At 60.1% G+C, this 55,170-nt stretch carries 60 protein-coding genes and 1 pseudogene (1 of these 61 only partly in view); 30 read left to right on the top strand and 31 right to left on the bottom strand.

The features are described 5' to 3' along the window. The 9 genes from AC1DPR_RS21105 to ureG form a co-directional block, all read left to right on the top strand. Positions 1-73, top strand: partial view of a lysozyme inhibitor LprI family protein gene (locus tag AC1DPR_RS21105; protein ID WP_477817082.1) — the 3' end only. Its footprint begins 338 nt before the window's first position; only the last 73 of its 411 coding nucleotides appear in the window; the start codon falls outside the window, past its left edge; the stop codon is at positions 71-73. Between the two features lie 16 nt (positions 74-89). After that, the gene (locus AC1DPR_RS21100; protein ID WP_026371926.1) at positions 90-713 is read left to right on the top strand and encodes a hypothetical protein; all 624 of its coding nucleotides are present in this window, start codon (positions 90-92) and stop codon (positions 711-713) included. A gap of 3 nt (positions 714-716) precedes the next feature. Then, the gene (ureC, locus tag AC1DPR_RS21095) at positions 717-2,426 is read left to right on the top strand and encodes an urease subunit alpha (RefSeq protein ID WP_018858236.1); all 1,710 of its coding nucleotides are present in this window, start codon (positions 717-719) and stop codon (positions 2,424-2,426) included. Positions 2,427-2,766: 340 nt separating this feature from the next. Beyond that, on the top strand, positions 2,767-3,618 hold the full coding sequence (locus AC1DPR_RS21090; RefSeq protein WP_037216195.1) for a GGDEF domain-containing protein: 852 nt from the start codon (positions 2,767-2,769) through the stop codon (positions 3,616-3,618). 171 nt (positions 3,619-3,789) lie between these two features. Next, positions 3,790-4,701, top strand: a complete 912-nt coding sequence (locus tag AC1DPR_RS21085; RefSeq protein ID WP_246734666.1) for an adenylate/guanylate cyclase domain-containing protein — start codon at positions 3,790-3,792, stop codon at positions 4,699-4,701. A 9-nt stretch (positions 4,702-4,710) separates the two neighbouring features. Beyond that, positions 4,711-5,475, top strand: a complete 765-nt coding sequence (locus AC1DPR_RS21080) for a tetratricopeptide repeat protein (RefSeq protein ID WP_477817081.1) — start codon at positions 4,711-4,713, stop codon at positions 5,473-5,475. Positions 5,476-5,582: 107 nt separating this feature from the next. Beyond that, positions 5,583-6,065 (top strand): urease accessory protein UreE, encoded by a 483-nt coding sequence (ureE, locus tag AC1DPR_RS21075; RefSeq protein ID WP_477817080.1) that lies wholly within the window; start codon positions 5,583-5,585, stop codon positions 6,063-6,065. 6 nt (positions 6,066-6,071) lie between these two features. Continuing rightward, on the top strand, positions 6,072-6,743 hold the full coding sequence (locus tag AC1DPR_RS21070; protein ID WP_018858240.1) for an urease accessory protein UreF: 672 nt from the start codon (positions 6,072-6,074) through the stop codon (positions 6,741-6,743). A gap of 101 nt (positions 6,744-6,844) precedes the next feature. Beyond that, positions 6,845-7,456, top strand: a complete 612-nt coding sequence (gene ureG / locus AC1DPR_RS21065; RefSeq protein ID WP_025660122.1) for an urease accessory protein UreG — start codon at positions 6,845-6,847, stop codon at positions 7,454-7,456. Here ureG and AC1DPR_RS21060 read toward each other — a convergent pair whose 3' ends face one another. The 7 genes from AC1DPR_RS21060 to AC1DPR_RS21030 form a co-directional block, all read right to left on the bottom strand. Continuing rightward, positions 7,457-8,137, bottom strand: a complete 681-nt coding sequence (locus AC1DPR_RS21060; RefSeq protein WP_018858241.1) for a Crp/Fnr family transcriptional regulator — start codon at positions 8,135-8,137, stop codon at positions 7,457-7,459. 144 nt (positions 8,138-8,281) lie between these two features. Next, positions 8,282-11,572 carry an efflux RND transporter permease subunit gene (locus AC1DPR_RS21055; protein ID WP_018116917.1) on the bottom strand — a complete coding sequence of 1,097 codons (3,291 nt, stop codon included), beginning with the start codon at positions 11,570-11,572 and terminating at the stop codon, positions 8,282-8,284. A gap of 10 nt (positions 11,573-11,582) precedes the next feature. Further along, entirely contained in the window at positions 11,583-12,773 is a 1,191-nt protein-coding gene (locus tag AC1DPR_RS21050) for an efflux RND transporter periplasmic adaptor subunit (protein WP_477817079.1), read from the bottom strand. A gap of 402 nt (positions 12,774-13,175) precedes the next feature. After that, on the bottom strand, positions 13,176-14,147 hold the full coding sequence (locus AC1DPR_RS21045; protein ID WP_477817078.1) for an ABC transporter substrate-binding protein: 972 nt from the start codon (positions 14,145-14,147) through the stop codon (positions 13,176-13,178). Between the two features lie 57 nt (positions 14,148-14,204). After that, on the bottom strand, positions 14,205-15,332 hold the full coding sequence (locus AC1DPR_RS21040; protein WP_477817077.1) for an ABC transporter permease: 1,128 nt from the start codon (positions 15,330-15,332) through the stop codon (positions 14,205-14,207). Beyond that, entirely contained in the window at positions 15,329-16,213 is an 885-nt protein-coding gene (locus AC1DPR_RS21035; protein WP_477817076.1) for an ABC transporter permease, read from the bottom strand. Before AC1DPR_RS21035 ends, AC1DPR_RS21040 begins: the two co-directional genes overlap by 4 nt. 36 nt (positions 16,214-16,249) lie before the next feature. Continuing rightward, the gene (locus tag AC1DPR_RS21030) at positions 16,250-17,038 is read right to left on the bottom strand and encodes an ABC transporter ATP-binding protein (RefSeq protein ID WP_018116922.1); all 789 of its coding nucleotides are present in this window, start codon (positions 17,036-17,038) and stop codon (positions 16,250-16,252) included. A 95-nt stretch (positions 17,039-17,133) separates the two neighbouring features. On the opposite strand from AC1DPR_RS21030, the gene AC1DPR_RS21025 reads away from it, so the two are divergent. Then, positions 17,134-17,547, top strand: a complete 414-nt coding sequence (locus AC1DPR_RS21025) for a cupin domain-containing protein (RefSeq protein ID WP_018858244.1) — start codon at positions 17,134-17,136, stop codon at positions 17,545-17,547. Between the two features lie 9 nt (positions 17,548-17,556). Here the strand turns inward: AC1DPR_RS21025 and hydA are convergent, their stop codons facing one another. Then, a complete protein-coding gene (hydA, locus tag AC1DPR_RS21020; protein WP_113470925.1) occupies positions 17,557-19,011 on the bottom strand; it encodes a dihydropyrimidinase in 1,455 nt (484 codons plus the stop codon). Positions 19,012-19,089: 78 nt separating this feature from the next. Then, a complete protein-coding gene (locus tag AC1DPR_RS21015) occupies positions 19,090-20,343 on the bottom strand; it encodes a Zn-dependent hydrolase (RefSeq protein ID WP_018858246.1) in 1,254 nt (417 codons plus the stop codon). 302 nt (positions 20,344-20,645) lie between these two features. Here AC1DPR_RS21015 and AC1DPR_RS21010 point away from each other — a divergent pair, with 302 nt between their 5' ends. Further along, the gene (locus AC1DPR_RS21010) at positions 20,646-21,302 is read left to right on the top strand and encodes a TetR family transcriptional regulator C-terminal domain-containing protein (protein ID WP_018116926.1); all 657 of its coding nucleotides are present in this window, start codon (positions 20,646-20,648) and stop codon (positions 21,300-21,302) included. Between the two features lie 10 nt (positions 21,303-21,312). On the opposite strand, the gene AC1DPR_RS21005 is transcribed toward AC1DPR_RS21010, so the two are convergent. Both AC1DPR_RS21005 and AC1DPR_RS21000 read right to left on the bottom strand, forming a co-directional pair. Further along, positions 21,313-22,380, bottom strand: coding sequence for a glycosyltransferase family 4 protein (locus tag AC1DPR_RS21005; RefSeq protein WP_192306086.1), 1,068 nt, complete (start codon positions 22,378-22,380; stop codon positions 21,313-21,315). Between the two features lie 88 nt (positions 22,381-22,468). Next, a complete protein-coding gene (locus tag AC1DPR_RS21000; protein WP_018858248.1) occupies positions 22,469-22,882 on the bottom strand; it encodes a rhodanese-like domain-containing protein in 414 nt (137 codons plus the stop codon). 68 nt (positions 22,883-22,950) lie between these two features. On the opposite strand from AC1DPR_RS21000, the gene ftrA reads away from it, so the two are divergent. After that, the gene (gene ftrA, locus AC1DPR_RS20995; protein ID WP_112648349.1) at positions 22,951-23,940 is read left to right on the top strand and encodes a transcriptional regulator FtrA; all 990 of its coding nucleotides are present in this window, start codon (positions 22,951-22,953) and stop codon (positions 23,938-23,940) included. An 88-nt stretch (positions 23,941-24,028) separates the two neighbouring features. Here ftrA and AC1DPR_RS20990 read toward each other — a convergent pair. The 5 genes and pseudogenes from AC1DPR_RS20990 to AC1DPR_RS20970 form a co-directional block, all read right to left on the bottom strand. Further along, a pseudogene (locus AC1DPR_RS20990) lies at positions 24,029-24,320 on the bottom strand (GIY-YIG nuclease family protein). 133 nt (positions 24,321-24,453) lie between these two features. After that, a complete protein-coding gene (gene preA / locus AC1DPR_RS20985; protein ID WP_018116930.1) occupies positions 24,454-25,767 on the bottom strand; it encodes an NAD-dependent dihydropyrimidine dehydrogenase subunit PreA in 1,314 nt (437 codons plus the stop codon). Between the two features lie 15 nt (positions 25,768-25,782). Further along, positions 25,783-27,144 carry an NAD(P)-dependent oxidoreductase gene (locus AC1DPR_RS20980; RefSeq protein WP_477817075.1) on the bottom strand — a complete coding sequence of 454 codons (1,362 nt, stop codon included), beginning with the start codon at positions 27,142-27,144 and terminating at the stop codon, positions 25,783-25,785. A 366-nt stretch (positions 27,145-27,510) separates the two neighbouring features. Next, complete coding sequence (locus AC1DPR_RS20975; RefSeq protein ID WP_018858251.1) at positions 27,511-28,527, bottom strand: sensor histidine kinase; 1,017 nt, start codon at positions 28,525-28,527, stop codon at positions 27,511-27,513. 184 nt (positions 28,528-28,711) lie between these two features. Further along, positions 28,712-29,506, bottom strand: a complete 795-nt coding sequence (locus AC1DPR_RS20970) for a response regulator (protein WP_018858252.1) — start codon at positions 29,504-29,506, stop codon at positions 28,712-28,714. Positions 29,507-29,808: 302 nt separating this feature from the next. On the opposite strand from AC1DPR_RS20970, the gene AC1DPR_RS20965 reads away from it, so the two are divergent. Beyond that, on the top strand, positions 29,809-29,970 hold the full coding sequence (locus AC1DPR_RS20965) for a NepR family anti-sigma factor (RefSeq protein WP_245267976.1): 162 nt from the start codon (positions 29,809-29,811) through the stop codon (positions 29,968-29,970). A 9-nt stretch (positions 29,971-29,979) separates the two neighbouring features. Then, positions 29,980-30,534, top strand: a complete 555-nt coding sequence (locus AC1DPR_RS20960; RefSeq protein WP_007533712.1) for an RNA polymerase sigma factor — start codon at positions 29,980-29,982, stop codon at positions 30,532-30,534. A gap of 86 nt (positions 30,535-30,620) precedes the next feature. Here AC1DPR_RS20960 and AC1DPR_RS20955 read toward each other — a convergent pair whose 3' ends face one another. The 7 genes from AC1DPR_RS20955 to hemP form a co-directional block, all read right to left on the bottom strand. Then, a complete protein-coding gene (locus tag AC1DPR_RS20955) occupies positions 30,621-31,022 on the bottom strand; it encodes a hypothetical protein (RefSeq protein ID WP_018116935.1) in 402 nt (133 codons plus the stop codon). Positions 31,023-31,031: 9 nt separating this feature from the next. Further along, positions 31,032-31,391 carry an ElaB/YgaM/YqjD family protein gene (locus AC1DPR_RS20950; RefSeq protein WP_018858253.1) on the bottom strand — a complete coding sequence of 120 codons (360 nt, stop codon included), beginning with the start codon at positions 31,389-31,391 and terminating at the stop codon, positions 31,032-31,034. A gap of 125 nt (positions 31,392-31,516) precedes the next feature. Beyond that, complete coding sequence (locus AC1DPR_RS20945; RefSeq protein WP_018858254.1) at positions 31,517-32,323, bottom strand: heme ABC transporter ATP-binding protein; 807 nt, start codon at positions 32,321-32,323, stop codon at positions 31,517-31,519. Positions 32,324-32,333: 10 nt separating this feature from the next. Further along, positions 32,334-33,446, bottom strand: coding sequence for a FecCD family ABC transporter permease (locus AC1DPR_RS20940; protein WP_018858255.1), 1,113 nt, complete (start codon positions 33,444-33,446; stop codon positions 32,334-32,336). Positions 33,447-33,448: 2 nt separating this feature from the next. Then, on the bottom strand, positions 33,449-34,345 hold the full coding sequence (locus tag AC1DPR_RS20935; RefSeq protein ID WP_477817089.1) for a heme/hemin ABC transporter substrate-binding protein: 897 nt from the start codon (positions 34,343-34,345) through the stop codon (positions 33,449-33,451). An 8-nt stretch (positions 34,346-34,353) separates the two neighbouring features. Further along, positions 34,354-35,406 carry a hemin-degrading factor gene (locus AC1DPR_RS20930; RefSeq protein ID WP_018858257.1) on the bottom strand — a complete coding sequence of 351 codons (1,053 nt, stop codon included), beginning with the start codon at positions 35,404-35,406 and terminating at the stop codon, positions 34,354-34,356. Between the two features lie 9 nt (positions 35,407-35,415). Next, entirely contained in the window at positions 35,416-35,598 is a 183-nt protein-coding gene (gene hemP, locus AC1DPR_RS20925; RefSeq protein WP_018116941.1) for a hemin uptake protein HemP, read from the bottom strand. A 141-nt stretch (positions 35,599-35,739) separates the two neighbouring features. On the opposite strand from hemP, the gene AC1DPR_RS20920 reads away from it, so the two are divergent. The 6 genes from AC1DPR_RS20920 (at position 35,740) to AC1DPR_RS20895 (ending at position 39,012) form a co-directional block, all read left to right on the top strand. Beyond that, complete coding sequence (locus AC1DPR_RS20920) at positions 35,740-36,183, top strand: hypothetical protein (RefSeq protein WP_025660163.1); 444 nt, start codon at positions 35,740-35,742, stop codon at positions 36,181-36,183. A 59-nt stretch (positions 36,184-36,242) separates the two neighbouring features. Beyond that, positions 36,243-37,532, top strand: coding sequence for a cell envelope integrity protein TolA (tolA, locus tag AC1DPR_RS20915; protein WP_018858259.1), 1,290 nt, complete (start codon positions 36,243-36,245; stop codon positions 37,530-37,532). A 112-nt stretch (positions 37,533-37,644) separates the two neighbouring features. Next, positions 37,645-38,052 carry a DUF2325 domain-containing protein gene (locus AC1DPR_RS20910; RefSeq protein WP_018116944.1) on the top strand — a complete coding sequence of 136 codons (408 nt, stop codon included), beginning with the start codon at positions 37,645-37,647 and terminating at the stop codon, positions 38,050-38,052. Continuing rightward, positions 38,049-38,318 (top strand): hypothetical protein, encoded by a 270-nt coding sequence (locus AC1DPR_RS20905; RefSeq protein ID WP_018858260.1) that lies wholly within the window; start codon positions 38,049-38,051, stop codon positions 38,316-38,318. The genes AC1DPR_RS20910 and AC1DPR_RS20905 overlap by 4 nt, the downstream gene beginning before the upstream one ends. Before the next feature lie 9 nt (positions 38,319-38,327). Continuing rightward, complete coding sequence (hmuQ, locus tag AC1DPR_RS20900; protein ID WP_018858261.1) at positions 38,328-38,642, top strand: heme-degrading protein HmuQ; 315 nt, start codon at positions 38,328-38,330, stop codon at positions 38,640-38,642. A 1-nt stretch (position 38,643) separates the two neighbouring features. Then, entirely contained in the window at positions 38,644-39,012 is a 369-nt protein-coding gene (locus AC1DPR_RS20895) for a bleomycin resistance protein (RefSeq protein ID WP_018858262.1), read from the top strand. Positions 39,013-39,016: 4 nt separating this feature from the next. On the opposite strand, the gene AC1DPR_RS20890 is transcribed toward AC1DPR_RS20895, so the two are convergent. Further along, positions 39,017-39,385, bottom strand: coding sequence for a DUF423 domain-containing protein (locus tag AC1DPR_RS20890; RefSeq protein WP_025660167.1), 369 nt, complete (start codon positions 39,383-39,385; stop codon positions 39,017-39,019). 2 nt (positions 39,386-39,387) lie between these two features. Then, on the bottom strand, positions 39,388-39,783 hold the full coding sequence (locus AC1DPR_RS20885; RefSeq protein WP_018858264.1) for a group II truncated hemoglobin: 396 nt from the start codon (positions 39,781-39,783) through the stop codon (positions 39,388-39,390). 148 nt (positions 39,784-39,931) lie between these two features. Between AC1DPR_RS20885 and AC1DPR_RS20880 the strand changes: the two genes are divergently transcribed. From AC1DPR_RS20880 to olsC, 3 genes are all read left to right on the top strand, one after another. Continuing rightward, positions 39,932-40,492, top strand: coding sequence for a TetR/AcrR family transcriptional regulator (locus AC1DPR_RS20880; protein ID WP_026371931.1), 561 nt, complete (start codon positions 39,932-39,934; stop codon positions 40,490-40,492). A 12-nt stretch (positions 40,493-40,504) separates the two neighbouring features. After that, positions 40,505-40,846 carry an SMR family transporter gene (locus AC1DPR_RS20875; RefSeq protein ID WP_018858266.1) on the top strand — a complete coding sequence of 114 codons (342 nt, stop codon included), beginning with the start codon at positions 40,505-40,507 and terminating at the stop codon, positions 40,844-40,846. A 161-nt stretch (positions 40,847-41,007) separates the two neighbouring features. After that, positions 41,008-41,850, top strand: coding sequence for an ornithine lipid ester-linked acyl 2-hydroxylase OlsC (olsC, locus tag AC1DPR_RS20870; protein WP_018858267.1), 843 nt, complete (start codon positions 41,008-41,010; stop codon positions 41,848-41,850). Positions 41,851-41,920: 70 nt separating this feature from the next. Here the strand turns inward: olsC and AC1DPR_RS20865 are convergent, their stop codons facing one another. Continuing rightward, complete coding sequence (locus AC1DPR_RS20865) at positions 41,921-42,145, bottom strand: hypothetical protein (RefSeq protein WP_113470922.1); 225 nt, start codon at positions 42,143-42,145, stop codon at positions 41,921-41,923. A gap of 405 nt (positions 42,146-42,550) precedes the next feature. Between AC1DPR_RS20865 and AC1DPR_RS20860 the strand changes: the two genes are divergently transcribed. The 7 genes from AC1DPR_RS20860 to AC1DPR_RS20830 all read left to right on the top strand — a co-directional run bounded on the left by AC1DPR_RS20860 (position 42,551) and on the right by AC1DPR_RS20830 (position 49,885). Beyond that, positions 42,551-43,018, top strand: a complete 468-nt coding sequence (locus tag AC1DPR_RS20860) for a MarR family winged helix-turn-helix transcriptional regulator (RefSeq protein ID WP_018116954.1) — start codon at positions 42,551-42,553, stop codon at positions 43,016-43,018. After that, the gene (locus AC1DPR_RS20855; RefSeq protein ID WP_477817074.1) at positions 43,008-45,098 is read left to right on the top strand and encodes an FUSC family protein; all 2,091 of its coding nucleotides are present in this window, start codon (positions 43,008-43,010) and stop codon (positions 45,096-45,098) included. Before AC1DPR_RS20860 ends, AC1DPR_RS20855 begins: the two co-directional genes overlap by 11 nt. Then, positions 45,095-45,304: a DUF1656 domain-containing protein gene (locus AC1DPR_RS20850; protein WP_018116956.1), complete on the top strand. Its 210-nt coding sequence runs from the start codon at positions 45,095-45,097 to the stop codon at positions 45,302-45,304. The genes AC1DPR_RS20855 and AC1DPR_RS20850 overlap by 4 nt, the downstream gene beginning before the upstream one ends. Next, complete coding sequence (locus tag AC1DPR_RS20845; RefSeq protein ID WP_018858270.1) at positions 45,301-46,167, top strand: efflux RND transporter periplasmic adaptor subunit; 867 nt, start codon at positions 45,301-45,303, stop codon at positions 46,165-46,167. Before AC1DPR_RS20850 ends, AC1DPR_RS20845 begins: the two co-directional genes overlap by 4 nt. A 128-nt stretch (positions 46,168-46,295) precedes the next feature. Further along, positions 46,296-47,504: an adenylate/guanylate cyclase domain-containing protein gene (locus AC1DPR_RS20840; protein WP_477817073.1), complete on the top strand. Its 1,209-nt coding sequence runs from the start codon at positions 46,296-46,298 to the stop codon at positions 47,502-47,504. Positions 47,505-47,695: 191 nt separating this feature from the next. Next, positions 47,696-48,004 carry a hypothetical protein gene (locus tag AC1DPR_RS20835; RefSeq protein ID WP_018858272.1) on the top strand — a complete coding sequence of 103 codons (309 nt, stop codon included), beginning with the start codon at positions 47,696-47,698 and terminating at the stop codon, positions 48,002-48,004. A 129-nt stretch (positions 48,005-48,133) separates the two neighbouring features. After that, positions 48,134-49,885, top strand: a complete 1,752-nt coding sequence (locus AC1DPR_RS20830) for a tetratricopeptide repeat protein (RefSeq protein WP_018858273.1) — start codon at positions 48,134-48,136, stop codon at positions 49,883-49,885. A gap of 161 nt (positions 49,886-50,046) precedes the next feature. On the opposite strand, the gene AC1DPR_RS20825 is transcribed toward AC1DPR_RS20830, so the two are convergent. The 5 genes from AC1DPR_RS20825 to AC1DPR_RS20805 all read right to left on the bottom strand — a co-directional run. Beyond that, entirely contained in the window at positions 50,047-50,622 is a 576-nt protein-coding gene (locus AC1DPR_RS20825) for a DUF1269 domain-containing protein (protein WP_018116961.1), read from the bottom strand. Positions 50,623-50,691: 69 nt separating this feature from the next. Further along, on the bottom strand, positions 50,692-51,669 hold the full coding sequence (locus tag AC1DPR_RS20820) for an HAD family hydrolase (protein WP_018116962.1): 978 nt from the start codon (positions 51,667-51,669) through the stop codon (positions 50,692-50,694). A gap of 13 nt (positions 51,670-51,682) precedes the next feature. Beyond that, positions 51,683-52,657 carry a formylglycine-generating enzyme family protein gene (locus tag AC1DPR_RS20815; RefSeq protein WP_018858275.1) on the bottom strand — a complete coding sequence of 325 codons (975 nt, stop codon included), beginning with the start codon at positions 52,655-52,657 and terminating at the stop codon, positions 51,683-51,685. 366 nt (positions 52,658-53,023) lie between these two features. After that, the gene (locus AC1DPR_RS20810; protein WP_018858276.1) at positions 53,024-54,634 is read right to left on the bottom strand and encodes an arylsulfatase; all 1,611 of its coding nucleotides are present in this window, start codon (positions 54,632-54,634) and stop codon (positions 53,024-53,026) included. 161 nt (positions 54,635-54,795) lie between these two features. Next, positions 54,796-55,170: alpha/beta hydrolase (locus tag AC1DPR_RS20805; RefSeq protein WP_477817072.1), on the bottom strand; the 375-nt coding region annotated here is incomplete at its 5' end.

The following is a 55,170-nucleotide window of genomic DNA, read 5'->3' as shown; positions in this document are numbered from 1 at the left end:
AGGCTGCATTGCAGAGTTGACGGACGCGCGCACCAAGCAGCTCAAGGAACTCGCAGAGACGATGGGCAACTGACATGGTTGGCAGGATCATGGTCGTCGGCAACGGAGAGATCGGCGCACAGGCGGCGGCCGCAGTGGCGGATGCTGCGTTCGTTATCCGCTTTAACGAATGCCGCTCCTACGAAGCGAGCCCGGGGCGCACCGACGTCGTCGCCGTCTGCAATACCGGGCGGCCGGGCAAGGCAATGCTTGCTTCCGAGGCGTGGCGGGAGCATCCAGCCGTGCGTGAGGCGGCGGCGATCTGGAGCGTGCGCGATCCGCAAAAGTTCGCGGAACTGCGAGCGCCGCTGGCCGTATCGCATCCCGAGCTCGACGATTTCTGCGACGACTACACGAGTCAATTCAATGCGTTCTGTGCTGATGTTGGCAAGATGCATGTGGTCGTTGACAAAGTGATTCATGAAGCGGTGGACGAGGCGCTGGCTGCCTACCACCCGGCGCCCTACGTCGTGCCGAGCAGCGGCATGATCGTGATATCAGAAGTGATGAACAGATTTCCCGAGGCGACCATCGATCTCGCAGGCTTCGGCCACGCGGGATGGGAATGGCATCCTTTTGCTGCCGAGCGGCAGCTTGTCGATAGTTATGTCGCCGCTGGCCGCGTCACGCGGCTGCCGGCAAGCGCATCCCTTTCTTCCTCCCAAGGAGCCTGACATATGCCCTACAAGATTTCCCGCGCCGCCTATGCCGGCATGTTCGGCCCGACCACCGGCGACAAGGTGCGCCTTGCCGATACCGAGCTCTTCATCGAGATCGAGAAGGATTTCACCACATATGGCGAAGAGGTGAAATTTGGCGGCGGCAAGGTCATTCGCGACGGCATGGGCCAGAGCCAGGCGACGCGGGCGCAGGGTGCTGTCGATACCGTCATCACCAATGTCGTCATCATCGACCATACGGGCGTCGTCAAGGCCGATATAGGCCTAAAGAACGGCCGCATCGCGGCGATCGGCAAAGCCGGCAATCCGGACACGCAACCCGGCGTCAACATCATCGTCGGCCCCTCGACCGAGGCGATCGCTGGCGAAGGCAAGATCATCACTGCCGGCGGTATGGATGCGCATATTCACTACATCTGCCCGCAGCAGATCGAGGAAGCGCTGATGTCGGGCGTAACCTGCATGCTGGGCGGCGGCACCGGCCCGGCGCATGGCACGCTCGCCACGACCTGCACCGGTGCCTGGCACATCGAGCGGATGATCGAGAGCTTCGACGGCTTCCCGATGAACCTTGCGCTTGCCGGCAAGGGAAACGCCTCGCTGCCCGCCGCACTCGAAGAGATGGTGCTTGCGGGCGCATCGTCGCTGAAGCTCCACGAGGACTGGGGCACGACGCCGGCTGCGATCGACTGCTGCCTTTCGGTCGCCGACGACTATGACATCCAGGTGATGATCCACACCGACACGCTGAATGAAAGCGGCTTTGTCGAGGATACGATCGGCGCCATTAAGGGCCGCACCATCCACGCCTTCCACACGGAAGGAGCGGGCGGTGGCCACGCTCCTGACATTATCAAGATCTGCGGTCAGTCGAACGTCATCCCGTCGTCGACCAACCCGACGCGGCCCTACACGGTCAATACCGTCGCCGAGCATCTCGACATGCTGATGGTCTGCCACCATCTGTCACCGTCTATCCCCGAGGACATCGCATTTGCCGAAAGCCGCATCCGCAAGGAGACGATCGCGGCGGAAGACATCCTGCATGACATCGGCGCCTTCTCGATCATTTCGTCCGACAGCCAGGCCATGGGTCGTGTCGGGGAGGTAGCAATCCGTACTTGGCAGACTGCCGACAAGATGAAGCGTCAGCGCGGCCGCCTGAAGGAAGAGAAGGGCGAGAACGACAACTTCCGCGTCCGCCGCTATATTGCGAAATACACGATCAACCCGGCGATCGCGCAAGGTCTTTCACACGAAATCGGCTCGATCGAAGTCGGCAAGCGCGCCGATCTGGTTCTGTGGAACCCTGCCTTCTTCGGCGTCAAGCCTGAGATGGTATTGCTCGGCGGTTCGATTGCTGCGGCTCCCATGGGAGATCCGAATGCTTCGATCCCGACGCCGCAGCCGATGCATTACCGGCCGATGTTTGCCGCCCATGGCAAGCTGCGAACCAGTTCGTCTGTCACCTTCGTCTCGCAAGCGTCGCTCGATGCGGGTCTGAAGAGCCGTCTCGGCGTCGCTAAAAATCTTGTCGCTGTGAAGAACACCCGCGGCGGCCTTTCCAAGGCGTCGATGATTCACAACAGCCTGACGCCGCACATCGAGGTCGATCCGGAGACCTATGAGGTGCGGGCTGATGGCGAGTTGCTGACCTGCGAGCCGGCCACCGTCCTGCCGATGGCGCAGCGCTATTTCTTGTTTTGAGTGTTTGGGGCGGCCGCATGCGAGGTGGCGGCTCCTAAAGCCGCGCGTTAAGACTGAATCTCCTGTGGGTTGTTTTTTATTTTTGTATGTTCCACCTTGAGGCGTTCCTTCCGTAATAGGACATTCTCCTTGTTGGTGGTTATAAAACACAAGTAAAAACAAATTGTTACGCTTCAAACCTCGCTGGATGATTGATCGCGGAAAGCGTCACGTTTTTGGGCAGCTTTCAACCGCCGCTCAATTCACCAAACTCGTTCGAACTTTAACAGTTCACTTAAGAACTCAGCAGGAGGTGACCTCTAAGCAATGTGCCTAGCGGCGGGCAAGAAGGTCGATTCGCATGAGAATTTCACTCCAGGCGGAGCTTGGCGATTTTCGTGATCGCCGCGCAATTTATGTGTTTGCTCTCAAGATGAGCTTCCTTGCGGTGACGCTCTCGTCGATCGTCATTGTCCTGCTATTGCCGCCGCTCGACTGGGCGGGACTGATGCCTGTTCCGCTCGCTCATGGTGTTGTCTACGGCGTGTTACTGTCGTGGCTTATTGGCGGGGCGGTCTCAAGCGTGCTGTCGCTGATAGCCGGTCACGCGATGCACCAGCTCAGCGTCTCGCGCGCGGAGTTCGAGCAGTTGAGCCGCACCGATGTGCTTTCAGGTCTTCTCAACCGACGTGCCTTTACAGAGGCATTGGAGCAGGTCGATGGAAATGCCTGTCTCGCGATCTTCGACGTCGACCGGTTCAAGGCCATAAACGATCGCTTCGGCCATGCCTGCGGCGATTCCGTCATCGTGGCGGTCTCCGCCATCCTCGCGGCTGCCTTCGGCGGGCACTCCGTCGCGGCGAGGCTGGGCGGTGAAGAGTTCGGCGCGATCGTTGTCGGTGGCTCACAAGAGCAGCGGATCGAGAGAGTGCAGTCGGTCTGCGCCCGCCTGGCCGGGCATCCGGTCGTTGCCGACGATTGCGTGGTCGCACTGACTGTGTCGGCCGGTATTGCGGAGTTCGAGCCCGCACGGAGCAACGAGGCTGTTTATTCGGCGGCCGACAAGGCGCTCTACCTGGCAAAGGCGCTCGGTCGAAATCGCGTGGTGCATGAGAATGACGGGCTGCATCCTGGTTGGCGCAGACGTTTGCCGGAGGAGGCCGTGGCCGCGCACGCAATGAACATGGATTGCGATGAGGCGCGGCTGGCCTGACGAATTCGCGGAATTACACAGCGAATGCCTGCAACGACAAGTTGTAGCCGGCGGATAAGCGCCACGCGGCCTCGTTGATCCCACGCGACGGCGGAAATCATGCTTCGCCGCGTAGTTCTGTGTTACGCTTGTCATTGTCACTCATGCGATCGCTGGTTACTTGGAGAGCTTATGGCATGGACGCCCCTCAAGCGACGGCTGGCAGCAATCATGGCCACCGACGTAGTCGGCTATTCTCGTCTCATGGAGGCTGACGAGGAGGCGACGCTAGCTTCAGTCAAAGCGATGCAGGAAGAGCTGATAAGGCCGAATGTCGAGCGCGAAGGCGGCAGGGTTTTCAAACTCATGGGCGACGGCACCTTGGCCGTATTTGATTCCGTGAACGGTGCAGTGGAGTGCGCGATTGCAATCCAGGGCGAACTTATGCGCCAGCCGGAAGGGTCGCGCCTAATTCTTCGCATTGGAATCAATCTGGCCGATGTTTTGGTCGATGGTACCGACTTATTCGGCGACGGAGTGAACGTTGCCTCTCGCATTGAAGCAAGCGCATTCCCCGGCGGCATAAGCATCACCGATGGCGTCTATCACCAGATCGCCAAGAGGACTGGGACGGATTTTGTGGATGGCGGCGAAAGGGTTCTAAAGAATATCGATCGACCCGTGCGCGTTTGGCACTGGCAGCCACGTTACAACGGTTTCGTGGAAGAGGAGCGACCGCGCCCTGCTGACGGAGCAATCGCAAAGACCGCAGTTAGAATCACCGCCGCGCCGTCAACGGCCCCGCAGCAGCTGGACTTGGCGGAACTGGTTGTATCCTCCCTTGAAGACCTTCTTACCGAGCAGCGTTGGCTCGATGTCTCGCGTGTTGGATCCGCTTCCGCCGCACTGGATGGAAGTGCTATTCGCCCGTATGACTACACGGTCAAGATTGGTATTCATGGCGCAGGCCCGTTCCGGGTAAACGCCAAATTCCTGCATACGAACGTCACGCCTGTGATGTGGTCGCGAGCTTTCGATCTTCCGGAAAGTTACCATTTCGATGTCGTTGAACTGGTGGCGGCGGAGATAGGCTCGCTGGTTTAGGACAAGGTGTTGCTTGCAGCATCCGAGATGATCGCCAAGAAACCACAGTCGTCCTGGTCGGCCGACGAAAACTTCCTCTATGGCAGGATGCTTGATAGCAAGCATATGCTTCCCGAGGCGGAGGTTTTCTTCTTGAGGGCAACGGAACTGGATCCGGGGATGATTTATGCCCAGGCCAGCTATGCCATTGCCCTGACTTACAGTTTTGCCCAAACAGGCGACTTCGAGCACCTGCGCCGCGCCGACGAGATCGTACGGATCGCCTTGCGTATCGACAACAATGACGCCCTTTCCCACTATGCGGCAGCGCTGGTCCATCTGCTTTCACGCGACTACGACGAGGCCAGATCGCATTATGGCAAGGCGCGCGACCTTGCGCCCAGCGATCTGCAGATTCGCGCCGATCACGCGGAAATGCTCCACTACCTCGGCGACCTGGAACAAGCGGACGCCGAAATCGGTGAATGCTTCAGGTTGGCAAAATATCCCCCGGTGTGGTTCTGGGTGATCAGGGGAATTATCCGACTCCACCAGGGCCGCTTTGGTTCTGCAATTGAGGATTTTGAGAACATTCCATGGAGGTCGTGGCGAACGCTTATCTTGCTTGCTGCGGCCTATGCCCTGCACGGTGACGAAGTTCGACGTGGGCAGTACCAGACTGAGGCCTTGAGCCTTCAGCCCGCACTCGGACCTGAGCTTGTGCGAAACACTTTTCCCTATCGCGACCAGGACGCGCTTTCAAAACTTCTCTGTGCCTTTGTAGGAACTGCATAGGAATTCCGGGCGCAAACATCTGCTGCATATGCCTTTCCGGCAGGTTCCTTCTTGCATCGCATCAGGCTATTTTGCATGGTCGCAGTCTCAAGCGAATTGGACACGTCATGCAACGCGTTACTTCCTACCTGCCTGCGGGCACGCCTTCCTCGAACCCCATCGGAAAAGTGGTTTTGCCGCACGACCTGAGGCATTTGCGGCGAAAGCTGCTTCACCTCGACAACGGCGAGATGGTCATGCTCGACCTCAAGGAGCCGGTGCTTTTTGCCAGTGGTGATATGTTGGTTCTCGAGGATGGCGAGCTCATCGAAATTGTAGCCGCAGACGAGAAGCTCTTCGAGGTGAGGGGCAGGGATCGCGTGCACCTGATCGAGCTCGCGTGGCATCTCGGCAATCGGCATCTCGGCGCCCAGATCGAGGAAGACCGCATCCTTATCCTTCGTGATCATGTGATCCGCTCCATGCTCGAAGGGCTCGGTGCGACGATCCGCGAAGTTGCAGAGCCGTTCCAGCCGGTACGCGGTGCGTATCATTCACATGGCCATGCGCACGGTCATGACCAAGCGCATCATCATCACTCGCACGACTGATCCGATATGACTGATGATGCCGACCTGCAGGCGTTGTTGAGGATGATGACCTGGCTGTCGCCAGCTTTCCCCGTCGGGTCCTTCGCCTATTCAGGCGGTCTGGAGCGCGCCGTTCATGATCGGCTGGTCCCCGATGCTCATTCGCTTACTGCGTGGGCGTCGAACCTGATGGAGCGTGGGCCTGTATGGAACGACGTGGTTCTCCTTGCCGAGAGCCACCGCTGTCACCGACAGTCGGAGCGGCTCGGCGAACTGGCGGAGCTCGCCGAAGCGCTTGCCGGCTCGCGCGAGCGTCATCAGGAGACGATGCTGCTCGGCGATGCGTTCCTGTCCGCCGCCGGTGCGTGGCCAGACGAGGTTTTCGATCGATTGCCGCGACATGTGGCCTACCCGGTGGCGATCGGTGCCGTGGCGGGTGCCCATGGGGTGGCGTTGGAGAAGGCGATTGCGGCATTCCTGCATGCCTATCTCTCGCAGGCAGTTTCCGCAGGTATCCGTCTCGGCGTGGCCGGGCAAAAGGATGGCGTTGCCATTCTGTCGCGGCTTGAAGGCGACATAACCTCGGTTGTGAAACGGGCGGCAGCTTCAACACTCGACGATCTCGGATCGGCGACCATCCAGGCCGACATCATGTCGCTGCGCCATGAAACGCAGTCGACCAGGCTCTTTCGATCGTGACTTGTCCGCAGACGCGCGGCCACCCGTCGCCACCTGCGTCATTTGCCGGTGGTCGCCCTTCAGGCGGCACGCTATCATCGGCCGTTATTGGAGTTCAGAATATGAAATCAGGAAACGGACCCTTGCGCGTGGGCATCGGTGGGCCGGTCGGCTCCGGCAAGACGGCGCTGACGGAGAAGCTCTGCAAGGCCATGCGCGACGACTATTCGGTGGCTGTCGTCACGAACGACATCTACACGACCGAGGATGCCGAGGCGCTCATGCGCATGCAAGCTTTGCCATCGGATCGGATCGTTGGCGTGGAGACCGGCGGTTGCCCGCACACGGCGATCCGTGAGGACGCGACGATCAATCTGCAGGCCATCGCGGGCCTGAATGAGCGGATTCCCGATCTCGATGTAGTTTTCATCGAGTCGGGCGGTGACAATCTGGCCGCCACCTTCTCCCCTGATCTGGCTGATATCACGATCTACGTTATCTCGGTTTGCCAGGGCGAGGAAATCCCGCGCAAGGGTGGCCCAGGCATTACCAAATCGGACCTTCTCGTCATCAACAAGAAGGATCTGGCTCCCTATGTCGGCGCGGACCTCGAGGTCATGGACCGCGACGCGACACGGATGCGCCAGGCACGCCCCTTCGTATTCTCCGACATGAAGCGTGGCGATGGCGTTAGCTCCATCGTCAGCTTCCTGAAGGAACATGGCGGCCTGTAGTCAAACCTGCCTCAGCGCGTTGACATCCTCGATCGCGATGGCGCGGCCGCTGACGCGTACGCCTGATGTGCGCAAGGCGGAGAAGGCACGTGACAGCGCTTCCGGCGCAAGGCCGAGCTTTCGTGCCAGCAGGCGCTTTTGGAACGGCAGGCGCAGGGAAGCCCGCGCACCCTCACTCGTACAATGCGTCAGCAGATAGTGGGCGACGCGCTGCTGGCTGGTCTGCATGCGATCGCGCGCCAGACACTCCATGGTCGACAGCAAATGCCGCGAGAGGCTGCGCGCGATCGCGCTGCCAATCCGCGGGTGTTGAGCGAGCAACGCCTTGACCTCAGCGAGATCAAAGCGGGTGAGGATGACGTGCTCCATCGCCTGTGCGCTATAATTGTATGCGTCGCCGGCAAGCACCAGGCATTCACCGAAGCTGTCGCCCGGCTCGCAGATGCTGACATCCGCTTCGCGTTCCTCAGAGCCGCGATAGAGCCTGACGTAGCCACTTAGCACGCAATAGAAGTAGTGCGCCTTCTCGTGTTCACGGAAGAGAACATCCTGTGGACCGTAGCGCACCGCCACCGCGCAGGACAGCAGAGCGTCTCGCTCGTGTCGGTCAAGGTTGGAGGTGATCAACGCACCGCCAAGCATCGCCTGCTGCGCGCTGCTCAGTTTAAAAGCTCCGGACATCTGTTTCTCCCTGTGGCGCGGCGGGTGCCGTTCCCTACCTGATATTTGGAAGGATAACCGGGAGACGCGGTTCAGAACTTGAGCTTGATCAAATGTCAGCTAATAAAAAAGCCGGGGTGTTGCCCCGGCTCTTGGCTCGAGCGGCTACTCTGCCGCGAACGGCGGCAGGCGTACGACATTGCCAGATTTGCCGCGCTTGCTTTCCGGGGTCTCGATTGCCGTTACCCGGCCCTCGAGCGCACCCAGCGCTTGTGTGAGTTCTTCGCGGGACATGGCCAGATCTTCCTTGTCCTTCTTGCCCACGAGACGACCGAACATCCAGGCAAGCAAGCGGGACAGATCGTCCATGATCAGGAAGAACGAAGGCACGACGACCAGCGAAAGCACGGTCGACACGATAATGCCGCCGATCACCGCAATCGCCATCGGCGCACGGAACGAACCGCCTTCGCCGACGCCGAGCGCTGATGGCAGCATACCTGCTGACATGGCAATAGACGTCATGATGATCGGCCGGGCGCGCTTGCGACCTGCTTCGACCATGGCTTCGACACGCTCCATGCCGCGATGACGCATCTCGATGGCGAAGTCGACGAGCAGGATCGCGTTCTTCGTCACGATGCCCATCAGCATCAGGATGCCGATCATCACGGGCATCGAGAGCGGATTCTGGGTGACCAGCAGCCCGACTGCCACGCCGCCGATCGCAAGCGGCAGCGAGAACAGGATGGTGAAGGGCTGGATCACGTCCTTGAAGAGGAGGATCAGCACCGTCAGCACCAGCATCAGGCCCATCAACATGGCGTTGACGAAGCTCTGCTGCATTTCGGTCTGCACCTTCGTGTCGCCACTTTCGGCAAGCTGTACCGTCGGCGGAATGTTGGCTTCCTTGACGATCTGGCGGAACCGTGCCGAGGCAGTGTCGAGTGCCACGCCCTGCGGCAGGTCCGAGCCGATCGATACGACGCGGTAGCGGTTGTTGCGCTTGATCGAGCTGACGCCTTCCGAATAGTCGATATCGGCGACAGTGGAGAGCGGTACGGTGCTGCCGCTTGCCGTCTGGATCTTCATTGCCCGCAAGGCGGCAAGATCGCGACGCATGTCGAGCGAGGCCTGCACGCGGATCGGGATCTGGCGATCGTCCAGGTTGATCTTGGCGAGCGCCGCATCAATATCGCCGATGGTGGCAACGCGGATGGTTTCGGAGATCTGCTGCGGCGTGATGCCGAGGCGAGCCGCCTGATCCTTGCGCGGACGGATCTGGAGTTCCGGACGGGGCAGGGCGCCTTCGGCGCTGACGTTCGCCAGCAGCGGATCGGCTCGCAGTTTCGCTTCCAGGATACCGACAGCATCGTTCAGATCCTTCTCGTTCTTGGAGAGGAAGTTGAACGACAGGTCACGTTCGCCGCGATCGTTGAGCTTCAGGATGCGAACGTCTGGGATATCATGGAGTTTGGCAAAGACCTCCTTTTCGATATCCCACTGCGGACGAACGCGTCCCTTTGGTTCCACCTTGGGCAGATAGGATCCAATGACCGGGACCTTAACGAGCATGTCGTCCAGCTTCTTTAAAAGCCTCTGGTCAAGCTTGTGGAGCGTGAGCGTTACCGTCGCACGGCGCAGTTCGAGGTCGCCCTTCGGAGACGCGCCACCAAGCACGAAGACGCTTTCGACGCCGTCGATATCCTTCACGTCCTTGTAGATCGCGTTCGTGGTCGCTTCCGTGTCGTCGAGCGTCGCATTCGGCGGTAGCTCGACGGACAGGACGATGCGCGATGCGTCCTCCGGCGGCAGGAAGCTGCCGGGCACCTGCGCAAGCAACATCACGGAGCCGACAAGGAAGGCGATCGCCGCAATCAGTGTCGCATAGCGGGTCCACCACCGGCGGGTCGTAGCGCGCACGAGGCGCGTATATCCGCGGAAAAAGAGGCCGTCGTTGTCGTGATGATCTTCGATGCCGTCTTCCGCGCGCATCAGATATGCGGCCATCATCGGCGTGATGAGGCGCGCCACCATGAGCGAGAAGAAGACCGAGAAGGCAACTGTCAGGCCGAACTGAATGAAGTACTGACCGGGGATGCCAGGCATGAACGACACCGGCACGAACACAGCGATGATCGTGAAGGTCGTCGCGATAACCGCGAGGCCGATTTCGTCTGCCGCCTCGATCGCCGCGCGGTAGGGCGTCTTGCCCATCTTGATATGTCGGGCGATGTTCTCGATCTCGACGATCGCGTCATCGACGAGAATACCGGTCGCGAGCGTCAGGGCGAGGAAGCTGACAAGGTTCAGCGAGAAACCCATCAGGTCCATGATCCAGAAAGTCGGGATCGCCGACAACGGCAGCGCGATGGCCGAGATAAGCGTTGCACGCCAGTTCCGGAGGAAGAGGAAGACAACGATGATCGCAAGCAGCGCGCCCTCGATCAGCGTATCGATGGCCGCTTCATAGTTGCCATAGGTGAAATAAACGGAGTCGCTGATCAGCTCGATGCCGACGTTCGGGTTTTCCGCACGCACCTTGTCGAGGCTCTTTGCCACGGTTTCGGCGACGCTGACCTCACTGGCACCCTTCGAGCGGAAGACGCCGAAGGTCACGACAGGGGTATCATCGAAGCGCGAGAAGGATTTCGGCTCCTGATAGGTGTCCTTGATGACGCCGAGATCGGAAACCTTGACGAAGCGGCCGTTCGGCAATGCGATCGTGGTGTTGGCAAGTTCGGCGACGTTGCGGGCGTCGCCGAGCACACGGATCGCCTGTTCGCTGCCTGCCACCTGGCCACGGCCGGAGCCGAGGTCGACGTTGGTGCCGCGCAGTTGTTGGTTCACGCTTGCCGCGGTAATGCCGTGGGCGTTCAGCTTGTCGGGATTGAGCTCGATACGCACTTCGCGGTCTGCACCGCCGTAACGGTCGACACGGCCGATGCCGGCCTGCCCCTGCAAGGCGCGCTTGACCGTATCATCGACGAACCAGGAGAGCTCTTCGAGCGTCATGTCGGGGGAGGAGACGGCAAAGGTCTGGATCGCCTGACCCTCGACGTCGATCTTCGAGACGATCGGTTCTTCGACGTTGGCAGGCAGGTCGCTGCGGATGCGGTCGATCGCGTCCTTGGTGTCCTGAACGGCCTGCTCGGTCGGCACTTCCATGCGGAACATGACGACCGTCTGCGACTGGCCGTCCGTCACCGTCGATTGGATTTCATCGATGCCGTTGATACTGGCGACGGCATCCTCGATCTCCTTCGTCACCTGCATCTCGAGCTCGGCCGGCGAAGCGCCGCTCTGCGTTACGACAATGGAGACGAGCGGAACGTCAATGTTCGGAAACCGCGTGATCGGCAGCCTATTGAAGGACTGGATGCCGACGAAAAGCAGAAGTGCGAACGCCAGAAGCGAGGCGACGGGATTTCGGATAGACCAGGCTGAAAAGTTCATCGGCCGTCTCTCAGTTGGAAACCGGTGGCTGTTCACGAACCGGCGTGATGCGGTCGCCGTCACGGACATAGGCGCCCGCTTTGGTTACGACCTCATCGCCAGCTTTCAATCCATTGACGATCTCGACATAGGCTCCGTCCTGAATGCCGGTTTCGACCTTGGCAAACTTGACGACGTTATTCTCGACCTTACGGGCCGAGGATCCTTCATTGCCCGACAGCACGGCCGAGACGGGGAGCGCTACGTTTTCCGTTGTGCGCACGACGATGTCGGCGCTGCCGTACATGCCCGAACGCGCCTTGCTGGAATCGTCGATCAAAATGTGGACCAAACCGAGGCGCGTGAGCGGATCGACTGTCGGCGAGACCAGACGCACGGAGCCGCTAATCTTTTCGCGACTACCAGAGAGCAAGATGGTGGCCTTCTGGCCGGGTTGAACCTTCACAATCTCGCTCTCACCCACTTCCGCCACAAGCTCGATCTCGTCATCGCGAATGACCGTGAAAAGCGGATCGCCGGTGGCGAGCGCAATTGCTCCGATCCTGGCGTTCTTGGCTGCGACAGTACCGGCGACCGGCGTCTTGACGTCGGTGCGTGCGAGCTTCAGATCAGCGTCCGCGATCTGGCTCTCCGTGACCTTGATCTCCGCGACGGCTACCTGGATTGCCTGCTTTGCCGAGTCGACACGGGCGTTGGCGGAAGCTGCAGCGGCATCCGCCTGTTCGACCGTTGCTGTCGAGACAGTGCCCTTCTTGCCCATTTCCTGGGCGCGGACCTGCTGCTGTCGTGCCTGCTCCGCATTAGCCTCTGCTTCAATCAGTTGTGCGCGAAGCTGGGCAAGGCTCGCCTCGTTCTTGGCCTTCGTGGCCTGCATCTGGCTCTTCTGCAGGATGATTGCGTCGTCGTTCAGGGTCGCCAGCGTGCTATCGGCCTGGACCCTGTCGCCGATATCCGCGTTGAGCGCACGGATCGACAAGCCTTCGACCTGCGGCTGGATATAGACTTCCTCGACTGGCTTAACCGTACCGGTCGCGACAACACGATCGACGAGCGTGCGGGTGGAGGCTTTCGTCACGACGATGGCCGGCAGGTTTTGTTGCGGCTTTGCGACCGGCTGTTCCTGGGCAAATGTCGTTGAAGCTACAACCGCCGCGATCAGCAGAGTTGAGGCGCGAAGTATCTTAACAGGCGTACGTGCCATGCGTCGTCATCCAGTTTTTGCTCGGCCTAGCTTGCGCGTTGTCATCAGCGCGCCCATGACCGGTTCCCGTATTGGTATTCTCAGAAGTATTTTCGTTCATTTGCCGACTCTTACTTAAGAAGTCCCTCATCCGGCAAACTCGGCTTGTACGTGGTAGCTATTTGCCCATCGCGCAAGTCCGGCAGAAAATAATTCCTCGTTCGAACACAATAATTACCAATGTGATGCAGATCAATCACTGTGCGGTTATGCAAGCATTCCGTTAGTTGATCCTGCGTCGTTGTTATGACGTGCGAGCACCGCTCGATGCGACATCGATCGCGAAATTTCTTCGATAAAAACAGCAAAAAAATGAAAAAACGCGCGGAGGGTCCGCGCGTTTCGTGTCTTGTCGTTACCGAATTACTTGGAAGCAGCGTCCGTTACGTCGTGAGTCCACGCTCCGGTCGGTTCCTTGTTGATGATCTTTTGGTCAAGGAGTGCCTTGGCCGTGCGATCATAGAGGGTCGTGTCGAGCTTGCCGGTGCCATCGCCGATCAACTTGGCAACTTCGCCCATCATACGCTTCTGGTGGTTTTCGTCCTGGCCGCCGGCGTCAACGACGATTCCGGCAGCTTCATCCGGGTTCTCGGTTGCGTACTTCCAGCCCTTCATCGAAGCCTTGACGAACTTGACCATCTTTTCCTTGAAGGCCGGGTCCTTGAGCTTGTCTTCCATGGCATAGAGGCCGTCTTCGAGAAGGTCGTTGCCCATGGCGGTATAGTTGAAGACGATCAGGTCTTCGGGCTTGAAGCCGGCATCGATCGCCTGCCAGTATTCGTTATAGGTCATGACGGAGATGCAGTCGGCCTGCTTCTGCAGCAGCGGCTGCACGTCGAAGCTCTGCTTCAACACGGTCACGCCATCGGCACCGCCTTCGGTCTTCAGGCCAAGCTTGTTCATCCAGGCGAAGAACGGATATTCGTTGCCGAAGAACCAGACGCCGAGCGTATGGCCCTTGAAATCGGCTTCGGTCTTGATCGGGCCGTCCTTGCGGCAGACCATTTCCATGCCTGATTTCTGGTAGGGCTGGGCGATGTTGACGAGCGGAACGCCCTTCTCACGAGCAACAAGCGCGCCGCCCATCCAGTCGACGATGACGTCAGCGCCGCCGCCGGCGATCACCTGTTCCGGCGCAGTGTCAGGGCCGCCCGGCTTGATGGTGACGTCGAGGCCTTCTTCCTCGTAGTAGCCCTTTTCCTTGGCGACGTAATAACCGGCGAACTGCGACTGCGTCACCCACTTGAGCTGCAGCGTCACCTTGTCGGCAGCCATCGCTTGGGTTGCCGCGAGCGACATCGCGCTCGCCATCATCGCAATAATCAGTTTTTTCATTTTCTTTTTTCCCTCTGAAGTTATGCCCTAATCCCATTCGCGGGAATAAAGCGACGCCTAGCCACCACGGATAGACGGATGCCAGAAAGTCACCGCCCTTTCGGCGAGGGCGACGACGCCATAGAAGACCGAGCCTACCAGCGCCGCAATGGCGATTTCGGCCCAGACCATGTCGACATTCATGCGCCCGATCTCGGTGGAGATACGGAAGCCCATGCCGACGATCGGCGTACCAAAGAACTCCGCAACGATGGCACCGATCAGCGCCAGCGTCGAGTTGATCTTCAATGCATTGAAAATGAAGGGCATCGCCGCCGGAAGCCGGAGCTTCAGCAGCGTCTGCCAATAGTTGGAGGCATACGTCTGCATCAGGTCGCGCTCCATCGCGCCGGATGCGGTGAGGCCGGCGACGGTGTTCACCAACATCGGGAAGAACGTCATGATGATGACGACGGCTGCCTTCGACTGCCAGTCGAAGCCGAACCACATCACCATGATCGGCGCGACGCCGATAATCGGGAGCGCCGACACCATATTGCCGATCGGCAGAAGGCCCCGGCGCAGGAAATCGACGCGATCGGCGAGGATCGCGACGGCAAAGCCTGCGCTACAGCCGATGATGTAACCGGCGAATACTGCCTTGAAGATCGTCTGACGTACGTCGTCGGCCAGGATCGGCAGCGAGCCGGCGATCCTGGCTCCAATGGCGCTAGGTGGCGGCAGCAGGACGAAGGGAATGCCGGCGCCGCGCGTCAGCGCCTCCCAGAGTATCAGGATCCAGGCACCGAAGATTGCCGGGATCAGCAGCCGCAGGCACGAGCGGCCCACATTCGAGGCCGGCGTCATGGCCGAAAGCTCGGTGACGCATCGCCAGGCAAGCAGCCAGCAGGCGGCCATCAGTAGGAAGAAGGATTTCGTCGCCAGGCCTTCGTTGCCGGTCACACCAGCGAGCAGGACCCATGCCGCCCAGTGCGCGCCGATCAGCAGAACGGCGGCGACATACAGCTTCGGCAATGGCGAGAAGGAAACGAGGGCGACCGCGACGATCAACGCGATCGTAAGGCCCGCGGTTATCGACGACACCGGGTCCGGTGCGCCCTCGGCCATGATCGGCAAGGTGATCATCGCAATCGCGGTCAGCACCAGGGCAAGAATACCCTGCCAGGAAAAGGCCATCTGCTTCATGCCGACCTCCCGCCCATCGAACGGTCGACGAACTTTGCGACAAGGCCGACGATGGCGACCAAGCTTGCGGCCAACACCGAGCCCGCGACAAGCGCTGCCCAGATGTCGATCGTCTGGCTGTAATAGGAGCCGGCGAGCAGTTTCGAGCCGATGCCGGCGACGGCGCCGGTCGGAAGCTCGCCGACAATGGCGCCGACAAGGCTTGCGGCGATCGCGACCTTCATCGAGGTGAAGAGGAACGGCACGGATGCCGGAACACGCAGCTTCCAGAATGTCTGGGCGGGTGTCGCGTTATAGGTTCGCATCAGGTCGAGGAACATGACCTCGGGCGACCGCAGGCCCTTCACCATGCCAACAGTGACCGGGAAGAAGGAGAGGTAGGTCGAGATCAGCGCCTTCGGGATCAGCCCGGTGATGTTGATGGCGCCGAGGACGACGATCACCATCGGTGCGATTGCCAGGATCGGTACGGTCTGCGAAGCAATGACCCACGGCATGAGGCTGCGGTCGAGCGCCTTGATATGAACGATCCCGACAGCGATCAGGATCCCGAGCAGCGTGCCGAAGCCGAAGCCAAGCAGCGTCGAGGAAAGCGTGACCCAGCTGTGGTAGACGAGGCTGCGGTTGCTCGAGAGCTTCCGCAGAAACGTGTTTTCGAAGACGTTTTGCACTACCTGATGGGGCGCGGGCAGCAACGGCTTCGGTTGCGAGAGCGTTTTCTCGATGAATTCGATGGTGTCAGGCGTCTGGTTGGCGCGCTGATCCATGTCCCGCTGGAAGGAGGCGTTCATCAGGACCGCCGCAACGTACCAGATCGCGATCAGGACCACGAGGATCGTGACGACGGGGACGATCCTGTCTTTGAGAGTGTCGGGCTTCATGAGCGCCCCCGCGCAACGGTTCCAACGCTAAGTGCCTTAGTGCTCATAGCTGTGCCCCGCTCTCAGGCCCTCGCGCACGCGGTGGGCGATTTCGAGGAACTCGGGCGCCTCGCGGATGTCCAGCGGTCGCTCCCTGGGAAGCGGCGAGTCGATGACATCAGTCACGCGGCCGGGGCGAGGCGACATCACGACAATCTTGGTGGAGAGGTAGACCGCCTCGGGGATCGAGTGGGTGACGAAGCAGATCGTCTTGTTGGTGCGCGCCCAGAGCTTCAGAAGCTCCTCGTTCAGGTGGTCGCGGACGATTTCGTCAAGCGCGCCGAAGGGTTCGTCCATCAGGAGCAAGTCGGCATCGAAGGCGAGCGCGCGGGCGATGGAGGCACGCTGCTGCATGCCGCCGGAAAGCTGCCAGGGGAACTTCTTCTCGAAGCCGGTAAGATTGACGAGATCGAGCGCATCGGCGATGCGCTTCTTCTGATCGGCCGACGCATAGCCCATGATCTCGAGCGGCAGGGCGATATTCTTCTCGATGGTCCGCCAGGGATAGAGCGCCGGCGCCTGGAAGACATAGCCGTAGGCGCGGGCCTTGCGGGCCTCCTCAGGCGTCATGCCGTTGACGGTGATTTCGCCCGATGTTTTCTTTTCCAGATCGGCAATAACGCGCAGAAATGTCGTCTTTCCGCAGCCGGAAGGGCCAATGAACGAGACGAAGTCGCCCTTGCGCACGTCGAGATTGACGTTGGTCAGCGCATGCACAGGAGCGTCGCTGGCATCGTAGGTCAGACAGAGGTCCTTGGCGGATACGACTGAGGTAGCTTGCGTCAACGCTTGTGTATCCTGTTTTCCCCGCGCTTCCGCGGTTTGCGTGATAGTATGAGTAGCTGTTTTCATTGTTCCGGCAAGGTCCATGGAGGATGACGATGGACGCGACATCAAAGCCCACCTGTCACATTGTGCACCCCAGTCATGCCTATGATGGCAAGCAGGGGCTCAGTTACTTCGAAGGCATCGCGGCCGAGACGGTCGGCGCCAAGGGTATCTGCATGCATTTGCTGACGATTCCGCCCGGCGTTCGCGCCAAGGCGCATCTGCACGAGTCGCATGAAACGGCGATCTACATGCTCTCCGGCGAGGCTCACACCTGGTACGGCGACGAGCTGGAGCATCATGTCGTCGTCCACGCCGGCGAGTTGTTCTACATCCCCGCCGGAGTGCCGCATCTGCCAGCCAACCTCAGCAGCACCCCTTGCACCGCGATCATCGCCCGCACGGACCCGAATGAGCAGGAAAGCGTCGTTTTGCTTCCGGAGCTTGATCGGCTGGTGAAGGAGTGATGCCAAGGATCAGACCCCCGTCGCCGGGATGCCTGACCGTTCGACCTTGCGCGGCGCCACGAGCTCCTTCCATGTCGAAAGCGCCTTGTTAACCGCCTGGAACGGCTCGCGCTTCACGAACTGGCCGTGTCCTTCCTTCGTCTTGACGGTGCTTTCCTCGATCGCGACTTCGCCGCGCGTCAGCGTGTAGCGCGGCAGGCCGGTGACCTGCTTGCCCTCGAAGACGTTGTAGTCGATCGATGATTGCTGGGTCTTGGCCGAGATCGTCTTCGAGCGCTTGGGATCCCAGACGACGATATCGGCATCGGCGCCGACGAGGATCGCGCCCTTCTTCGGATAGACGTTGAGGATCTTGGCAATGTTGGTCGAGGTGACCGCAACGAACTCGTTCATCGTCAGGCGGCCGGTGTTGACGCCGTGGGTCCACAACATCGGCAGTCGGTCTTCGAGGCCGCCAGTGCCATTCGGGATCTTGGAGAAATCACCAACGCCGAAGCGCTTCTGATCGGTGGTGAAGGCGCAATGGTCCGTCGCCACGACCGAGAGCGATCCGGATTGCAGGCCGGCCCAGAGGCTGTCCTGATGCTGTTTGTTGCGGAAGGGCGGGGACATGACACGGCGGGCAGCATGGTCCCAGTCCTTGTTGAAATATTCGCTTTCATCGAGCGTCAGATGCTGGATCAGTGGTTCACCGTAGACGCGCATGCCCTTCTGGCGGGCGCGACGGATCGCTTCATGCGCCTGTTCGCAGGAGGTATGCACGACGTAGAGCGGCACACCCGCCATGTCGGCCAGCATGATGGCGCGATTGGTTGCCTCGCCTTCGACCTCGGGCGGACGGGAGTAGGCGTGCGCCTCCGGACCGTTGTTGCCTTCGGCAAGAAGCTTTGCGGTCATCGAGGCAACGACGTCGCCGTTTTCGGCATGCACCAGCGGCAGCGCGCCGAGTTCGGCACAGCGCTGGAAGGAGGCGAACATTTCGTCGTCGTTCACCATCAGCGCGCCCTTGTAGGCCATGAAGTGCTTAAAGGTGTTGATGCCCTTGTCCTTGACCACTATCTCCATCTCGTTGAAGACGCGCTCGTTCCAGCCGGTGATCGCCATGTGGAACGAGTAGTCGGCGTTGGCGCGGCTCGTCTTGTTGTCCCACATCTGCAGCGCTTCGAGCAGCGATTGCTCCGGCCCCGGCAGGCAGAAATCGACGACCATGGTCGTGCCGCCGGCGAGACCGGCGCGCGTGCCGCTTTCGAAGTCGTCGGAGGAATAGGTGCCCATGAACGGCATTTCGAGGTGAACGTGCGGGTCGATGCCACCCGGCATCACGTAGCAGCCCGTCGCATCGAGCGTTTCGGTGCCGGAGAGGTTCGGGCCGATCTCGACGATCTTGCTGCCCTCGATCTTCACGTCCGCCTTGTAGGTCAGGTCGGCGGTGACGATGGTTCCGCCCTTGATGACTTTGCTCATGATCAGTTCCCTTGCATTGATTGCTCGCGGCTCTTCGTCCGCTGGTAAAAGAAAAGGCGGGAATGACCCCGCCCTTGATTATGCAACGATTTCAGCGGTCTCGACGACGGCGTGGAAGAGGACGTCAGCGCCGGCCGTCGCCCATTCCTTGGAGATGTCCTCCGCCTCGTTGTGCGAGAGGCCCCCGACGCAGGGGCACATGACCATCGTTGTAGGGGCCACCTTCGCGGCCCAGCAGGCGTCGTGGCCCGCACCCGAGATGAGGTTCATGTGGCTATAGCCGAGCCGTTCGGCAGCACCGCGCACGCGGGAAACAAGCGTGGGATCGAAGGTGACGGGCGCGAAGTGGCCGATCGCCTCGATCGCGCAGCCGACGCCCAGCGCCTCGCAAATCTTGGGTGCATCCGCCTCGATCCTGCTACGCATGCCGTCGAGTTTCGCCTGATCCGGCGAGCGGATGTCGACGGTGAAGACGACCTTGCCCGGCAGGACGTTGCGGGAGTTCGGCGTGAAAAACACCTGGCCGACGCCGCCGACGGCGCCCGGCTGGTTTTCCATCGCCACGGTCTGCACCATTTCCATGATGCGCGACATCGCAAGGCCGGCGTTGACGCGCATGTTCATCGGGGTCGAACCGGTATGGGCCTCCCTGCCGGTCAGCGTGAACTCCAGCCACCACAGGCCCTGACAGTGCGTGACCACGCCGATCTGCTTGTTCTCGACCTCAAGGATCGGACCCTGCTCGATGTGATACTCGAAATAGGCGTGCATCTTGCGCGCGCCGACCTCTTCGTCGCCAACCCAGCCGATGCGCTTCAGTTCCTCGCCGAACGTCTTGCCTTCGGGATCCTTGCGGTCATAGGCATATTCCAGCGTATGGGCGCCGGCGAAAACGCCGGAGGCGAGCATGGCGGGCGCAAAGCGGGCGCCTTCCTCGTTGGTCCAGTTGGTGACGACAACAGGGTGCTTGGTCTTGATGCCGAGGTCGTTCATGGTGCGGACGGCCTCGAGTGCGCCAAGCACGCCGAGTACGCCGTCATACTTACCGCCGGTCGGCTGCGTGTCGAGGTGCGAGCCGACATAAACAGGCAGCGCGTCCGGATCGGTGCCCGGCCGGGTCGCGAACATCGTGCCCATCTTGTCGACGCCCAGCGTCATGCCTGCGTCTTCGCACCATGTCCGGAAGAGGCTGCGCCCTTCGGCATCGGAATCCGTTAAGGTCTGGCGATTGTTACCGCCAGCAATTCCCGGGCCGATCTTTGCCATCTCCATGAGGCTGTCCCAAAGACGGTCCCCGTTGACGCGCATGTTCTCGCCTGGTGCTGCCACCATGTCTAAAGTCCTCACCTGTTTTCTGCGGTCATGCAATGCACATGGCCGCCTGTTCCCGTGGTCAGTATCCGAGCGCTCTTGTTTGTTTTGTTAGCGCCGGAAAATCGCCAGTTGCCTTTGTTTAGCATCTGATCGATAATTTGACCGATTGGTAAACATTACAACTTCCGGCGCTGGGCTCAAGACGAAAATCAGGAAAAATACAGACAAAATTACCGGCATCTGCTCATTTTTGTAGCACGGTGCCGCGCCGGTTCAATCTTGAGTGAAACGGTTGAATTTGAAGGGAAAACAAGATCGACATGGCAATCCCGAGAGCAGCCAAGACCCAGCGCCGCACGCGCATTCAAGAAGAGAAGGAAGAGCAAATTCTTGAAGCCGCGCTCGATGTGTTTTCGGTCAACGGCTTTCGTGGCTCCACTATTGATCAGATTGCCGAAGTTGCCGGCATGTCGAAGCCGAACTTGCTTTATTACTTTCGCACCAAGGAAGCGATCCACCGGGCGCTGATCGACCGCGTGCTCTTTACCTGGCTGGAGCCGTTGAGAGCCTTTGACGCCGATGGCAATCCGGAAAGCGAGATCCGCAGCTACATCAGACGCAAACTCGAAATGGCCCGCGATTTCCCGCGCGAGAGCCGGCTTTTCGCCAACGAGATGCTGCAGGGTGCACCGCATGTCGAAGACGAACTGAAGGGTCCGCTGAAGGAACTCGTCGACGAGAAGGCCGAGGTCATCCGAGCCTGGGCGAAAGCCGGGAAGATCGCCAGGTGTGATCCATACCACCTGATCTTCTCGATCTGGTCGACAACGCAGCACTATGCCGACTTCGATGTTCAGGTGCGGGCGGTGCTCGGGCAGGAGCATGCAGGTGCCGGCCGCTTCGAGGATGCCGCGCGCTTTCTCGAACAGCTGTTCATCGACGGACTGAAGGTTAAGCCGGTGCCAGGCGCCTCCTGACGTCGCGCAATCATTCGTCGAAATCCAAGAGCCTGCCGATAGCGGCGCGTGCCTTGGCATGGCGGGTTCTATAGGCTTGCCGGATCGCCTTCCGTCTTGCTTCCAGGGCGGGCTCTGGCGACATCGCCGCCAACCACGCCAATGCGGTCGGTACAAACTCGCCGCCCGAGTGGATCAGCAGATCGTTTTCGTCGAGCTGTTTCCTGATGCAGCCGCGGTCGCTGGAGATGACCGCGTTTCCGGCGGCCTTTGCTTCGAAGATCACCAGCGGCTGGGCCTCGTTGTCATAGGCTGTGGGAAAAACGAAGACGTCAAGTTCGCTATAGAAGGCAGCCTTCGCGTCGTCATAGAGGGCGCCCCGATAATCCAGGGTATCGCCAAGTTCCGCGACGGCGGCATCGATGGCCACGCGCTCGCTAGCGCCAGCCGGCCCCGCAAGGATCGCCCTAATCGGCACGTTCTCGCTTCGCGCTTGCCTTGCGAGATGAAGAAACGTTTCGAGACCTTTCTCGGTGGTGAGATTGCTAAGCATGCCGATCACGAGATGCGCGCGGTCCTTCGGCTCGTCCCCTTCGTCTTGCGGGGTCACGTAGGCCGCATTGGAGATCAGGCTGCTACGGACGCGTCGGCCGTAAGTCTCGGTGAATCGCTCGAGCATGATGTCGCATAGGAAGATGTGTTGCAGTTGTCGGCCGCCGAGCGTCAGGATGGCCTGCATTAGTAAACTTGGCCTGTCGATGTAGCTGAAACTGTGATGGTGCAGGTAGATGGAGTAGGCGACCAGTCTCGCGACTAGAACAAGCAGCAAGGTGTAGACTAAACCCAGCCCTCCTTCGCAGGCGAGATAGCAGATCCTGTCGTGATGTTTGCGGTCGCGAAACAGCGGGAGGCAGGCACGGAGGACACGGCTGAATTTGATCGGATGCCTCAGCAGCGAGGGACTGCCGGCCGCTGGAGCGATGTTGCACACGGTGACGCTCATTGCTTCCGAAAGAAGCGCGATCATGCTCTTGGTCGCGAACGAGAAGCCGTTGAGCGGCGGAGGCAACTGACCGATCGCAACGATATGACGTGTCATGCGGGAGGCTACCTCTTTGCGCCTCCCGACTATCGCACCGGCGTTAGAAAATTCAATCTCCCGTGCAGGCCATGCAGCGAACGTTTCGTCAGGCCGCGGCTGTCGCCGGGCTGCTCTCGAAGGAAAACCCTTCGTCTGCCCAGCCGGTCATTCCGCCGATCATGACCTTCACTTGTAGCCCTAGCCGGGCAAGGCGCAGGGCTGCCTTGTCGGTCCCGTTGCAATGCGGGCCGGAGCAATAAACGACGAAGAGCGTATCTGCCGGCCATTTCGACATGTGATGGGCCGTCATTTTGCCGTGCGGGAGGTTGATCGCGCCCGGAATGTGGGCGGCGGCGTAATGGGTCGGAGAGCGGACATCCAACAGCACGAAGTCGCCGTGGCCGGCGGTGAGCGATGCGTGGACGTCCCAGCAATCGGTCTCGAAGGCGAGCTTGCGGGCATAGTAGGCGGCAGTGGCTTCGGGAGAGGCGGCAGGGACTTCGGCGACGAAGCTCGGCATGACGTTTCCTTTCGGTTCGAGTTGCCGCCAACCATCGCCGATGTTATGGCTTTGCGAAATTGGCCATAATGACGGTTAGCGTAAAGATCATGCCAAATGCGTTGAGAGGACCCCATGTTGTTGTGCTCGCCTATGACGGGCTCTGCACCTTCGAATTCGGCATCGCTTACGAGGTTTTCGGCCTGCCGCGTCCGGAAATGGGCGAGGGCTGGTATCGCTATTCGGTCTGCGGGGTCGAGCCTGGGCCGCTTCGCGCTGCTGGCGGCTTGACCGTCTCCGTCGATCATGGACTGGACGTGCTGGAGAAGGCGGATCTGATCGTCGTGCCCGGCTGGCGCTCGATCGATGCGGAGGTTCCGGGTGCCCTGATCGATGCGCTGTGCGCGGCCCACCAGCGCGGTGCGCGGATCATGTCTCTCTGCTCGGGTGTCGCGGTGCTTGCCGCAACAGGGCTTCTTCGCCATCGCCGCGCCACCACGCATTGGCGATATGTCGCCTCGATCTCGAAACGCTATCCCGACATCAACTTCGATGCTGATGTGCTTTACATGGATGAGGGCCCCATCCTGACGGCAGCCGGGAGTGCTGCCGGTATTGATCTCTGCCTGCATGTGGTCCGTGGTGACTTCGGCGCCGAGGCCGCCAACAGTGTTGCGCGTCGCCTGGTTTTGCCGCCGCATCGCGAGGGCGGGCAGGCGCAGTTCATCCAGGCGCCGGTGCCGCTGGAGCGTGAAGGCATCCGGCTAAGCCCGCTCATGGACTGGATGCGGCAGCGGCTGGACGAGGAGCAGCCGATCAGCCTGCTTGCCGCGAAAGCTGGGATGAGCCACCGGACCTTTCAGCGCCGGTTCGAAAGCACGACCGGGCTCAGCGTCGGCGAATGGCTGCTCAAGGAGAGGCTTCGCCATGCACGCGAATTGCTGGAAAAGGAGATCAGCGGGTCTCTCGACGATATCGCGGTCGCCAGCGGCTTTGGAACGCTGGCGACGATGCGGCACCATTTTCGCAAACGGTTGGGCACGAGTCCCAGGGCATACCGGAAGACTTTTGCGGGGTAAAAGAGGTAGGTCGGGTGCCTCACCCGCCACCCTCATTCCTGTGCTTGTCACAGGAATCCAGCAGCCTTGCGTCGGCACGGCAGAAGACTCATAGGCTGTGCAGAAAAGATGAAATATCCTCCCGTTCGGGGTTCGTCGCTTCGATCAGGTTGAGTTTCCACTGCCCCGCGGCCATTTTTAATGGTCTTCTCCCGCGTGATCGCCGTCGTCAGCAGATCATGCTCCTCGAACCACACCAGCATCTTCACGCCGTATCGAGACGTGAAACCTCCTGGTAGCTCGCTCTGATGCCCGAAAAGCTGGGCTGAGAGATCGCGGGTCACGCCGGTATAAAGCGTGCCGTTTCGCGGGGATGCGAGAATATCGACGCAACCCTTCATGGTTGAAGAATGGCGAAAATGCCCGCATTGAGCAAGAGTCATTCACGGCGCCGACGCGCCGTGGCTGGATTCCTGTGACGAGCACAGGAATGAGGGAGGGGGTGCCGCACGGAGTTTTGCGGCACCCTTGATCTTACTCCGCTGCCTGGCGAGCCATCGGGTTGTTCGGGTGCGTCGTCCAGTTTGCATAATTCGGATCGACGATCTTTCCGGTGCGCTTGTCGAGGTCGCCGACGGGGAGCTGCTCCATGGTGATGCAGTTCTCGACAGGGCAGACGTTGACGCAAAGATTGCAGCCGACGCATTCCTCTTCCATCACCTCGAAATGCCTGACGCCGTTGACGAACTGGGTGATCGCCTGGTGCGAGGTGTCCTCACAGGCGATGTGACAGCGACCGCACTTGATGCAGGCATCCTGATCGATCTTCGCCTTGGCGATGTAGTTCAGGTTGAGATACTGCCAGTCGGAAACATTCGGCACTGCGCGGCCGGTGATGTCGTCGAGGTTGCGGTGACCCTTGGCGTCCATCCAGTCGGAAAGCCCCGTGATCATCTCCTGGACGATCTTGAAGCCGTAGGTCATCGCCGCCGTGCAGACTTGCACGTTGCCGGCGCCGAGCGCCAGGAACTCAGCCGCATCGCGCCAGGTGGTGATGCCGCCGATACCTGATATCGGCAGGCCGTAGGTCTCCGGATCGCGGGCGATCTCGGCGACCATGTTGAGGGCGATCGGCTTCACCGCCGGGCCGCAATAGCCGCCGTGGCTGCCGCGCCCGTCGATCGACGGTTCCGGCGAGAAGGTGTCGAGATTGACCGAGGTGATCGAATTGATCGTGTTGATCAGCGACACGGCATCGGTGCCGCCGGCCTTGGCAGCACGGGCTGGCTTGCGGATATCGGTGATATTTGGTGTCAGCTTCGTGATGACGGGCATGCGCGTGTACTGCTTGCACCAGCGCACGACCATTTCGATATACTCAGGCACCTGTCCGACCGCGGAGCCCATACCGCGTTCCGACATGCCGTGCGGACAGCCGAAGTTGAGTTCGATGCCGTCGGCACCGGTCTCCTCGACCAGCGGCAGGATTGCCTTCCAGGCATTCTCCTCGCAGGGAACCATGATCGAAGCGATCAAGGCCCGGTCGGGCCAGTTCATCTTCACCTGCTTCATTTCGCGCAGGTTGGTGTAGAGGTCGCGGTCTGTGATGAGCTCGATGTTGTTCAAGCCGAGCAGGCGGCGGTCGGCGCCCCAGATCGCGCCGTAGCGCGGGCCGTTGACGTTCACGACCGGGGGGCCTTCCTCACCAAGCGTCTTCCAGACGACGCCGCCCCATCCGGCCTTGAAGGCACGTTCGACGTTGTAGGCCTTGTCGGTTGGCGGTGCCGAGGCCAGCCAGAACGGGTTGGGCGACTTGATGCCGACGAAATTATTGCGGAGATCAGCCATTGTTCATTCTCCCCTTCACGCGACGGCAACGGCCGGCTGCGCACCGGCAGCAAGCATGCGGTTGATGGATTCAGCGGCATCGCGGCCCTGCGCGACCGCCGAGACGGTTAGGTCGTCACCGCCGAAGACGCAGTCGCCGCCGGCCCAGACGCCGTCGAGCGAGGTCTTGCCATCAGTATCGACGGCGATGCGGCCGGATTCCAAGCGCAGCGCGCCGAGGCTGGAGGTGTCGAGAGTCTGACCGATCGCCTTGAAGATCTGATCAGCGGCGATGACGCCAGTCTCGCCCGTCGTCGACAAGCGACCGTCGACCAGCTTGGTGTATTCCACCTCGATCGCGGCGACTTTGCCGTCCTGCGCGAGAATGGATTTCGGCGCCAGCCAGTGACGAATGATGACGCCCCTGGAGGTCGCGAGATCCTGCTCGAATTCCGAGGCGTTCATATGCTCCTTGCCGCGGCGATAGCAGATCGTCACTTCCTCGGCGCCGAGCAGCTTGGCTTGCACGGCCGCGTCGATCGCCGTCATACCGCCGCCGAGAACGACGACGCGGCGACCGACCGCAATGTCGCCCTTGTCAGCAGCCTGCCGAAGGCCGGCGATGAAGTCCACGGCATCATCGACGCCCGGCAAGTTTTCGCCTTCGACCCGCAGCGCGTTGACGCCTGAAAGGCCGATGCTGAGGAAGACCGCATCATATTGCGACTGCAGATCGGCGAGGGAGAAATTACGGCCGAGCTGCTGGTTGTGGCGAACTTCAATGCCGCCGATGGCCAGGACGTAGTCCACTTCCTTTTGCGCGAAGTCGTCAACGGCCTTGTAGGTGGCGATGCCGTATTCGTTGAGGCCGCCAGACTTCGGCTTTGCGTCATAGATGACGACATCATGGCCCTTGACCGCGAGGCGATGGGCCGCGGCGAGGCCAGCCGGGCCGGCGCCCACGACGGCGATCTTCCTTCCGGTCGAGGCGGCGCGGCTGTAGAACTGCTTGTCCGCCTCCATGGCCGTATCGGTCGCATATCGCTGCAGGCGACCGATTTCGACAGGGCGTTCCTCTGCCGTGTTGCGCACGCAGGCTTGCTCGCACAGATCTTCGGTGGGACAGACGCGGGCGCACATGCCGCCCAGAATATTCTGGTCAAAGATCGTCTTCGCCGATCCGATCGGATTTCCGGTGGCGATCTGCCGGATGAAGAGCGGGATGTCGATGGAGGTGGGACAGGCCGTCATGCAAGGCGCGTCGTAGCAGAAATAACAGCGGTCGGCTGCGACCAGCGCCTCGTGTTTGTCGAGGCGCGGATTAAGATCGGAGAAGTTCGAATCGTATTCGGCGGGCGAAAGCCGGCCAGCACGAATCCCAGTTCCCAGTCGTTCCATTGAAGTTCCCTCATTATTGGTAAACGGCCAGTAAGAGGAAGCGTAACTCAGCTTCAAAAATTTATCAAACGGTAAAATTTTTGCCTGATATCGCCGTTATCACATTGTTTTAATGGAATTAATTTCTGCGCGGCGGATGGCCGTGCACCGGTGACTTCGGCCTGAAAATAAAAAAGTAAAAAAATCGACTTTTTCTCACTGGTTCCCGGAACCATTCGGATACTTGCCCGTTACTGCGATATCCGAACGATGACCGCATCGACCCAACATGCGCGCCCCCAACCCATCGTTCGGATGTACTCACGGTCCCCTCCCGGTGAGTGAAAGAACAGCCGGTGCGCCGCCCTCGCACTGGCTGTTCTTCGTTTAGCGTGTAGCTGCCTTTTGAGAGGGGTGCCGGAGGATCTCGAACTCGGCGTCGGGGATAACCAGATGATATTCGATCCGTCCCGGCACCAGCGTCAGTTCGGCCTTGCCGTTGACCGACGAGGGAACGACGCGCTCAAGCACAGTCTTGCCAAAGCTGTTTTCACTGAATTCGTGAACCTCTGTCGGATCGCATAGCGTCTCCGCCCATGAAACCTCGATTGCCTTTCGCCCGTCAGCGGCCACTTCATGACAGCTCAGAGTGACCGCAGGCGTGCTGCCGGCAATCGCTCCGTAGGAGGCCGAGTTGACGATCAATTCATGCAGCGCGAGCCCGACGTGCACGGCGGCATTGGGTGTCAAGTGGACGTTTATCCCGGAGATCGGCAGCGGTCCCGCCGTCTCGGGCCAGTAGGGCGCGAATTGCTTTTCAGCGAGTTCGAAAAGGAACGCACCGCGCCAGCTGGAATCGGTAATCAGGTCTTGTGAATTCGACAGGGATTGCAGTCGCCCGCGGAATTTCACCAGGAAGCTATTCAGCGATATGGTGTTGCGGGCTGTTTGTGTGGCGATTCCTTGAATAATGGCCAGAAGGTTCTTCGAGCGATGCGAGAGCTCGCGAAGAAGGGACTTCAGCACCTTTTCGCGATGCCGGGCCTCCGTCACCTCGGCGACCACGGAAAGGATGCCCATGGCGTGATCGGTACCGACGCGCTGGATCTTCAATTCGTAGGTGCGCATTTCTCCGTCGATCGAAATGTCGATCTCGGTTGTCGTCGGCTTTCCGGTTTCGAATACCTGCTGCTTCAGCTTCTCCAACTCGCGTCCATGCGCTTCGCCGAAGAGATCGACGTCAGTACCGCCCGGTATTGCAAGCGGCTGAAAATGCGGAGGAAGGTTGTCGGCATAGATGATCGATAGCCTAGGGTCCTGGTAGATCACGGAGATTCCGGCGCTCGCCAGTGCGCTCTCCAGCAACACCGCTCTGCCTTCCAGCGCGAAGGGCACTCCGGGCACTGGTCCGTTCCTGTTCACTAGTCGCCTTTCCCATTTTTGATCTTTCCTCACGGGGAGGAAGGTGCCCATTCGGGAAGCTCATCCTAGAAGAAAGCACGAAAAAAAACCTTAAGGTCGGAATAGCGCTCCAGATTGACCGAAACGCATTTCCGCTCCCTTTGTTCCTAGGCGACCGCCATTTCCCTTAGGCAGCGGCCTTGGTGGATTCGTTGAAGAAAAGTGCCTGACTGATCAGTGCCTTGACCATGTCCGGATTGAACGGCTTCGTGACCAGGAATGTCGGCTCGGGCCGTTCGCCGGTCAGCAGCCTTTCGGGGAAGGCGGTGATGAAGATTACCGGCACGCTTGCGGTCTTGAGAATGTCGTTGACGGCATCGATGCCGGAGCTTCCATCCGCAAGCTGGATATCCGCAAGAACCATGCCTGGCCGGGTCCTGTTATAAAGTGCAACCGCTTCGGCGTGGGTACGGGCAATGCCGGTGACGCGATGGCCGAGGCTCTCCACCATCTGTTCGATGTCCATCGCGATCAGCGGTTCGTCTTCGATGATCATGACATCAGTGGCGACCTGGCGAGAGATCTCGCGTGATGCGTTGTCGAGCAGGCTGACGACTTCGTCCTCTTCCACGCCCAGGATCTCGGAAATTTCTCCCACCCGAAAGTTCTCGACGGAGGCGAGTATGAAAGCCTGGCGGGCACGCGGCGAAACCTTGGCAAGGTTCAGCGTTGCGCGCTGTTCCCATATGTAGGGCGAGGCAGGTTCCGGAATCTGGACGGTGACGGAACCAAAAAGCGTAGTGAAAAGTTTGTACAATGCGACGCGGTCATCCGCGGTATCCGGGAAAATGGATATGTCGGTAATGATCGCCTCGAGTACGGCGGCTACATAGGCGTCGCCTGAAGTCTGCGTTCCAGTAAGCGCGCGGGAATAGCGACGCAGGTAAGGAAGATGCGGCGCAATTCGAGTCGAAAGTGTCATGTAAAGCTCCCACTATAGGCCGGTGAACGGCCCCAATGGCGATTAAAACGCGACGGATTGTAAAAATGTTCCTCGCATGTAGGAACTTTTTTTTCTCAACGGCATTATCGTGGCTACCAACAGAGGGCTTATCGCATTTGTTTCATGGCACGCGACGGGATGTTCGCCAATCGGCCGGGACAAGCGGCTGTTTTATTGAGGCGAACTTAATCAAGGCGACGTGGCAGAGCACGTGGATAACAAAAGCAAAGTGACGATTGATGACGACACGGAAGAATGAAAAGGATCGGCAGCGGCTGGAAATGCGCGCAAGCGATATCCTTGACCCCAACAGCCAGATCGGCGTGAAGTTACGATCGCTTTATGCTGCCGTGCAGGAAGAGGCGATTCCCGACCGCTTTCTCGATCTGCTCGAGAAGCTTGACCAGGCTGAGCTCGTCGCGTCGGCAAAAGCTGTGAAGTAAGGTGGCTCCATGGAAAAGCAGCAACCAAGCTTCAAGCGCGAGCTCCTCGCGTCGCTCCCTAGCCTCCGCGCCTTCGCCATCTCGCTGATTGGCCGGCACGACCGGGCGGATGATCTTGTCCAGGACACCATCATGAAAGCCTGGGCAAAGCAGGATCATTTCGAGATGGGCACGAACATGAAAGCCTGGCTCTTCACGATTCTGCGCAACGAACTCTACAGCCAGATGCGCAAGAGCGGGCGCGAGATTCAGGACAGCGATGGCCTGTTCACCGAGTCCATGGCTATGCACCCGGCCCAATACGGGGCGCTCGATCTTCAGGACTTCAAGAAGGCGCTCGATCAGCTGCCGCCGGACCAGCGTGAAGCGATCATCCTGGTCGGCGCTTCCGGTTTTTCCTACGAGGAAGCGGCGGAAATCTGCGGATGTGCAGTCGGAACGATCAAGAGCCGCGTCAATCGCGCTCGCCAGCGTCTCCAGGAACTGCTTCAAATATCCGGTGAAGCCGATTTTGGTCCGGATGCGACATCCTCGCCGCTGACGTCCAAGGCCTTCGCCTTCTGATATAATAGTCTCGTTCGATCCATAGGAGAGGCCGGCTGCCCAACAGGGCGCCGGCCTTTTCCTTGAGCTACGCGAAAATTGAGAGGTCAGTCGTCGCGCTTGGAACCGACGAGGTTGGCCGCCACGATTGCTGCAAGAACGCCAGCCGTCAACAAGGGCTGAGCTCGGACAAGACCAATGCCGACCGCTGCAAGCGATTCCAATGCCTGCTTGCGTTCTTTGGCACGGCGCGCCTCCTGGGCGTTGATCACCATCATGATGACGAGAACGACGATCGCCACCAGCAGGGCTGCGGCTGCCAGGAACAGCGCTGCGCCGATCGGACCGTAGATGCCTGAGAGCCAGATGGCACCGGCGACGACCGCGAGCGTATAAGCGGTCAACAAGAGCACGACGGCAATGGCAACGAAAATACCGTTGCGCTTCGTCCGCGCAACGGTTCGGTGAACACTCGTGCCTACCAACAGGCTGAGGAGCGGGAAGAGCATTTAGCCTCCTTAACGGCGGGCAAGAAGGGCGAGGACGAGCCCAAAGGCTGCTGCCGCCCCGACGGTGGCGATTGGGTGACGGCGCACGGTATTGCGCACTTCGTTGGCGCCGCGAAGGTAGCTTTCCTGCAATTCATGCATCAGGTCTTCGCTGCGAGAGAGCAGATCGTCGTAGCTGGCGGCTGCCTGATAGCGCATGCGATCGCTCGACTTTCGTGACTGCTTTCCGGCAATCTTCGTCAGTGCTGCGATCTCTTCACGAAGAGACTCGATCTGTTCTTCGATGGTGGATTCGATGTTGTGAAGCGTGCCGCCATTGCGCCGGCTGCGAATGGGGTGGAGGAGCGAAGAGGCCACGATTTTCTCCATCGGTGAGGCGCGCTCTTAGCGGCCTGATTCAACACAGGGCCGCTGCCGAAGTTTGCATGAAGATTATCGCCCGGCAATGACCCACATCATCAATTGCTTAACGCGGTCACCCTGCAAAAGTTCCGCTACGCTGGATTGTATCCGGTTTGGATCGCACTGTGCGCAAGCACGAAGGGCGTACCGTCGGCCGGAACCTGATTGATCCGCAGGGCACAGCCGAAGACAGATTCCATTGTCTCGTCGGTCAGCACATCGCGGACGCTACCGCTTGCAGCCAGTTGGCCGGATTTCATGAGAATGATCCGGTCGGCGAAAAGCGCGGTCAGGTTGAGGTCGTGCATGACGGCGATGACGCCGCCACCGGCCTCGCAGAAATTGTGCGCCAGAGTCATGATCGTCAGCTGGTGGCTGATGTCGAGGCTGGATACCGGCTCGTCGAGCAGAAGCCAGCAGGGCTTGCCGTCGACGACCGGCTCGGCGATCTGGCAGAGCACGCGGGCGAGTTGAACGCGCTGCTGCTCGCCACCCGAAAGTTCCTGATAGAAGCGGCCTTCGAAGCCCCCCAGGTCGACGGAGGCCAGTGCATTCGCCGCGGTCTGCTCGGCTTTCTCAGGATTGCGATTGACGCCGGTGGTCAGGCCCATCCGCACCACTTCGCGCACCGTGAAGGGAAAGGAGATCGAGCTTGCCTGCGGCAGCACCGCCCGCATCGTCGCCAGCCGCCACGGCTGCAGCGCGTTCACTTCCTGACCATTGAGACGAATGGAGCCGGAGTAGGGGAGTTCGCCGGAGACCGCTTTCATCGTCGTTGTCTTGCCCGAGCCGTTCGGACCGGCAATCGCGGTCAACTGGCCTGCCTCGGCGGAGAAGCCGACCTGACTAACAATGGTCTTGCCGGAAAGGCGCACGGAAACGCCGGATACCTCAATCATTGCTCAATACTCAAAGGGCAAGGCGTGCGCGATGCCGCAACAGAATCCAAAGGAAGAACGGGCCGCCGACGGCGGCCGTAATGATGCCGATCGGCAGTTCGGCCGGCGCGACGATGGTCCTGGCAAGAACATCGGCAAAAATCAGCAGCGAGCCGCCGAGAAGCGCCGAAGCTGGCAGCAGGAAGCGGTGATCGGGGCCGATCGACATGCGCAGAACATGCGGAACGACGATGCCGACGAAGCCGATGCCGCCGCTGACTGCGACCGAAGCACCCGTCGCCCCGGCGACGGTGACGATGGCGATGTTCTTCAGCCGCTGAACAGGGACGCCCATGTGAAAGGCTGTAGCCTCACCGAGAGTGATGGCATTCAGGCCAGGGGCCATGAAGGGTATCGCCGCAAAGGAGAGAAGAATGATCGGGCCGGCGGCGGCGATCTTTGCCCATGTCGCCCCGGCAAGCGATCCCATCCCCCAGAAGGTGAGGTCGCGGAGTTGCTGATCGTTGGCCATGTAGATCAGGAGGCCCGTGAGCGCGCCGGCAAGCGAGCCGAGCGCGATGCCGGCAAGCAGCATCGTGGCAACTGAGGTCTGGCCGTTCCCGGTTGCGATCCGGTAGAGCAGCCACGTGCTGGCAAGTCCGCCGCAGAAGGCTGCGATCGGCAGCGCGTAGATGCCGAGCAGCGTGTAAAGCGGCGCGGCAAAGGTGCTGGCGAGCACGATGATCACCACGGCACCGAGGCTCGCGCCGGAGGACACGCCGACGAGCCCGGGATCCGCAAGCGGATTGCGGAACAAGCCCTGCATGATGGCGCCTGAGACGGCAAGCGAGCCGCCCACCAGGAAACCCAGGATCGCGCGGGGCATTCGGATATCGAAGATGATGATCCGGTCTCTGGCGTTCAGCGCATCGTCCGAGCCGGCCATGTTGGCGATGACGTCGAGGAACGAGGCGTTGGAAGCACCCGTTGTCACTGAGAATAACAGGGACAGGACGGACCCGACGGCAAGCAGAACGATTGCCAGCAGCGCGAGGCGACTGCGATCACCCGCCCTTTGAAGCTCCCGCAGACCTGTCAGCGAAAACATGGAGCGCTTCTGTCCGATGGCGTCCTGCAGAGCCATTATCAGCTTCCGTAGATCGCTGCGTTCAACTCACGGACGGCGCTCGCGGTGCGCGGGCCGAACCCGAGCAGGTGGAGGCCGTCCATGCGAATGATTGCCTTGTTTTGCGCCGCGGGTGTCAGGGCCAGCGCGGGCTGCTTCAGAAGATCTTCATCCTTGGTGGCTGACCCGTCGCCGCGGTTCATCATCAAGATGACGTCAGGCTTGGCTTCCACGATCGCCTCGTCGGTTAGCGGCTTGTAGCCCGGGAAATTGCCGACGGCATTGACGGAACCGGACAGCTTGATGATGCCATCGGCTGCCGTGCCGGTTCCGGAGGCCATGATCTTTCCTCCTTGCATACTCAGAATGAAGAGGATGCGCTTCCGCTCGCCTTCGGGGCGCTTGGCGGCGTCGGCGATTGCCACGTCAAGATCCACACCCACCCTTTCCTCTAGCGCCTTTGCCTTGTCGGGCTGGCCGAGGAGATCGCCGACCCGGTCGATCTTGGCGAGGATGCCTTCGCGGGTATAGGCGTTGGGCACGGTCTCGAAGGGGACGCTCGCGCTCTTGAGCACGTTCAGCGCTTCCGGTGGCCCGGATCCCTCGATGGCGATGATCGCCGTCGGGTTCATGGCGAGGATGCCCTCCGGCGATAGCGCGCGCATGTAGCCTACGTCGGGCAGCTTTGTTGCCGCTTCGGGATACAGGCTGGTCGTGTCGCGCGCGATCAACCGGTCCTGCTCACCGAGCGCGTAGATGATCTCGGTGACATCGCCGCCAACGGACACAAGGCGCGTCGTATTCAGTTTTTCAGCGGCCGGGGCATTCGAGACCGGAGCCAGCGACAGCACAATAACCGTGGCTGAAAACGCCATCGCCCGAAGCCGCTTGCTGCGCGGTGCCTTACGCATCGTTATCCCCTTGCTCATGCCGCGACGCTGGTTCCTGCGCGCGGCAGGTTTTCCATGATCGAGCGCCAATCGTCGCGCTCATCGGTGCCTTCCTTGCGCTTGCCGAAGAACTGGATGATCATTTCGCCCTCGGCATTGTAGGCCTCGAGCGAGGTTACATGGCCGTCCTTTGTCGGCTTGCGTACCGCCCAGGTCTCGGCGATGTGATCCTGCCGAAGATGCAGGTGGAAGGTCGGGTCGAAGATATTGATCCACGGACCCATCGGCTGCAGGTTGAATATCGGGCCGGAATGGATCTGCACGATGCCGTTGTTTGCCACGAAGCACATGACCGGCAGACCGGCCTTGACCGAAGCGTGCATCATCTCCGCCGTTGCCGTGTTGTCGAGTTGCCACGCGTAGTCGTCGCCGACGGTGCGAACGGCGGCTCGGCGGCCGATCTTCAGCTTGCGCAGCATGCCGAAGAACTCGTGCGTGTCGGTGAGCTTGCTCCAGTGCTCCCGCAGTTCATCGCGGGTGACCTCGCCGCTCTCATCCATCGATGAGGGCGTCGGATCAGCGTTGAATTCTTGCGACTGATCGTCGAGCGTCAGATCCCGGACGATGGCGCGATAGGCTTCGACATTCGAGTCCGGGCGAAGATGGATCTTGTGAACCGCGTTGCCTGCCTTGTCGAAATACTGCAGGCTGAGTCGCTCCTGGTCGCCGTCCTTCTTAGAGACGGCAAAAGCATGCGCCCAGCGGTTTGGAAAAATGCGCAGGTCGATGTTTTCCCCGAGCACGATCGAGGCGTGCGGCCCGGCGGTGATGTTCTCGTAAACGCCGATCTTTTCGTGAACGGCGCTTTCGTTACGGGAAAGGGCCATGACTTCGCCGAGTTCAGCGACCCGCTCCAGGAGCTTCACGGCGCTGCCGTCGATGCGGGTTGCGGTGATGCCGACTTCGGCCGCAACGAGAGCAGCTTCCGAAATCTGAAGCTGTGCGGCGATATCGCGCTCGCGCATCTTCGGATTCTCCGCGCGAAATGCGCGTATGTCGGCGGGAGCCGGTTTCGTGGTTTCAGTCATGTCCTAGCCCTACTTGTTGAGAATGAGTTTGCCCTGACGGGTGATTTTCATGCGGTAGACCACGCCGTCGTGACGGATCATGATCTCGGTCGCTCCGCGAAAAATGTCCGCACTTTCCAGAACGCGCATTTCTGCCGTTGGTTCGCGCTGCGGCGACGCGTGACTAAAGCTATCTGGCTTCTCAACCATCATTTCGATCGGCTATTTCCGCTCGATCCGCGGCGTCCAAACGCCCGGAAAATCCATAATTATCTTGACTTTCATAGTCATCATTTTTTAATGACGCAATAGCGGAGTTTAGAAGTCAAGTTTTAGAGTTTATTGATGGAAGGAATGGCAGTGAGCAAGGTTGCAGCGCTTTTGACGAGCGGTCTGATCGTGGTTGCGAGCGCATCGCAGGTTTTTGCTCAGGACGCTGCTGCAGCGTCGCCGGCCAAGGGCCTTGAGGTCGAGTTGAACGGTCTGGCGCCATCACAGAAGGGCTGCATGATGACCTTCGTTGCGCTCAACAATCTTGCCGCGCCAATCAGCAAAATCTCCTTCGAGCTTGCTTTCTTCAACGACAAGAACGCGGTCGACCGGGTTACCGTGCTGGACTTCCGCGATCTGCCGCAAGGCAAGAAGCGTGTGCGCCAGTTCGACATGCCGAACGTCAACTGCGAGAGCGTGACGCGCTTGCTGATCAACGACGCGCCAGTCTGCGACGGGCCGGCCTCGGGAGAGTGCATGAAGGGCCTTGTCACTCGTTCACAGGTTTCCGTTCCCTTCGAGGGTTGAGTGGTTCGCCGGCATGACAGCCGACGGTTTTCTGTTTCAACTGGCCGAGGCAGGCACAAATGGCAGTTTCAGCAAAATCCAAATCGAGAGTCATTCTCGTCGAGGAACCGGTCGCTGACGGCGGAATGAACGACAACAATCCCGGCATGCATCCCGGGCATGAATTGTCCGATCTTCGCAATGTGCCACGCCAGCCAGCCGCCGAAGCTTCCATACACTACGCGCGCCTGGCGTTGATCGAATCCTTCCCGCAGGCTCCGCAGAGTGCGAGCAGCACCGTCGCAACCGCGCCGTCGCTGGAGGCGAGCGCCGAAAGGGAAGAGAACGCGAAACCACCTCAGCGCAATGTGGTGATGGCTTGCCTCAGTTCCTTTGCCTGCCATGCGGCCGTCATCGCGATGCTGGTGGTCGGATTTGTGGTCACACCGCACGATCCGGTCGAAGAGGCCGGCGAAGTCGTGAGCGTCATTATCCTTGGCGATTCGGAAGCGGACCAAGCGGCGGCGGGCGAGAAGGCTGAGGAGCAGCAGCCCGAGCAGATCGTAGCCGAGACCGCGCAGACTCAGACGGTCCAGCCGACGGCGGCGACGCCGACGGAAACGGTGACCACCGAGCCGGTAACCGTTGCGCCTACACAAGAGGTTACGCGCGTTTCACCGGAGAACATCGTTGCCGCGGAACCGGAGGTTTTGACTTCGCTCTCATCGGCCGAGACGTCCTTCGTGCAGCCGATGGCGACCGAAGTGCCGCTCGAGGTGCCTGCGGAAACGCCTCCGGTTGCTCAAGCGGCGCCGGAAGAGATCAAGCCGGTTCAGCCGGTGGAAACGGCGGCGGTCGCTCCCGAGCCGGATAAACCAACACCGGAGCCGAAGCTGAAAGCGGAAAAGCCCGTCAAGAAGCCGATCGAGAAGAAGGAGCCGCCGAAGAAGGTTCAACCATCCGCAGGATCCGGCGGTGAAAACGAGCAGGATTCCAAGAGAGGGTCCGCCGACGGGACCGAGACGGCAACATCGAACCAGAATTCGCGTGGGGCTGGCAGCAGTGGCGGTGCGGGGAGCGCGGCCGTCGCCAATTATCCCGGCAAGGTACAATCCCGGATTCGTCGCTCGGTCAGGGTGCCGTCGGAGTACAAGCGCATGAGCACATCCATGAGCGTTCGCGTTCGCCTGACAATCGGCGCCAGCGGCGATCTGAGCGGTCTTTCGATCGCGCGCAGCTCCGGTATTCCGGAGCTGGATCAGGCTGTTGTCGAGGGCATCCGCCGCGCTGCTCCGTTCCCTCCGCTCCCTGTCGAGTGGGGCAAGCCGGTCTGGTCGTTCAGCCAGGACGTCCAGGTGACGGGTCATTGATAAAATATGACTTCTATAATCAACTTTATACTTTACTCTAAAAATCAAGTTTAATAAGGTCCCCCGGCACACGCAGGAATCGTGTGACGATCAACGAGCGAACGGGTGGGCAATGGCTCGAAAGACGAAGAAGGGTTCCAACCGCGAGATCCGCGTTAACGCTGATGCTCAGACGGTTCAGGAAACGTCGGGGCGGTCCAAACTTGATGGACGCAGTTTCCTGTATGTCGGCGGACGGGACTGCCAGGTGGCGCATCTTCGCCAGATCGCAAGCGATTTCGGGGCAGAGCTGATCCATCACGACGGCGGTTTGCGCGAGGCGGTCTCCCGCATCGACACCGTACTTCCCTCGGTCGACTGCGTCTTTTGCCCGATCGACTGTATCAGCCACGATGCCTGCCTGCGCGTGAAGACCGGCTGCAAGAAGTTCGGCAAGGCCTTCATCCCGCTTCGAAACGGCAGCAAGTCCAGTCTGGAACGTGCGTTGCAGACAATGAACGAACGAGACAATTCCCGATGAATGAAGAACGCCCCGGTGGGGTCATGATGATCGGCCTGCACAAGATCGCCGCTCAAAGAGGCGACGGCCTTGTGCCGGAGCTTTACGAACTGCTGCTCCGGAATGCCGAGCGGCGCAAGGACTATCCCAACGTATCGGAGTTTCCCCTCTGGGAGGCACGGTTGCCTGGCCAACAGCCTGAAAAGCCGCTTGGTCTGGAGGCCGCAAACGGCAATAATGTTGTAGCCTTCGCGCCTTCGCGCGTCGCTGCGAAAAGCAAAGCGTAGGGATCACCCATGTATATTGCAATGAACCGCTTCAAGGTTGCGATTGGATCCGAGGCAGACTTCGAGAATGTATGGCGCTACCGCGATTCCAGCCTCTCGCAGGTTCCTGGCTTTGTTGAATTCCGGCTGCTGCGGGGCAAGACTAATGCGGAAGAGGACTACACGCTGTTTTCCTCGCACACGCTCTGGCAAAGCGAGGACGACTTCCTGAACTGGACGAAGTCCGAAAACTTCCGCGCCGCGCACCGCAACGCTGGTGAACGCAAGGCAATGTATAAGGGGCCTCCGGTTTTTGAAGGCTTCACCGTGGTTGCTGGCATCTGAAATGACCGAACAGGATCCGGATCGTGTCGAAGTCCTTCCGGTCTTGCCATCGCTTGATCTCGATGAAACGCTGGCCTTTTATCGCGACCAGCTCGGCTTCGACCGGATCATCCACCAATCTCCGGACTATCTGATCCTCCGCCGGAACGAGATGGAGTTGCATTTCTGGCTGGCGCGCGACCGGGCGTTATGCGAAGCGACGTCCGTCTATCTGCGTGGCCGTCGGATCGCTGCGCTCCATGCGGAGTATCAGGAGAAGCGGGTGGCGCGTCTGACCGCACTTGAGCGACGGCCGTGGGGCATGGAAGAGTTCTATATCCATGACCCGCATGGCAACCTGCTGCGGTTTGGGCGCATCCCCGTCAGCTGATCGATCAGCCTCGGCGAATGAAAGCGCCCACGGCGATCGCCAGCCAGCCGAACATCATGGCAAATCCGCCGGAGGGGGCCGCCAGCGGAAACAGGCCGGAGCCAGCGTAGCGCAAAACAACGAGATCCCCGGCAAACAGAAGCGTGCCGACCCCTATCAGTATGCCGGCAAGCCACGCCGTCTTAAGTTTTTCGGCGCCGATCGCGAGGGCGAACAGGGTGGGGGCGTGCGCCAGGCACATTGCCGAAGCCGAAGCGAGAAGATGCGCGTCGCCGCCGCCATGCGCTGCGGCCGCGGCCAGCGCCACGCCGGCAAAACCGAACAAGCCGGCAAGCAGATAAAACAGCGGCGCAATACGCGCGTTCAGCGTCATGGTCATCCGTGTTCCTTGTTCTGCATGTGATATGCGAGGCGTTCGATGGGGGGCAGGATGATCTCGCGCAGCTTCGGATTGGCGATGGTTTCCTCGAGCGCGCGACGGAAGCAATGTAGCCACTCGTCGCGTTCCACCGGACCGATCTCGGCAACGAAATGCCGGCTCTTGAGGCGTGGGTGACCGCGCTTGTCGGTGTAGAGCGGCGGGCCGCCGAAATATCCAGTCAGGTATTCGTAGAATTTCTCCTCGCTGCCTTCCAGCGTCGGCGGATGGACGGCGCGAACGTGCTGTGCCTCCGGCAGCGTATCCATCAGCTCATAGAAGCGGCGACACAGGGCGCGGACGGCCTCGTCGCCGCCAATCGCCTCATAAAGCGTAATGACATTTTCCGTCACGGTTCCATTCCTCGAAATCGGACTCTTAATGCACTGCGGGGAGCGGGACTGCAACCGCTTGGATCAGCACGCGGCAATTCGCCATCCGCACAGACAGTCGAATATGAGTTGGCTTGACAAAACCGTCTGGACGGTATCTTCTGTTGGCATGTCACTCGCTCATCATCGCCGCAAACAGCCCCTTGTCGTGCGCCAGCAGCTGCTGGACGTGGCCGCTCGCCTCACGATGGAGCAGGGCATGGCCGCACTGACACTGGATGCCGTATCCGGCGCATCAGGCGTCAGCAAGGGTGGGCTACTGCACCATTTCCCGACGAAGAACGCGTTGCTGGACGCCCTTTTCGAAAGTCTCCTGGATCGCTTCGACGCCGATATTGACGAGCGCATGCGCGAAGACCCTACCCCGCATGGCCGCTTCAGCCGGGCCTATCTGCATGCTGTCGCCGATCTTAGGGATAAGCCCGACGAGGCCGCCCATTGGGCTCAGGTCACCATGGCGCTGCTCGCCGAGCCAAGGCTTCGGCAGCGCTGGCGCGAGTGGGTGCAGGAGCGGACGGAGGAATATGTCGGCACGGATTCGTCCGTCGATGCGCAGATCGTTCGATTTGCGGCCGATGGGCTCTGGCTTGCCGACATGCTCGGCAGTCATGACAGCGGCGGCGACCGCCAGGCGCTCATCTCCCGTCTCGTCGAATTGGCCAACAAGTAGGGTAGGTCCACCATGGCTCCAGCTGCCGTCTATGCGCTGCTCTTTGCTGCGATCGCGCTCGAGGTCATCGGCACGACGGCGCTGCAGTTGTCGCAGCAGTTCACCCGCGTAGGACCGACGGTCGTGGTGGTCGTCTGCTACGCGACAGCATTCTATTGCCTGTCTATGACCTTGAAGATCATCCCCGTCGGGATCGCCTATGCGATCTGGAGCGCGCTCGGCATCGTGCTGATATCCGGGGTCGGCCTCGTCTATTTCAAGCAGCGGCTCGATGCGCCGGCGATCGTAGGGCTCGGGCTGATTATCACCGGCGTGCTCGTGGTCAACCTCTTCTCGAAGTCCATCTCGCATTGATCTTGCCCGAAGGCGGGCAGATGCGGGTAAATGTCCTGCGCCGCGGGTCCCCTATATGTCGTCGCGACATTTGACCTCATCCTGCGCGATCTTGCGAAACATGCGGTCCTGTCCATATTTCTTTGAGCTTTGGGCCGCTTGTTCCACGCATTGGACCACTCATGACCGACCGCACCACCGATTCAGGTCTTTCCGGCAAACCTACCCAGTCCAGGGACCAATCCCTTAACACTGCCGGCATCACGCCGATGGGTCGACCAAGCGCAATTACGCGCTTCTTCATGGGTATCGTCGCGTGGGCGGAAAAGCTGAACTTCAAATATGCCAGGCTCGGCAACCCGCCGGTCTATGATACCGCGACATTCCCTTGGGTCGCCGAGGTTGAGAAGGCGTGGCCGGAGATACGGTCCGAGCTGGACCGCGTGCTCGTGCGGCAGAGTGAACTGCCGTCATTCCAGGACATCTCGACTGATGTGAAGACGATCTCAAGCGATAGTGGCTGGAAGACCTTCTTCCTCGTCGGGTTTGGCGTGATGTCGGAACAGAATATCAGGGCATGCCCGCAAACCTGGGAGGCGGTGCAGAAGATCCCGGGATTGAAAACCGCCATGTTCTCGATCTTCGAGCCCGGAAAGCATCTGCCGGCTCATCGCGGACCTTACAATGGCGTGCTTCGCCTGCATCTCGGGATGATCGTACCGGAGCCTGCCGACAAGCTTGCCATCCGGGTCAAGGATCAGATCTGCCGTTGGCAGGAAGGAAAGGCGCTGATCTTCGACGACGCCTACGAGCATGAGGCGTGGAACCATACCGACGAGACGCGCGTGGTGCTCTTTATCGATTTCGTGAAGCCGTTGAAGTTCCCGGCGCGCTTTGTGAACTGGACGCTGATGAACCTTGCCGTTTTCACGCCCTTCATTCGTGAGGGGTTGGACAATCACAAGGCATGGGAAAAGAAGTTCTACGCGGAAGCGGAAGCCTTCAGAAACACGCCGCAGAACTAACCTTTCGCCTGCATCGCCGATCAATTGAGCCGTAGAATTGCGCAGGCTTTGCTGCGGTGCCAAGCTTCGTTCAATTGTTGTTGGCTGCCATCAATCGGCGCTGCGCGCTTATGGCCAGATACATCACGTAGTCTTCTGCGGCGTCTGCGAGATGAAGAGCAATTTCCTCTTCCCGCCATCCCGCCGCGACCGCGCGACGGACAACTTCGGTGATTGCCATATTGCAGGCAGCTTCGCATTCCCGCGAGCGTCCCATATCGTCGGCGCTATATTTCGGAGTTCGGATGTTTGTCATGGCTGCAACGTGCCACAATCCCCTGCGTTTTCAATGGGATGCTAATGGAGTGGTTAGCCGGTAAGGTTAAGTGCAGTGCGGTTGCGTCAAAAAGAAAAACGGCGGCTTCGCATGCGCTAATATGGCACTTCCGGCGCTGCTAATATGTGCCGATTTCGCCAAGAATGCCGAATGAAGTTTGCTCCTCAGCGAGCGAGCCTAGCTCGCAAATGACATTTCCGTGTGAGCTACCTTGCCTAGCCTTCGGGCATGCAATGTCGGCGTCGCGGCAAATTATGATTGGTCGCCGGCAGTGACGAGCAGAAAGTCCCGCAATTGCTGGGCAAAAAAACGATCCGCTAACCACAATCGTCATGCGCCCAACAATATCATTGAATTCTAATCGATAGGATGTTATCTAATTCCATGACAACGAATCAGACACAAACCTGGGCCGAGTTCGCACCATTGCTTATGATCTGCGGGCGCGGGTGGCGTCGCGCTTTGAACGCCATTCTGACCGAGCACAATCTATCCGATGCCAGCGCGGCGCCGTTGATTGCGCTGCTTCGGCATGGCGACCGGATCCCACAGGGTGTTCTGGCCGAACGGGTCGGTGTGGAAGGGCCGACGCTCGTGCGGGTTCTTGATAGTTTGGAAAATGACGGCTTGATCCGCCGGGTCCCCGATGAGGCGGACCGTCGCATCAAGCTGGTGCAACTCACCGGAGGAGGCACAGCGGTCGCCGAGCGCGCCGAAAGCTGTGCGGCGGAGCTGCGAGCACAGATCCTTGGCGACCTCGATCCTGAACAGGTCGGGGCCGCCCTGGAAGTCCTGCGCGCCATCGCGGCGAAAACCGCGGCCCTATCCGGAATACAGGAAAATGACGAGTAGCAAGAACGCGACCGATCCCAGTCTGGGAGACGTCGTTTTTTCCATCAAGACCTTCGCCGCCGCAATGCTGGCGCTTGGCCTTGCGCTTTGCTTCGACCTGCCAAACCCATACTGGGCGGTCGGCACGGTTTACATCGTGGCCCATCCGCTGTCCGGGGCGAGTACGTCGAAGGCGCTCTACCGACTGATTGGCACCGCACTCGGCGGTACGGTCACGGTGATCCTGATCCCCAACCTCGTCAATTCGCCTGAATTGCTGACGCTTGCGATTGCGCTGTGGATGGCCTTTTGCCTCGGCGTCAGTCTGCTCGACCGGACGCCACGGAGCTACAGCTTCATGCTGGCGGGCTACACGACCGCTCTCACCGGATTCCCGATCGTCGCAAATCCGGACACGGCCTTTACCTATGCAACTGCCCGCGTCGAGGAAATCGCGCTCGGCATCATCTGTGCGGCGATTGTCAATCGTATCTTCTTTCCCCGGCATGCAGGGCCGGTTCTGGCCGCGCGCATCAATGCCTGGCTGCGAGACGGCGCCGAGCTCGCCATTGGCACGCTGGAGGGCAGGGGACGCGATCCTTCGCTTCTGGCGGCAGCCCGACGGCTGGCTGCCGACGCAGTCGACCTCCACGGCTTTACCACTCACGTGGCCTACGACACTTCGGCACTGCGCGATATGGTCGGTCGCACCCGAATGCTGCAGCAGCGCATGGTTGCGATGCTGCCTGTCGTTTCAGGGTTGGCTGACGTGCTGCACGCGCTCGACAAGGCGACGCCGGGCAAATTCACACCCGCGATCACTGCACTCGTAACCGAAGTCAGCGCGTTGCTCGAAAACGGTGCGCCTCTTGCCGAGGATAAGCGCCAGCAGCTCCTTGCCCTGATAGCGAAGTCTGAGGAGGAGGGACACGAGCAACAGGAGTGGAATGGGCTTCTTGCTCACAACTTCACCGCTCGCATCCGCGATCTGGTGCAGATCTGGGGCGACTGTCTCAGTCTGCGCGAGGATATCCAATCCGGATCGCATCACGATCTTCGTTGGCGCCGCTTCGGCACGTCGTTCGATCGCGCGCCGATCCACAAGGACTACGGCATGGCCGTTCACTCCGGCCTATCCGTGATGCTGGCGACGTTCATTGCCACAGCCCTCTGGATCTATACCGGCTGGCCGCAAGGCAGCGCCGCCGCGATGATGGCAGGTGTGCTCTGCTGCATCTTTTCATCGATGGACGATCCCGCGCCGATGATGATCAAGTTCGTCAATGTGGCGATCGTCACCGTGATCGCAGCGTTTGTTTTCGAGTTCGGCCTGATGCCGTTGGTCCATACCTATGTCGAGCTTGCCGCAGCACTTGGATTGGTCCTGGTGCCGGCGGGGTTGTTGATGACCAAGCCATCGCTCGCTCTCTACGGCATGGGCTTCTGCGTGAACCTGCCGAACATGCTGACGCTGCAGGATCGCTTGAGCCTGGATCTCGCCTCCTTCCTCAATTCGAACGCGGCCATGATCATCGGCATGGTGATCGCCTGCGGAACGACCGTTCTTGTTCGTTCTGTCGGTGCAGAATGGACCGCCTACCGGCTGCTGCGCTCGGGCTGGACCGATATCGTCGCTGCGGCGCGTCGCCCTGAGGACGTCGACTTCACGAAGTTGCTTTACCGGATGGTCGACCGGTTTGGCCTGGTTGCCCCGCGCCTGGCGATGATCCCGGCCGAGTCCGCCGTCGCTCAGACCGATATCCTGCGGGATCTGCGGAACGGCCTCAATACGCTGGAGCTCCAACGCCACAAGCAGCTTGTCTCGCGCGACAAGCGCGAGCCGATCGAGAACGTGCTGTCGGGCGTTGCGGCTTATTATCAGCAGAAGCAGAAGAGCCGGGATGCTCAACCCGACGGCAACCTGCTGACGACACTGGACCAGTCGCTCGCAGCACTGATTGAGGCCGGCCGGTCGTCGGCGATCGAGGGCGCGCGCCGCTCGATGACAGCGCTCAGATACACTCTCTACCCGGATGCAGCCTCCCTCGCTCAGGCTGTCACGGGCGCGACAGCCGGAACTGCAAAGGAACATGCGGCATGAGGCCGGATATCGATATTTACGGGGTCTTTCTCCCAACGCTCGGCGCGATCGCATTCGCCGCTTACCTCCTCAACGCCATCCTGCGGAGTGCACTGGCGTATGTCGGCTTCTATCGTTTGGTCTGGCATCGACCGCTCTTCGACACGGCCATGTATTTCTGCCTGCTCGGCGCCATCGCGCTATCTTTGAATAAGGTGTCACTATGAAATCGCTTTTCGCTCATTCCGGTCGCTTCCTGGTTACCGGCGTCATGGTCGCTTTGGCGGGAGTGCTCGGCTGGCATTTGTGGGACTACTACATGGACGAACCATGGACCCGCGATGGCAAAGTTCGCGCGGACGTCGTACGCCTAGCCGCCGATGTCTCCGGGATCGTCAGTGAAGTCGATGCAAAGGACAATCAGACTGTTCGCAAGGGCGACGTGATCTTCCGTATCGATCAGGCGCGTTTTACGCTCGCCTTGCGCCAGGCCGAAGCGCAGATGGAAAGCAGCAAGGCGGCTCTCGACCTGGCGAGAAGCGACCTCGAGCTCTATCGCAAACTTGGCGAGAGCTCGGTGACACGGCAGAAGATCCAGCAGGCTGAGACGACAGTCCAGCAGGACGAGGCCGCCTACAACCAGGCCGTGATCAGCCGTGACACTGCTCAGCTCAATCTCGACCGTTCCGTGGTGCGGGCGCCGGTCAACGGCGTGCTCACCAACTTCTCCATGCAGCCGGGCAATTATGTTACTGCGGGCACCGCCGTTACCGCCCTGATCGACAGCGATTCCTACTACGTCGCCGGCTATTTCGAAGAAAACAAGCTGGACCGCATCAAGGTCGGCGATCCTGCGCTCGTCTATCTGATGGGCAGCAAAACGCCTCTTAAGGGGCATGTCGATGGCGTCGCGGGCGGCATAGAGGATCGCGAACGCAGCGATACCAGCGCGCAGCTCGCTAACGTAACTCCGACTTTCACTTGGGTGCGGCTGGCTCAGCGCGTCCCCGTACGCGTGGCGCTCGATGCGCTGCCCGACGACACGGCGCTTGTCGCCGGTCGCACTGCAAGCGTCACCATCGTTAATTGACCCGAGGCGGCTTCAAGAGCCGCCTTCGCAAAACTGTAAGTTCACCGGTCTGGGCGTCCCGCGATGACCGGATACGCAGCCATTCGGCTTGAGAAAAGCAAAATGACGCCCGGTTCTAGGAGACAGCCGTGGACGACCGTCACGTCATAGAAATCACTACCTGGCTGATGCAGAGCGGGCTCAAGGGCGTGGCCGAAGCGGACCTGCTCGCCGGCTTCTGTGAACGGTGTGGTGCGAACGGACTGCCGGTCGAGCGTTCCGTTGCCGTCATGGACACTCTGCATCCGGTCTATGAACGCCGAGCTTTCCGCTGGGACAGCCGAGAGCCGATCGAGCGGGTGTCGGAATACGGCTTTTCCGGTGCCGGAGCGATCGCCGACAACTGGCTCCGCTCCGCATTCCATCATTTGGAGACGACGGGGTCCGTAGAGGTCCGCAGAAGCCTGAGCAATGGTGACGCGACCGATTTCTACCTGCTGGACGATCTGAAGGCTGCTGGTTTCACAGACTTCATCGCCATTGCGCATCGCTTCGGCGATGGTGGTAYGATCGGAGACATCGACTGCTTCTTCTCCCACTTTGCCACGCGAGCGAAGGATGGATTCTCCGATCGTGACGTCGCGGTATTGCGCGATCTGCTTCCCTGCCTGGCGCTGGCCGTCAAATGCGTGACGATTAGCGGCGTTGCCGGCACGATTGCCAAGGTCTATCTGGGGCAGGATGCGGCCAACCAGGTACTGCACGGCAAGATCACCCGCGGTCAAAGCGACCGCATATCGGCCGCGCTGTGGTTTTCCGACCTTGCCAACTTCACGCACATCTCGGACACAGTCGATCCGGAAGAGATTATTCCGATGCTCAACGACTATGCGGATGCAGTGATCTCGTCGGTGCAGGAAGCGGGCGGCGAAGTGCTCAAGCTGATGGGCGACGGCACGTTGGCGATTTTCAAGGGCAGGCGGCCGAGCGAGGCCTGCTCGGCGGCGTTGAATGCCCGGTCGCTGCTCGATAAACGCCTGCTCGACCTCAATGCGCAGCGCCGTATCGAGGGGAGGCCGGTGACCGACGTCTATCTCGGGCTCCATCTCGGCGAGGTCTTTTACGGCAACATCGGGAGTGCAGATCGCCTCGATTTTACGGTCATCGGGCCTGCCGTCAACGAAGTCAGCCGAATTGTCTCGCTCTGTCGGTCGCTGCAGAGCCGCTTGCTGATGTCGGCGAGTTTCGCGGCAATCGTTGCACCCACACAAATGGACAGCCTGCATTCGATCGGCCAGCATGTCTTGCGCGGCGTCAATCGTGCTCAGGAACTGTTCACGCTGATGCCGCTCATTTGAACTGATCCCGGCCGCGTGACCATACAGGCCCAATTTGCAGCACTCTTGTTGCGTTCCAGGCGGGTACGGAACGTAAATGCCAAGGTAACAAGGCTTGGTGGCCGCTATTAACGCGGGTCTGTTACCGTTGCGTACTTCCGCCAAGCCACTGGCTCGCTAAGATCGTTCAAACGAAGCCGACTGAGGCCGGGGTGGTCTTCATGGGCAAGGAAAACGACGGGCTAAGAACGCCTTCCGATGCCGAGCGGCGAGGGTTACACCGCTTGATGCTGAAGCTGCCCTCGGTCCGCGGGCGGCTTCAACTGATCGGGGAGAAGTCGGAATCTCTTGGCAGCCTCTGCGAGGCCTATGAGGATGCTAGCTCCACCCTCGACCGGCTGAGGAGCAGTGCCGGCGACATGAACCATGCGATGGTCCATGAGTATGAAATGGTCTGCGCAGAGATCGAGGCAGACGTGATCAAGTACTGTCGTGAGCGCGGAGGCGGCGGCCTGGAATAGGACCGACCAGCTCGCACCAATGTCGGTCACGTTTTGGTTTTGTTAGCGTTTTGTGTTGCAACCCCTTGTTTTCTGCGAGGCAAGCCCATCTGTTCTACTTGGCATTGAGCATTGCGTAGCGGGGCGGCAATGAAGGCTAAGGAATACGAAGGCTGGGCTCATGACGTTTCATGCTCGGAAGCCAGCGCAGAACTGGAGCGTCTGCTCGCCGACGAGCGGTTCAGGGCCACCGAAAGAAGCCGCAGCATCCTTAAATATATCGCGGAACAGCAATTCGCTGGGCACGCCGAGGGCGTGAAGGCCTATTCTATCGCCATTGACGTGCTTGGCCGACAAAGCAATTTCGATCCGTCACTCGATCCCATTGTTCGCATCGAGCTCAGCCGATTGCGATCCTCGCTCAGCCAGTATTACGAGGCTTTCGGTGAAGATGGTGGGGTCACGGTTCAATTGCCGAGAGGGCGCTATATTGCGATTTTCACGCGGTCCACCGGTGCATCCCCAGGCATCGATGATCGAGAGCATCCCGCAACGACCTGGGGCGAACCCGTAAAGCTGGTTCCTCAGTTGCCCGTTTCTACGGTTGCGCCGAAAGTCCAAGGCGCCTTCTGGGCGACCTTGCGGCTCGCTGCAACCCTGGCGCTGCTGATGGTCGTGGTCGTAGGCACCGGTATCACCGTTTATGCGGCGCGTACCGTCACAACAACGGCCAAGCCTACAGTCGCACTCACGCTGACTGCGGTGGATGAGGGGCTGCGTGACGAGGCCGCTGTTACTCGGGACATGTTGCTGACCGCCCTCACGCAATTTCAGACTCTGACGGTTTCGCAAGCCGACCGGCGCGAGAGGCCGCTTGCCTCGGTGCTTCGCCCGGCCAGATCGAACGCCTACGCAATCGATATGAAATATTACGGTGATGGTGACGATCGCAGTATCTGGTGGCAGGTCGTCGACACGGCGACGGGCGATCTTCTCAAATCCGGTTTGGAGAGGGTCGATACCAGCGGCAGGACGGTTGCGTCGGTCCGGGAGGAATTGGTCGCGCAACTCTCGCGCCGCTTTGCTGCTACACGTGGGATCATCAACAACATCGAAGCACACGATATGGCTGAGGGCTCGCTTGGCAACGCATGCGTCCTTCAGGCCGAACACGAGTTGGACGACGGCCCGGCATCGGCCCTCGCGCGTACAATCAATTGCCTGGAAAGAACGATTGCGGCAAACCGCTACGATGCCGACGCAACCGCAGCGCTGGCAATGCTGCTAGCGGCGGGGCAGGCGGAGATCACCGACAACAGCAAGCTCGCGCGTGCGCTCGAGCTTGCCAACCGGGCAGTCTCATTGTCGCCGCTTTCGGACCGGGCGCACCTGGCGCTGATGTTGTCGCAATTCTACAGTGGAAGGATCGACGCGGCAATCGCCGCGGGCAACCGCGCGCTCGCGCTCAATCCCAACAACCCCGATGTGGCTGCAAAGCTTGGTCTTGCACTGTTCGCGCTGGGCTATTTTGATGCGGGCGTTTCTCTTGCGCGCGATGCCGGTAGATTAGTCGATGTCGTTCCGCGTGATGCGGTCCTGGTTCTCGCACTCGACGCTTACCGCCGAAGAGATTGGTCGGAGGCTTCGCTGCTTGCCGAGCAGGCAAGTGACAGGAATTTCCTGATCAGCGTCTTGCGCGTTGCCGCACTCGGGCAACTCGGGTCGGATGAAGCGGCGCAGCGGCTTACAGAGCTCCGGCAGCTCACGCCGGATTTCGAGACGACCTTCCGCGAGAGAATGGCGCAGCGACGCTATCAACCGCTGCTTTCCGCCTCCATCGAAGAAGGACTGACGAAAGCGGGCGCCCGCTTCACAGCGGAGGGGCTAGCGACTGCCTTTTAGCCGGCGCTGCAGCGTGTAGTGAGTCCGCGTCGGTAGCGCAGCGAGTTCCGTAAGAGTGTTTCGCTGCGTGCGACCGGCGGCAAGGGCCGCGCATTTGCGCGCGGCTCGCCCGGGCCGATATTGCATGTAGGTTTACAGTCGTGGCTGGTATCGATCGCCGTCTAACTTTGGTTGGCTGCCCCTTTGGCAGTCGTTCGGCGTTTGGCTGGCTTGGCGGGCGCTTCGTCTGAGCCTCCTGAGAGTGCCTTGCGCAGGTTCTCCTCCTGATCCGGCGCTAACGAGGTTTTCAGTACGCGGCCACGCAGCCCCTGGAACTCTGCCAGGACTTTTTCCGGCTGCACCTTGCGTATGAGCACGAAGAGAGCGGAGGAGGAGTTCGGTATGGTTCCGCCAAGAGACTTGATGAATTCGTCGTTGATGCCGTAGTCGGAAAGCGAACCGGAGATCGCGCCAGTGCCTGCACCGACGAGCCCGCCGATCGCAAAGCCGGCGAGCGGATTGAGGAATAGCAGACCAACCAGGGCGCCCCAGAGTGAGCCGGACAAAAGCCCCGATGTGGCCCCGATTGCTGCCAGGTTGAGGCTCTGCTTGAGATGGACCTTGCCGGCTTCATCTCTCACGACGACCACCGCGTCCTCGAGGTCGACCAGATATTCCTTCTTCAGGTTGTGAAGTTTCAACAACACCTTATCTGCTTCATCCATGGCATCGAAGCCGATCACAACGAGTTCCGACATTGTTCGTTCCTTTCGTTTGATAGCAGGGGTACAGAGCGGTTGAACGGCTGGAAAACGCCAGCCGGGAGGCTATTGATCAAACGCGTAAATCTTCTTCCAATCGGCTTTCATATCGACGAGCAGCCAGTTGCGGCTCTCCGCCTCGTCGAGCGCCTTGTCCAGCTTCCCGAAGTCCGATTTGCGATCATAGGCGTATTCGCGATCTGCGTCGGTATGATGAATGATCATTGCAAAGTGCGGTCCCTGGCCAGCCATTACCCAGCGCAGCATCTCGTAGTCGCCGTCCGAATTGCCTGCGGCAAGGATCGGTCGCCTGCCTATGAATTTGTTGATGCCCACCGGCTTGCCCGGGCCATCGTCAACGAAATCGACTTTCGGAAGGCGGTTTAGAACCGGGATGTCGCCGACGAGCGCGTATTGCGTCGTGATCGTGCTTCCGACGACTTGTTCAGGCGGAATGCCGTATGCTTTCTCGGTCATCGGGCGCATGAACTCGACGCCGCCACCCGAAACAATGAAGGTCTTGAAGCCATTGGCGCGCAGGTAATCCAGCAGTTCGCGCATGGGCAGAAATGTCATCTCGTTGTAAGGCTTGCCGGTCTTCGGGTGTCTCGCCGTGGCGAACCAGTCGATGACGATGTTGCGGAAATCGTCGGTCGTCAGACCGGCGTGGGTCTCCATCACAAGCTCGACGAGGCCTCGTTCGCCGCTCTTTGCGATACCCTTGAGATCGCCGGCCAGAATCGACTTGAAGGGTTCCTTTTCCTTCCACTCGGGGTGCTGTGGAGCGAGCGCCTTGACCCGATCCAGTATGAAGCCAAGTTGGAAGTAGAACGGCTGCTCGGTCCAGAGCGTACCGTCGTTGTCGAATACGGCGATGCGGTCCTCGGGCGCCACGTAGTCGGCGCCGCCTTGCGTTGTCACTTTCTTGATGAAGTCGACAATTGCCTGCTTCGATTTGCCATCGTTCCAGGAAGGAAGCTCCTGCGCGAATGCGCTCACCGGCAGCAGCAAGAAAAGCAGGAGGAAGCGCACAGACCGGGACATCGGATACTCCTGATCAGGTTGCAACGCGTTTAATGCAGCGAAAGCCGACGTGACTAGTGGACGTGTCTTCTGGCTCGGCGTGGCGCGCTGCCGGGCGATAGCGCCGGCAGTAGTTCGGGGCGCAAAGATGCGAGCCGCCCTTCAATACTCGCCTCGGGATAAGAATGTTCGGCTGATTGGGATCGTAACTTGCCTCTTTTCCGCCGCCGCGCGGGTTCTCGGGGATGCAGCACGCCTTTGCCGCAGGCTGCGGATGTCGCGTCGACCAATAGTCCTGCGTCCACTCCCAGACATTGCCGATCATGTCATAGGCGCCGTAACCGTTTGGCGCAAACGACCGCACGGGTGTCGTCCGGTCCTTGCCGTCAGGTTTCGTGCTGTGGGTCGGGAAGGTGCCCTGCCAGGTGTTGGCCATGGCAACACCACCGGGCATAAGCTCGTCGCCCCAGGCAAATTCAGTGTCGTCAAGCCCACCACGTGCCGCCAGTTCCCACTCGGCCTCTGTCGGCAGATCCATTCCGGCCCATTCAGCATAGGCCTTCGCGTCGGAGTAGGCGACATGGACAACCGGGTGATCGAGCTTGCCGCGGAGGTCGCTGAGGCCGCCGTAGGGTCGCCGCCAGTTGGCCCCGAACTTGAATTTCCACCACTGAGCGATATCCGCGCCACTCACCGATTTCGGCGGTGTGAAGACAAGAGATCCGGCCCGAAGCATGTTCGGTAGGGCGCCCGGATAGTCCTTCGGGTCGGGCGCCTTCTCGGCCAATGTTACGTGGCCGGTCGCCTTGACGAATTCCTGGAATTTGCGGTTCGTGACAGGCGTCGCCTCGATCCAGAAGCCATCGACGGCAACAGGATGAGCCGGGGCCTCTTCCGGATAATGGTCGTTGGACCCCATCACGAAGGTCCGGCCGGCTATCCAGACTAGGTCGCCATTGTCGTCGCCCTGACGTTGCGGCCGGTGTTCTGCGTCAAATGCCAGTGCCATCGTCGCCTCCGAAAGCCTGCCCTTAATATTCCGCGTCTTGCCTTACCCGTAAGTACGTTACGGTAACACGGCTTCCACAAAACGTTACATCAGGCGTAAATCTGCTGCTGTGGGCCATGAATTCAACTCGGCCAATGGATTTCCGCGCGTCGAAGGGGGCGGGTGTTGCAGTGTTGGGCCGATGCGGCTGCCCGCGCGGCCAATCGAGTGCATCTTCAGGTGCTGCAGGGCCGTTCGGCAGCTTTTGTTGCCACCTGACCTGACTGGAGAGTTCGCCACCGGAAGGCTGTCGCCAGGGGCTTGGCCGTCCGGTGAATCGCTGGCGCGGCGGCTGCTTGAAAAGCAAAGCCGCCCGCCGCCGCTTTGCTATTTTCCTGACGCTGGGCTCTCCAGCGAGCGCATCAAGGCGTCGACCATCTGATCGATGCTGAAGCTCGCGGAACGCTGGCTTGGAGGATAGTCCTTGAACGTCTGCAAGAAGGGGGCGACTCGGTAGACGCCGTACTGGATGAGATAGGCATTCTTCGCCAGCCAGTCATAATACTGGTCAGAGACGACGTCGGCGCGCTCGAAGGGGTCCATGCGCAGATTGAAGACCTTCGGCGCACGCAAACAAGTAAAGGGGTTTGCCCATACCACGAAGCCGCCCGGCTCCCTCTGTTCACAGAACACGATCTTCCAATTGCCATAGCGATAAGCGACGACCTCTCCATCATCGTTGAAATAGTAGAAATCTTCGCGTCCGGACTTCGGCTGCTGTCCTGTCAGGTAAGGAAGCTGGTTGTAACCGTCGAGATGGACCTTGAACTGATTGCCGTTGATGCTTGCGCCATTGAGGAGCTGTTCCTTGATGCCGGGATCGCCGGCTGCGGCAAGCAAGGTCGGAAACCAGTCAAGTCCGGACATCATCTCATTGGACACCTCGCCCGCCGTGATGTGGCCGGGCCAACGAACCATCGCCGGAACGCGGAAGGCGCCTTCCCAGTTGGTATCCTTCTCGCTTCGGAAAGAGGTCGTCGCCGCATCTGGCCAAGACCACTGGTTCGGGCCATTGTCCGTCGTGTAGACGACGATCGTATTGTCGGCGATCTTGAGATCGTCCAACGCCTTGAGGAGCTTCCCGACATCGCCGTCATGCTCGATCATGCCATCCGCATATTCGTTGCCGGGCATGCCGCTTTGCCCCTGCATCGAATCCCGAACATGGGTAAAAGCGTGCATGCGCGTGGTATTCATCCAGGTGAAGAAGGGCTTTCCTTCCTTGGCCTGACGCTGGATGAAATCGATCGCCGCAGCGGTCGTTTCATCGTCGATCGTTTCCATACGCTTGCGATTAAGAGCGCCAGTATCTTGGACCCGTCCGTCAGCGAACGAATGCAAGACGCCGCGCGGCGAATTCGCTTTCACGAACGCCTGGTCGTTCTTTGGATAATAGGGACGCTCAGGCTCTTCTTCGGCATTCAAGTGATAGAGGTTGCCGAAGAACTCGTCGAAGCCATGCTGCGTTGGCAGGAACTCGTCGCGATCGCCGAGGTGGTTCTTGCCGAACTGGCCGGTTGCATAGCCGAGTGGCTTCAGCGCCTGCGCGATGGTAATGTCACGCGCCTGCAAGCCGACCGTTGCTCCGGGAATGCCGACCTTGCAGAGACCCGTACGGAGGCAGACCTGGCCGGTAATGAATGTCGAGCGGCCGGCAGTGCAGCTGTTTTCGGCGTAATAGTCGGTGAACAGCATGCCTTCCTTGGCAATACGATCAATATTGGGCGTCTTGTAGCCCACGACGCCCATCGAATAGGCGCTGATGTTTGTCTGGCCGATGTCGTCACCGAAGATGACGAGTATATTCGGTTTGGTCGTATCTTGAGCCGGCGTCGCCTGCTGCGCATGGGCGATCCCATAGCTGAGGGATGTCGAGGCCAGCGCCAATGCCAAAGCTGCGCCGGCGTGCCGAAGCCGTTTTGAGAGAGATGCACTCATTGCGCTCTCCCTTGTCCATGCAGGTGATTCAACATCTACGCTCTCCTGATTGTAGGTAGGCCAAACTCGGCCGCAGATTCCCACTGAAAAGCGTTGGTCGGTAAGTACGTTACGGTAACAAACGAGGGTCACGACGTAACAGCGCACAGAATGCCTGATTGCTACTGGGTCAACTGCTGTGGTTTGAGATCGCCTTGCAGGGTTTCGTCGACAGGGCGCTTCTTGGCCCGCATCGGCTGTTCAAGCACCGTCACCGGCGCGGCGACAGCCGTGGCTGCGACGTTACCGATGGTCGTCACTGTTCCGCCGACGACAGCGGTAAGTCCTTGGCCGAGCGTGACGTTGGAATCCGTCAGCGTCTGACCGGTGACGATCCGCTGGCCAATCAGCTGAACGATTTCAGGACTTTCGGCGAACTTGCCGTGGTTCAGGCCTTCGCCTTTGACCTTGGTGAGATCGATGGCGGTAATGCCGGCGGCTTCGAGTTTCGAGCGATAGGGCTCAACGGTCGGATCGATCGCGCCCAAACGCGAGAC

The organism is Rhizobium sp. 01T417, assembly GCF_056398905.1.
Note: the sequence above shows the minus strand (reverse complement) of the source record. Positions and strands in the feature narration are given on the sequence as shown.

Coding starts and splice junctions, on each gene's coding strand:
- AC1DPR_RS20865 (WP_113470922.1), bottom strand. CDS start 42,145: ATGACAAACATCCGAACTCCGAAATATAGCGCCGACGATATGGGACGC.
- ureG (WP_025660122.1), top strand. CDS start 6,845: ATGAAATCAGGAAACGGACCCTTGCGCGTGGGCATCGGTGGGCCGGTC.
- ureC (WP_018858236.1), top strand. CDS start 717: ATGCCCTACAAGATTTCCCGCGCCGCCTATGCCGGCATGTTCGGCCCG.
- AC1DPR_RS21045 (WP_477817078.1), bottom strand. CDS start 14,147: ATGAAAAAACTGATTATTGCGATGATGGCGAGCGCGATGTCGCTCGCG.
- AC1DPR_RS20905 (WP_018858260.1), top strand. CDS start 38,049: ATGAATGAAGAACGCCCCGGTGGGGTCATGATGATCGGCCTGCACAAG.
- AC1DPR_RS20825 (WP_018116961.1), bottom strand. CDS start 50,622: ATGTCGGAACTCGTTGTGATCGGCTTCGATGCCATGGATGAAGCAGAT.
- ftrA (WP_112648349.1), top strand. CDS start 22,951: ATGACGGTTAGCGTAAAGATCATGCCAAATGCGTTGAGAGGACCCCAT.
- AC1DPR_RS21085 (WP_246734666.1), top strand. CDS start 3,790: ATGGCATGGACGCCCCTCAAGCGACGGCTGGCAGCAATCATGGCCACC.
- AC1DPR_RS20960 (WP_007533712.1), top strand. CDS start 29,980: ATGGAAAAGCAGCAACCAAGCTTCAAGCGCGAGCTCCTCGCGTCGCTC.
- olsC (WP_018858267.1), top strand. CDS start 41,008: ATGACCGACCGCACCACCGATTCAGGTCTTTCCGGCAAACCTACCCAG.
- hydA (WP_113470925.1), bottom strand. CDS start 19,011: ATGAGCAAAGTCATCAAGGGCGGAACCATCGTCACCGCCGACCTGACC.
- AC1DPR_RS20830 (WP_018858273.1), top strand. CDS start 48,134: ATGAAGGCTAAGGAATACGAAGGCTGGGCTCATGACGTTTCATGCTCG.
- AC1DPR_RS20880 (WP_026371931.1), top strand. CDS start 39,932: ATGTCACTCGCTCATCATCGCCGCAAACAGCCCCTTGTCGTGCGCCAG.
- AC1DPR_RS21050 (WP_477817079.1), bottom strand. CDS start 12,773: ATGGCACGTACGCCTGTTAAGATACTTCGCGCCTCAACTCTGCTGATC.
- AC1DPR_RS20895 (WP_018858262.1), top strand. CDS start 38,644: ATGACCGAACAGGATCCGGATCGTGTCGAAGTCCTTCCGGTCTTGCCA.
- AC1DPR_RS20820 (WP_018116962.1), bottom strand. CDS start 51,669: ATGTCCCGGTCTGTGCGCTTCCTCCTGCTTTTCTTGCTGCTGCCGGTG.
- AC1DPR_RS20860 (WP_018116954.1), top strand. CDS start 42,551: ATGACAACGAATCAGACACAAACCTGGGCCGAGTTCGCACCATTGCTT.
- AC1DPR_RS20920 (WP_025660163.1), top strand. CDS start 35,740: ATGGCAGTGAGCAAGGTTGCAGCGCTTTTGACGAGCGGTCTGATCGTG.
- hemP (WP_018116941.1), bottom strand. CDS start 35,598: ATGATGGTTGAGAAGCCAGATAGCTTTAGTCACGCGTCGCCGCAGCGC.
- AC1DPR_RS20875 (WP_018858266.1), top strand. CDS start 40,505: ATGGCTCCAGCTGCCGTCTATGCGCTGCTCTTTGCTGCGATCGCGCTC.
- AC1DPR_RS20930 (WP_018858257.1), bottom strand. CDS start 35,406: ATGACTGAAACCACGAAACCGGCTCCCGCCGACATACGCGCATTTCGC.
- ureE (WP_477817080.1), top strand. CDS start 5,583: ATGCAACGCGTTACTTCCTACCTGCCTGCGGGCACGCCTTCCTCGAAC.
- AC1DPR_RS20845 (WP_018858270.1), top strand. CDS start 45,301: ATGAAATCGCTTTTCGCTCATTCCGGTCGCTTCCTGGTTACCGGCGTC.
- AC1DPR_RS20940 (WP_018858255.1), bottom strand. CDS start 33,446: ATGGCTCTGCAGGACGCCATCGGACAGAAGCGCTCCATGTTTTCGCTG.
- hmuQ (WP_018858261.1), top strand. CDS start 38,328: ATGTATATTGCAATGAACCGCTTCAAGGTTGCGATTGGATCCGAGGCA.
- AC1DPR_RS21040 (WP_477817077.1), bottom strand. CDS start 15,332: ATGAAGCAGATGGCCTTTTCCTGGCAGGGTATTCTTGCCCTGGTGCTG.
- tolA (WP_018858259.1), top strand. CDS start 36,243: ATGGCAGTTTCAGCAAAATCCAAATCGAGAGTCATTCTCGTCGAGGAA.
- AC1DPR_RS20970 (WP_018858252.1), bottom strand. CDS start 29,506: ATGACACTTTCGACTCGAATTGCGCCGCATCTTCCTTACCTGCGTCGC.
- AC1DPR_RS21070 (WP_018858240.1), top strand. CDS start 6,072: ATGACTGATGATGCCGACCTGCAGGCGTTGTTGAGGATGATGACCTGG.
- AC1DPR_RS20980 (WP_477817075.1), bottom strand. CDS start 27,144: ATGGAACGACTGGGAACTGGGATTCGTGCTGGCCGGCTTTCGCCCGCC.
- AC1DPR_RS20965 (WP_245267976.1), top strand. CDS start 29,809: ATGCGCGCAAGCGATATCCTTGACCCCAACAGCCAGATCGGCGTGAAG.
- preA (WP_018116930.1), bottom strand. CDS start 25,767: ATGGCTGATCTCCGCAATAATTTCGTCGGCATCAAGTCGCCCAACCCG.
- AC1DPR_RS20890 (WP_025660167.1), bottom strand. CDS start 39,385: ATGACGCTGAACGCGCGTATTGCGCCGCTGTTTTATCTGCTTGCCGGC.
- AC1DPR_RS20810 (WP_018858276.1), bottom strand. CDS start 54,634: ATGAGTGCATCTCTCTCAAAACGGCTTCGGCACGCCGGCGCAGCTTTG.
- AC1DPR_RS21000 (WP_018858248.1), bottom strand. CDS start 22,882: ATGCCGAGCTTCGTCGCCGAAGTCCCTGCCGCCTCTCCCGAAGCCACT.
- AC1DPR_RS21055 (WP_018116917.1), bottom strand. CDS start 11,572: ATGAACTTTTCAGCCTGGTCTATCCGAAATCCCGTCGCCTCGCTTCTG.
- AC1DPR_RS20815 (WP_018858275.1), bottom strand. CDS start 52,657: ATGGCACTGGCATTTGACGCAGAACACCGGCCGCAACGTCAGGGCGAC.
- AC1DPR_RS21025 (WP_018858244.1), top strand. CDS start 17,134: ATGGACGCGACATCAAAGCCCACCTGTCACATTGTGCACCCCAGTCAT.
- AC1DPR_RS20910 (WP_018116944.1), top strand. CDS start 37,645: ATGGCTCGAAAGACGAAGAAGGGTTCCAACCGCGAGATCCGCGTTAAC.
- AC1DPR_RS20850 (WP_018116956.1), top strand. CDS start 45,095: ATGAGGCCGGATATCGATATTTACGGGGTCTTTCTCCCAACGCTCGGC.
- AC1DPR_RS21015 (WP_018858246.1), bottom strand. CDS start 20,343: ATGGTGGCAGCACCAGGCGAGAACATGCGCGTCAACGGGGACCGTCTT.
- AC1DPR_RS20855 (WP_477817074.1), top strand. CDS start 43,008: ATGACGAGTAGCAAGAACGCGACCGATCCCAGTCTGGGAGACGTCGTT.
- AC1DPR_RS21005 (WP_192306086.1), bottom strand. CDS start 22,380: ATGACACGTCATATCGTTGCGATCGGTCAGTTGCCTCCGCCGCTCAAC.
- AC1DPR_RS21035 (WP_477817076.1), bottom strand. CDS start 16,213: ATGAAGCCCGACACTCTCAAAGACAGGATCGTCCCCGTCGTCACGATC.
- AC1DPR_RS20955 (WP_018116935.1), bottom strand. CDS start 31,022: ATGCTCTTCCCGCTCCTCAGCCTGTTGGTAGGCACGAGTGTTCACCGA.
- AC1DPR_RS20950 (WP_018858253.1), bottom strand. CDS start 31,391: ATGGAGAAAATCGTGGCCTCTTCGCTCCTCCACCCCATTCGCAGCCGG.
- AC1DPR_RS21100 (WP_026371926.1), top strand. CDS start 90: ATGGTCGTCGGCAACGGAGAGATCGGCGCACAGGCGGCGGCCGCAGTG.
- AC1DPR_RS21090 (WP_037216195.1), top strand. CDS start 2,767: ATGAGAATTTCACTCCAGGCGGAGCTTGGCGATTTTCGTGATCGCCGC.
- AC1DPR_RS21010 (WP_018116926.1), top strand. CDS start 20,646: ATGGCAATCCCGAGAGCAGCCAAGACCCAGCGCCGCACGCGCATTCAA.
- AC1DPR_RS21060 (WP_018858241.1), bottom strand. CDS start 8,137: ATGTCCGGAGCTTTTAAACTGAGCAGCGCGCAGCAGGCGATGCTTGGC.
- AC1DPR_RS20945 (WP_018858254.1), bottom strand. CDS start 32,323: ATGATTGAGGTATCCGGCGTTTCCGTGCGCCTTTCCGGCAAGACCATT.